The following is a 56,137-nucleotide window of genomic DNA, read 5'->3' as shown; positions in this document are numbered from 1 at the left end:
GTACCGCTTCGGACTCCACGGTGACCGCGTTGGCGACCAGCCGACCGCCCGGCCCCAACCTCTCCCAGCAGGCGTCGATCATGCCGGGCCGGCTGACACCACCGCCGACGAACACCGCCGCGGGCGGCGGCGAGGAGTCGAACGACTCCGGCGCGTCGAACCGCACCTCCACGCCCGCGCCGTGGGCCACCGCGTTCTCGGTGATCCTGGCGCGTCGGGCCTCGTCGCGTTCGAACGCGATCGCCCGACAGCCGGGTCCACTGCGGCACCACTCGATCGAGATGCTGCCCGACCCCGCGCCGACGTCCCACAGCAGCTCGCCCGGCCGCGGTGCCAACGCCGCCAGGGTCGCCGCGCGGATCATCTGCTTGGTGAGCTGCCCGTCGTGGGCGAACGCATCGTCGGGCAACGTCCCCAGCACGCGCACGTCGGGCAGGTAGCGCACGGCCATCACGTTGAGGTCGTCGACGTCCGCCGGCGGCCGGGCCGCCCACTCCCTCGCGGTCGAGGTACGGCGCAATTCCTTTGGGCCACCCAGCTGTTCGAGGACGGTGAGCTCCGAGTCGCCCCGCCCGGCGTCGGTGAGCAGCCGGGCCAGTTCGGCCGGCGTCGAGCCGTCGCGGGACAGCACGACGGCCTGTCCCCCGCGGCGCACGGCAGTGTGCGGCTCGTGCCAGACCAGGCTGATGATCTCGGTGTCCTGGACCGACCATCCGACCCGCGCGCAGGCCAGCGTCACCGACGACACATGCGGAAGCACCGCGACCTTGTCCGGACCGTGCAGGCGGATCAGTGTGCTGCCGATCCCGTGCAACATCGGGTCCCCGCTGGCCACCACGTGTACGTCGGCGTCCCCGCCGTCCAACAGGGTGCCCAGCGCCGGCAGCAGCGGCGTCGGCCATGCCCGCCGGGGTGCCGTCACGGTCCCGTCCAACAGCTCCAGTTGTCTACGGGAACCGTAAACAACTGTGGCCCTGGCTAATTCAGCTCTGGATGCGGGCGCCAACCCGGCCATGCCGTCCGCGCCGATCCCCACCACGATGATCACCTCGGCAGCCTCCGCCACACGAACCTCGGCATCGTCCGGAACGCGAACGCCAGCAGCACCAGCGGCGCGGGAATCCACACCGTGCCGCGGCCTTTCCGTAACGCCCGCACCGTCGCCTCGGCCACCTGACCCGGAGTGCTCGACAGCGGCGCCGGGGACATGCCCTGCGTCATCCGGCCGACCACGAAACCCGGCCGCACCAACAGCAACCGCACGCCGGTGCCGTGCAGCGCATCGGCCAGCCCGCTGCAGAAGCCGTCCAGGCCCGCCTTGGCCGACCCGTAGACGTAGTTCGCCCGGCGCACCCGCACACCCGCCACCGACGAGAACACCACCAGCGTCCCCGACCCGGCGTCCCGCATGGAGGCCGCCAGCACCGTCAGCAGGCTCACCTGCGCGACGTAGTCGGTGTGCGCGATGGCGGCCGCATGCGCCGGATCCTTCTCGGCGCGGGCCTGATCCCCCAGGATCCCGAAGGCCAGCACCGCGATGCCGATCGGGCCGTGCTCGGCGACGATGCCGTCTACGACCCCGCGATGCGAGGCCAGGTCGTCGGCGTCGAAGCCGACGGTGTGCACGGCCACCGCACCCGCCCGCTGCAACTCGGCGACCTCACCCTGCAACTCGTCCGGCCTGCGCGCCGCCAGCACCACCGTGGCCCCCGGCGCCAGCCGGCGGGCCACCTCCACGCCGATCTCGCTGCGACCGCCGAAGATCACCACCGGGCCCGCGTTCGTGTCCTTCACGGGCCTGATTATCGCCTGCGCTAGCGTGGACCCGATGGCCAAGGCAACGACCCGACTGACCGACGACGCGCTGACGTTCCTCTCCGAACGCCACCTCGCGATGCTGACCACGTTGCGGGCGGACGGCTCGCCCCATGTGGTGGCGGTCGGGTTCACCTTCGACCCCACCACCCATATCGCCCGTGTCATCACCTCGGGCGGCTCCCAGAAGGCCGTCAACGCCGAGCAACGCGGCGTCGCGGTGCTGAGCCAGGTCGACGGCGCCCGGTGGTTGTCGCTGGAGGGCAAGTCGACCGTGCACACCGACATCGAGGCCGTCCGCGACGCCGAACTGCGGTACGCCCAGCGCTACCGCACGCCGCGCCCCAACCCGAAACGGGTGGTGATCGAGGTCCGCATCGCGCGGGTGCTGGGGTCGTCGAGTCTGCTGGACCGCGGCCAGGACTGACCCCCGGTCAGGGCACCGGTACGACGACGAGTTCGTGCGGCCGGTGGTTGACCGGCTCGGCGCCGTCGCCGGTGACGATCACGATGTCCTCGATGCGCGCACCCCACTGCCCCGGGAAGTAGATACCGGGCTCGACGGAGAACGCCATCCCCTCCTGCAGCGGCAGTGAGTTGCCCGCCACGATGTAGGGCTCCTCGTGCACCGAGAGACCGATCCCGTGTCCGGTCCGGTGTACGAACGCCTCGGCCAGCCCTTCGGCGGCCAGCACGTCGCGGGCGGCCGCGTCGACCTGTTCGGCCGTGACCCCGGGGCGCACCATGTCGACCGCCGCGCGCTGGGCGCGCTGCAGCACCGCGTAGCGGCGCGCCACCTCCGGATCGGGTTCGCCGATGCTGTACGTGCGTGTCGAGTCGGAGTTGTAGCCGGGGTCATACGGGCCGCCGATGTCGACGACGACGATGTCGCCTGCGCGCAGCTCGCGGTCCGAACATTCATGGTGGGGATCGGCCCCGTGCGGCCCCGACCCGACGATGATGAACGCGACCTCCGAATGGCCCTCGGCGACAATGGCTTCGGCGATGTCAGCAGCGACGTCGGCCTCGGTGCGCCCGGGCCGAAGGAACTGCGGAACACGTTCGTGCACACGGTCGATCGCCGCGCCCGCTTTGCGCAGTGCGTCGATCTCGGCGGGGTCCTTGACCATCCGCAGGTTGCGCAGCACATCGGTGGCGAGCACCGGCACCGCGCCGAGGACCTCGGCCAGCGGCAGCAGATGCAGCGCGGGCATCGAGTCGGTCACGGCCACGGCGAGCGGCCCGTCTCCGGGCAACGCCTCGACGACCAGGCGGTAGGGGTCGTCGCCGTCCACCCAATCTCGCACGGCCACACCGAGTTCGGTGACCGCCGAGTCCTTGAGCGAGGCCAGCTCGAGGCGGGGCACCACGACGGTCGGGTCTCCCGTCGCCGGCAGCACCAGCGCGGTCAGCCGCTCGAACGTCTGCGCGCGCGAGCCCACCAGATAGCGAAGGTCGTAGCCGGGCGTGATGACCAGACCGGCCAGCCCGGCGTCGGCGGCCGCCGCGGCGGCGGCTCGCAGTCGGCGGGCGTACACCTCGGTGTCGAAACGGTCCTGGCTCATGTCTCAAGGCTAATCCCGGCGCGACCCGGGCGCCCTGGCAGGATGGCGCGCATGAACACGCCTCCGCTGGTGCTGCTCGACGGTGCGAGCATGTGGTTCCGCTCGTACTTCGGCGTTCCGTCGTCGATCACCGCGCCGGACGGCCGACCGGTCAACGCGCTGCGCGGCTTCCTCGACGCGGTCGCGACCGTCATCACCCGGGAAAGGCCGCACCGGCTGGTGGTGTGCCGCGACGACGACTGGCGCCCGCAGTGGCGGGTGGACCTGATCCCGTCCTACAAGGCCCACCGCGTGGCCGTGCCGGCCGAGGAAGCGAACCCGCCGACGGACGTCGACGTCGAGGAAGTCCCCGACGACCTGACCCCGCAGGTCGACATGATCATGGAGATGCTGGACGCCTTCGGGATCGCAACGGCCGGAGCGCAGCAGTGCGAGGCCGACGACGTGCTGGGCACGCTGGCGGGCCGGGAGACCCGCGACCCGGTGGTGGTGGTCAGCGGGGACCGCGACCTGCTTCAGCTGGTACGCGACGAACCGGTACCGGTGCGGGTGCTCTACCTCGGCCGCGGACTGGCCAGAGCGACGACGTACGGACCCGTCGAGGTGTCCGAGACCTACAACGTGCCCGTCGACCGCGCCGGACCCGCGTACGCGGAGTTGGCGCTGCTACGCGGCGACCCTTCCGACGGGCTGCCCGGCGTCCCCGGCATCGGCGAGAAAACCGCAGCCACCCTGCTCGCCCAGCACGGATCGCTGGAGGCGATTCTCGCGGCGGCGCAGGATCCTAAATCGAAGCTGTCCAGGGCGCACCGGACCAAGCTGCTGGCCGCGTCCGACTACATCGCGAAGGCCGGCCCGGTGGTGCGGGTGGCCACCGATGCCGACGTCAACTTCTCCACCGACGATGACGCTCTGCCGCTGGCCGCGCGTCATCCCCGCAAAGTCGCCGAACTGGCCGAACGCTACGGCGTGTCGTCGTCGCTGGGACGGCTGCAGACGGCGCTCGACAAGCTACCCGGATAGGGGCCGCGTTACTTCGGGCGACCGACCTCGTAGGTGCCGTTGTCGTCCTGGAACGTGACGGTGACCTGCCGTTTGGTGCCGTCGATGCTGACCTCGCAGTTGAAGGTGTCACCCTTCTTCACCGTGGGGCTGACGCCGTTGTTGCATTTCACGTCGTTGACGTTGGTGGCGCCGTAACCGTTGGTCTCATCGGTGAGGATCTGCTTCACACCGTTCTGAGCGGCGTTGACATCGAGCTTGGTGGTCACGAAGAAGCCCGGCTTCCAGAATCCGAGCACCAGCACGGCGGCGATGACGACCGCGGCGAGCACACCCACCACGCCACCGATGACCGCCAACGACCGCTTCGACCCCTCCTCCGAGCCCGGGGCGGGGTAGCCCGGGGCGCCGGGTGCACCCGGGTATTGGCCGTACTGGCCCGCTTGTCCCGGCTGCTGGCCGTACTGGCCCGGCTGCCCGTAGGGCTGACCGTACTGCTGGCCGTAACCGCCGGGCTGGCCGTACTGGCCCGGAGGCGGGTAACCGGCGGGGCTGTACTCGGCGGGCTGCTGCCCGTATTGATCGGCCGGGTACTGCTGCGGAGAGTATGTGGGCGGCTGGGCGGGCTGCTGGTACTGCGGATACTGCTGCGGCGTGTAGGCCGGCGGCTGCCACGACGGCTGCTCGGGCTGCTGCCCGGCTCCGGGGGTCGGGGGCTGCCACCCCTGGTTGGCCGCCGAATCGCCCGCGGGCTGGTCCGTGCCCTGCTCAGGCTGCTGACCCGGCCACGGCTGCGTCGGGTCGGATCCCTGCGGTCCGCTCATTTCTCTCCTTGGTCATCCGGGGCTGGTGTGCCGGGGGCCTGCTGGCACCACACACTACCCGGCATCAACAGCTACGACGCCGCGCCGAACGTCGTTGATTGCGCGTTTCGCGGTTGCCCGCAACGCAGCTGACGGGGCCGCATTGCGCACCTGGTCGGCGAGGTCGAGCACCTGCCTGCACCAGCGGACGAAATCGCCGGCCGACATCGACGCGCCGGTGCCGGCGTGGTCGGACGCCGTCAGCGCCGACGCCAGGTCGCCGGTGCTCGCCCAACGGTGCACGGCGGCGACGAATCCGTCGTCGGGTTCGCGGCTGGGCGGGAGGCGGTGCCGCTGCTCGTCGGCGCGCAGCTCGCTCCACAACCTGCGGGTCTGGTTGAGCGCGCGACGCAGCCTGCCGGTGGGGATGTCGGACCCGTCACCGGGGCCGTGACCCTCGCGTCGCGATTCGTAGAGCACCGCCGACAGCGCCGCGGCCAACTCTGCGGAATCGAGCCCCTCCCACACCCCGGCCCGCAGGCACTCGGCGACCAGCAGGTCGCTCTCGCTGTAGATGCGCGCCAGCAGCCGGCCGTCGTCGGTGACCGCGGGCGTGTCCTGCTCGACGGTGGTCGTTTCGTCGACTCCGTCGACGGTGATGAACCCGCGGTCGGTCAGCAGCACGACGATCCGGTCGAACGTCTGAGCCAGCGAGTTCGTCGCCGCGGCGATCTTCTTGCGCAGCTGCTCGTTGTCCTCCTCGATGCGCAGGTAGCGTTCGGCGACGCGGGCCAGCTTCTCCCGGTCGGGCAGGCCGTGGGCCCGGTGCGCGCGCATCCGGTCCCGCAGCACGTTCAGTTCCGGGTCCACGTCGTGTTCCGGTGGCGGCCCGCTCCTGCGCGACGCCCGCACCGAGGGAACGTCGAGACGAGCGGCTGCCGACCGCAGCGCCGACGCCAGATCGCGGCGGACCCGCGGGTTGCGGTGCTCGATGCGTTTCGGTAGCGACATCTTCCCGAGCGGGCCGGGCGCCCCGGTGTAGTCGGCCGACGAGATCCGGCCTGCCCAGCGGTGTTCGGAGAGAACCAGTGGTCGAGGGTCCTCGTCGTCGCGTGCCGGTTCGAGGACCACGGCCAGTCCGCCTCGCCGGCCCGCGGTGATCGTGATGATGTCGCCGGGACGCAGCGCGGCCAGCGCCTCGTTGGTGGCCTGGCGGCGCTGCAATCTGGAGGCGCGCGACTGCGCGCGTTCGCGTTGCGAGATCTGCGCGCGCAGCCTGACATAGTCGAGGATCGCCGAATCCGGACCGCCCATCTCGGCGGCGAGCTCGCCGAGCATGCGCTCGCCGCGTTCGACGCCGCGCACCAGTCCCACCACCGATCGGTCGGCCTGGTACTGCGCGAAAGACCGTTCGAGCAGCTGATGGGCCTGTGCCGGACCCATCTGGTGCACCAGGTTGATCGTCATGTTGTAGGTGGGCGCGAACGAACTGCGCAGCGGGAACGTCCGGGTCGAGGCGAGCCCCGCGACTTCGGCGGGATCCACATCAGGATTCCACAGCACCACGGCGTGGCCCTCGACGTCGATGCCGCGGCGGCCGGCCCGGCCCGTCAGCTGGGTGTACTCCCCCGGCGTCAACGGCATGTGCTGCTCGCCGTTGAACTTGACCAGTTTCTCCAACACGACCGTGCGCGCGGGCATGTTGATGCCCAGAGCCAGTGTCTCCGTGGCGAATACGGCCTTCACCAGGCCGGCGGTGAACAGCTCCTCCACGGTGTGGCGGAAGACCGGCAGCATGCCTGCGTGATGTGCCGCCAGACCCCGCAGCAGCCCCTCCCGCCACTCGTGGAAGTCCAGCACGATCAGGTCGGAGTCGTTGAGATCGGCGGTGCGGCGGTCCACGATGTCGGCGATGCGCGCGCGCTCCTCATCGGTGGTCAGCCGCAGCGACGAGCGCAGACACTGTTTGACCGCGGCGTCGCAGCCGGCGCGGGAGAAGATGAACGTGATGGCGGGCAGCAGGTTGTCCTGCGCGAGCACGTTGATCACCTCGGCCCTGCCGGGTGTCCGGTACAGTCCCGACGGCCGGCCGGATCGCCCACGGCCACGAGGCTGCCAGTCGGTCAGGCGTTCGGCTTCACGCCGATGTGCGATGTGGCGCAACAACTCCGGGTCCACCAGCAGGTTGCGGCCTGCGGGGCCGGAGGCGCGGTAGTCGAACAGGTCCAACAGCCGCTTGCCGACCATCACGTGCTGCCACAGCGGCACCGGGCGGTGCTCGTCGACCACCACCGTGGTGTCGCCCCGGACGGTCTTGATCCAGCCGCCGAACTCCTCGGCATTGCTCACCGTGGCCGACAGGCTCACCAGCCGTACCTCTTCGGGCAGGTGCAGGATGACCTCCTCCCACACCGCCCCGCGCATCCGGTCGGCGAGGAAATGCACCTCGTCCATCACGACGTAGGAAAGACCCTGCAGCGCACGCGAATCCGCGTACAGCATGTTGCGCAGGACCTCCGTGGTCATCACGACGACGTCGGCGTCACCGTTGATGGCCTGGTCACCGGTGAGCAGACCGATGCGCTTCGGCCCGTACCGGAGCACCAGATCGTTGTGCTTCTGATTGCTCAGCGCCTTGATCGGGGTGGTGTAGAAGCACTTCCGCCCCGCCGCCAACGCCAGGTGTACCGCGAACTCACCGACGACGGTCTTGCCCGCGCCGGTCGGGGCGCAGACCAGCACTCCGTGGCCCTGGGCCAACGCCTCGCAGGCGCGGCGCTGGAAGTCGTCGAGTTCGAAGGGCAGCAGCGCGGTGAACGCCGCCACGCTTTCGGTCGCCGTACCCGGATCAGGTTGCGTCGTCATCGACCACGAGCCGCGACGGGGCCGGCACCGCGGTCGGCGCCTCGATGGTCTCGACCGGGCCGATCGGCGCGGCCTCGTCGTCGTCGACCGCGTCCAGCGCGGCGCGGCGCGCCTTGCGGCGGTCGCTGAGCCGTGCCACCTGGATGGCCAACTCCATCAACAGCGTCATCGCCAATGCCAGCGCCAGCATCGAGAAGGGATCCGAGCCGGGCGTGGCGAACGCGCAGAAGACGAACACCCCCATGATGAGTCCGCGGCGCCACGCCTTGAGCCTCTCGTAGGTGAGGATGCCGACGAGGTTGAGCATGATGATCAGCAGCGGGAACTCGAAGCTGATCCCGAACACCAGCAGCAGGTTGATCAGGAAGCCGAAGTACTGGTCACCCGAGAGCGCGGTCACCTGCACGTCGCTGCCGACGGTGAGCAGAAATCCCAGCGCCTTGGACAGCACGACGTAGGCCAGGATCGCGCCCGCGACGAACAGCACCGCGCCCACCATCACGAACGCCACCGCGAAACGGCGCTCCTTGGCGTAGAGCCCGGGGGTGATGAAGGCCCACAGCTGGTAGAGCCACACCGGGCACGCCAGCACGATTCCCGCCGTCATGCCGACCTTGAGGCGCAACATGAACTGGTCGAACGGCGCGGTCGCCAACAGCCGGCATCCCCCGTCGGGGGTGATCGAGGCCCGCGCCGAATCCGGCAGCGCACAGTAGGGTCCGCGCAGCCAGTCACCCAGGCTGGGCAATCCGAGCACGCCGTGGCTGTACCAGAGGAACCCGAGGATCGTGGTCACCAGCACGGCGAGGACCGCGATCAGCAGCCGGCTGCGCAGCTCGGTGAGGTGGTCGACCAACGACATCGTGCCGTCGGGGTTGACCCGTGAACGTCGCTGTCGGGGATCGAGCTTCTTGAGGATTCCGGGAATCTGCACGGGAGGGGTTGCCTAGATGCTGCGGACAGCCGCGAAGTCACGCGCGCGGCCGCGGCCGCGCACCACCGACGGACCGGTCAGGCCGGTCGCTTGTCAGGAGAAGACGGCTCGGCCTCGGGGACGCGCTCGGATGCGATCTGCGTCGGTGCCGCGGGCTGATCCGGCTTCGCCGACTGCGAATCCGCCTGCATCTCCTTGATCTCGGACTTGAAGATGCGCATCGACTTGCCCAGCGAGCGCGCCGCGTCCGGGAGCTTCTTGGCACCGAAGAGCAGCACGAACACGGCGATGACGATGACCCAGTGCCAGGGTTGTAGACCACCCAATTTGGTTACCTCCAGACGTCTGGGCCGAGTTTACCCGTCCGCGGGGTCGATGCCGACCCCACCGACGCGATACGCCTCCAGCGCCGCCGCCGCCGACCGCCGGACCCGGTCGGCCAGGTCGACGGGCTCGAGCACCCGCACGGCAGATCCGAAACCCAGCACGAACCGCGCCATCCACTGATCGGAGGCGTAGGTCATCGTCGCCTCGCACGACCCGTCGTCGAACTCGCGCAGCACGCGCAGCGGGTAGTAGTCGAACATCCACGCCGCGGACCGTTCGATGAGCAGTGTCGCGACCGGCAGGGACGGGTCCGCGGTATCGGGATCGAACAGCGAGGTGTCCGGGCCGGCCTGCACGGCAGGCGGCGGCGGCACCGACGGCTCGTCGAGCACCCGGGCGTCGACGATGCGGTCGAAACGGAACAGCCGCACCGCCTCCGCGGAGCGGCACCACGCCTCCAGGTAACTGTGGTCGGCGACGAGAACCACCCGGATCGGGTCGACCACCCGGCTGGACATCGTGTCGTGGGAAGCGGCGTAGTACTCGATCGCCAGCGCCCGGTCGTCCCGCACCGCCTTGCGCACGGCCGCGGCGGCCGCGCTCTCCACCGGGGCGGGTTCCTCGACCGCGGCACCCTCCACCCCGTGGCCGACCTTGCCCGCGGCCGACTCGATCTTGGCGATCGCGCTGCGGGCCGCCTCGGGATCCACCATCCCGGGGACGTCGACCAGTGCCCGCAACGCCACCAGCACCCCGGTGGCCTCGGGCGAGGTCAGCCGCAGCGGATGGTCGATGCCCGCCGAGAACGTGACCTCGATGGTGTCGCCGGAGAATTCGAAGTCGATCAGGTCACCCGGCCCGTAGCCCGGCAGCCCGCACATCCACAGCTGGTTGAGGTCCTCACGCAGCTGTTTGACACTGACCCCGAGATCGGATGCGGCCTCGGCGTAGGTGATCCTCGGGTTGGCCTGGAAGTACGGCACCATGTTCAACAACCGCACCAGCCGGGCGCTGACGGCCGTCACCGTGCCTCCACCTCGCTGACCGTGGACAGCTGGGCCCGCAGCCGGGCGATCACGTCGTCGCGCAGCGACTGCGGCTCCAGCGCAAGCGCGTCGGCGCCGTAGCTCGCGACCTCGCGCGCCAAGCGGTCGAACATGCCGATGTCGACGGTGATCTCGTCGCCGGCCCGTCCGCCGACCATCTTGGGCCCCACCACGGTGCCGCGGCGGCGCAGCGCGGTCGCGCGTCCCTCGGCCACCCACACCCTGGCCTGTCCGGTCGCGGGCCAGTCACCCACCACCCGCTTGACGATCTCGCGCAGGTCGATCCCGTCGGGTCTGCTCACGCTGCCCGCGTCCCCGATCGGGGTCACATCGGCCCCGATGCGCGAGAGCCGGAACGTCCGGACGGCGTCGCGGTCCCGGTCGTGGCCGACCAGATACCAGCGACCCCGGTCGGTGACCACACCCCAGGGCTCCACCGTGCGGGTCATGTACGGCTCGCTGCGCGACGGCCGGTGCCGAAACCGCACGGCGCGCCCGGAATCGATGGCCGACAACAGAATCCCGAGCACCTCCTCGGATCCTCGAAGCCCGGGCAGCGCGGCCGTCGAGGTGATCGCGATGTCGTCGTCGGCGGCTTCGATGTCGATGCCGGCGGCGCGCAGCTTCAGCAGGGCGCTCTGGGTCGCGGTGATCAGTTCCGGGGACTCCCACAGTTGGGTCGCCACCGCCACGGCGGCCGCCTCGTCGGGGGTCAGCTCCACAGCGGGCAGCGCGTACGACTCGCGGTTGATGCGGTAGCCCTCTGCCGGGTCACTCGGCGACACCCGCCCGGTCTCCAGCGGGATGCCGAGATCACGCAGTTCGTTCTTGTCACGCTCGAACATCCGCGAGAAGGCCTCGTCGCTGGCGTCGTCGGAGTAGCCTAAGACCGTCTCGCGTATCCGGTCTGCGGTGATGAAGGACCGCGTGGACAGCAACGCGATGACGAGGTTCATCAGGCGTTCGACTTTCGAGATCCCCACGACGTAGAGCTTAAGGCGCGTGAGACGCGATCCCGCTCATGAGCACGCGGGGGCAGGGTTGAGGAATCCGACTCACATCGACGCGATGAGCCGCTTGACCCTCTCGTCGACCGACCGGAACGGGTCCTTGCACAGCACGGTCCGCTGGGCCTGGTCGTTGAGCTTGAGATGCACCCAGTCGACGGTGAAATCCCGGCCGGCTTCCTGGGCGGCGCTGATGAACTCGCCGCGCAGCTTGGCCCTGGTGGTCTGGGGCGGGGTGTTGACCGCCGCCTCGATCTCCTCGTCGGTGGTGATCCGGGCGGCCAGACCCTTGCGCTGCAACAGATCGAAGACGCCGCGGCCCCGCTTGATGTCGTGGTAGGCCAGGTCGAGCTGGCTGATCTTCGGGTCGGACAGCTCCATGTTGTAGCGGTCCTGGTAGCGCTGGAAGAGTTTGCGCTTGATCACCCAGTCGATCTCGGTGTCGACCTTCGCGAAGTCCTGACTCTCGACAGCGTCGAGCTGGCGCCCCCACAGGTCCACGACCTGCTCGATCTGGGTGTTCGGTTCCCGGGTCTGCAGGTATTCGACGGCCCGGGCGTAGTACTCGCGCTGGATGTCCAGCGCGCTGGCCTGCCTTCCGCCGGCCAGCCGCACCGGCCGCCTGCCGGTCAGGTCGTGGCTGACCTCGCGGATGGCGCGGATCGGGTTGTCCAGTGAGAAATCGCGGAACGCGACGCCGGCCTCGATCATCTCCAGGACCAGTGACGCCGAACCGACCTTGAGCATCGTGGTCGACTCACTCATGTTCGAGTCGCCGACGATGACGTGCAGCCGCCGGTACTTCTCGGCGTCGGCGTGGGGTTCGTCGCGGGTATTGATGATGGGGCGCGATCGGGTCGTTGCCGAGGAGACGCCCTCCCAGATGTGCTCGGCGCGCTGACTCAGGCAGAACGTCGCGGCCTTCGGGGTCTGCAGCACCTTGCCCGCGCCGCAGATCAGCTGACGGGTGACCAGGAACGGCAGCAGCACATCGGAGATCCGGGAGAACTCGCCGGCGCGCACGATCAGATAGTTCTCGTGGCAGCCGTACGAATTGCCCGCCGAATCGGTGTTGTTCTTGAACAGGTATATGTCGCCGCCGATGCCCTCGTCGGCCAACCGCTGTTCGGCGTCGATCAGCAGGTCTTCCAGCACGCGCTCACCGGCGCGGTCGTGGGTCACCAACTGCGTCAGGCTGTCGCATTCCGCCGTCGCGTACTCGGGGTGGCTGCCCACGTCGAGGTACAGGCGCGCGCCGTTGCGGAGGAAGACGTTGCTGCTGCGGCCCCACGACACCACCCGGCGGAACAGATACCGGGCCACCTCGTCGGGACTCAACCGCCGATGGCCGTGGAACGTGCAGGTGACACCGAATTCGGTCTCGATGCCCATGATTCGTCGCTGCACCTCATCGAGACTACTTGTTGCTCGGCTCACAAGTCGGCCGGACACCCGATCAGCGCCTGTGGATAACCGGCGCGGCCCCACCCCGCGTTCTGCCAGCATGAGCCATGGGGGAAATCGCACACGTCGACGTGGACCGGCTGTACGGTCTGGCGGGCCGCTTCTGGAGCACCGCAGCCGAGCTCACCGACCGGCGCCTGCCCGGAATGGATCCCGGCGCACTCACCGGTTCCGTGGTGTCCGCGTTGGATACCGGCGAACTGATCGAGCCGCAGATCGACGCGGTGGTCGCGGCCCTGAACGACTGGGCGGCGGCCGCCCGTGCGTCGGCGAACGCATTCCAGCACGCCGACATCGCCAACGGTGAGCGGTTCGGGCCGCGGTGATCCTGCCGACCGTCTCGATGGCGCAGCGGTGGCGGCCCGACGCACTGCTGCAACTGGCCGAGGGCTGGGACAGCGCCGCACGGGCGCTCGGCGCCGACGTCGACGGCGCGGTGGCCGACTCCGACCGGAGCCTGGACTACTGGACCGGCGCGGCCGCCGACGCCGCCCGCGAGCGCGCCCGCGGGATCGCCGCCGACACCGCCGAGGTGGCACGGCGACTGGTGACGGCGTCGGTGGCCGCCCGCGACGGAGCCGACCAGCTGGCCGCCGCGCGCGCCGACGTCCTCGCCGGGCTGGAACTGGCGGAGCGCGACGGTCTGGTCGTCGCCGACGACGGATCGGTGACCCTCGCGGACCGTCCGGCTCCGCTGCTGGTGTTGCTGGCCGGCGGTCAGGAGGCGGTCGCCGTGCAGATGCTGGAGGTGCGGGCCGCCGAGTTGAGCACCCGGATCCGCGATGCGCTGCAGCGTCTCGGCGCCGCCGACGCGGACGCCGCCGCCGACATCGCCGCGGCGCTGGGGGCGGCGCATCCGCAGCCGGCGGCCTCCACGGGGCAGGCGCCCGCGGCCACCGTGCCCGCGGGAGCCTGGCCCGTGCAGGCCGCCGACGTGGTCGACGGGTGGCCGAGGATGAGCCAGGACCGGATCTCCGCCCAGATCGCCGCCATGACGCCCGAGCAGCGCGGGCGCCTGATCGCGGAGTTCCCGCAGCAGGTGGGCAACACCGACGGCATCCCGTGGGACATGCGGGTGGCCGCCAACCGGCTCAACATCGCCGGCGCGATCCTGGCCGAGACAGGCTCGGACGACGGCTCCCGCCGCCGAATCGCGTTCTACCGCAGCCTGCTCGGCGAGATCGACGACCCGGCGGGCGGCGGCCGGATACCGCGCAGGATCATCGCCTTCGACCCCGGCCGGGCTTCGCTGATCGAACTCAACGGTGACCTGGCCGCCGCGCACAGCGTCGCGGTGCTCGTTCCCGGCGTGAACACCACGATGGAGGGTTCGGCCGCCAACACCGCCACCGCACGGCGGTTCGTGTCGGCGACCGACGGCGACGTCGCCGTCATCACCTACCTGGGCGGGCCGTTCCCGCAGGTCCACAATCCCGCCGACGTGCTGTTCGACGCCGCCGACGCGCGCTACGCCCTCGACATGGCACCGCGGCTGGTGGCTTTCAGCGAGGACGTGGACCGGCGGGTCTCCGACGGCGTGGCGGTGACGGTGATCGGCCACTCGTATGGCGGCTCGATCGTCGGGACGGCCGAAACCCTCGGGCTGACCTCCGACCGCACCGTGTTCCTGGGGGCCGCGGGCGCCGGGGTCGGGGTCGACGACACCGGAGACTGGCACAACCGCAATCCGCACGTGCTGCGCTACTCGATGACCGCGCCGGGCGACTTCATCGAACTGGTGCAGGGCATCCCCGGCGGGCCGCACGGCGTCGACCCCGATGAGATGAACGGCGTGATCCCTTTGCGCACAGGTGAATACGATGACGGCGGCCCCGTTGCAGGCTGGGATGCGCACAGCGGCATGCTCAACCGGCCGTCCGATTCGTGGCGCACGATCCTGGCGATCATCACCGGCGATTGCCCCACCGTGCGTCGGGCGGTCGCCGGCGCGCCAACCTGAGCTGGCCGACTCTCGCTAGGACTCGCCGCTGCCCTTCTCTGCCCCGGCTTCGGCTTCGTTGCTGCTTTCGCTCGAATCGACCTCGGGCAGCAGCGCTTCCAGCGCCGAACCGGTGATTCGACGGAACGCCCGCCTGGGCCGGTTCGCATCGAGGACCGCGACCTCCAGGGTGGCGGGCCCCAGCGTGCGGGGCTCGGCGCCGTTGACACCGGCACCGAGCGCCTTGACCGCGATCGAGACCGCGTCGGCCAGGCTGAGATTCTCCTTGTAGGACTCGTTGAGGGCCGTGGAGATCGGTTCCGTCGTGCCGCCCATCACGACGAAATGCGGCTCGTCGGCGATGGAACCGTCATAGGTGATCCGGTACAGCTCGGGCGCCTTGGTCTCGCCGTGGTGGGCGACCTCGGCCACGCACAGCTCCACCTCGTACGGTTTGGCCTGCTCGGTGAAGATCGTCCCCAGTGTCTGGGCGTACACGTTGGCCAGCTGCCGTCCGGTGACGTCGCGGCGTGAGTACGCGTACCCCTGGGTGTCGGCGAACCTGATCCCGCCGCTGCGCAGATTGTTGAACTCGTTGAACCTGCCGACGGCGGCAAAGCCGATGCGGTCGTAGAGCTCGCTGACCTTCTGCAGTGACCGCGACGGGTTCTCCGCGACGAACAACACGCCGTCGGCGTAGGCCAGCGCGATCACGCTGCGGCCGCGGGCGATGCCTTTGCGGGCAAGCTCGGACCGTTCACGCATCGCCTGTTCGGGCGAGATGAAATACGGGAAGCTCACAGCTCGTCACCTCGCGTGGGCCTGGCATCGGGCCCGAATGTTTCTGTTCGTGAACGGTTTTCGACGACCTCGCGGCACAGCGAGGAGATCTTCGCCTCGGGCACCTCGTGCGCGCCGTCGGCGCCGATCACCACCGCGGTGGGGAAGATCCCCCGCACCAGATCCGGTCCGCCGGTGGCCGAGTCGTCGTCGGCGGCGTCGTAGAGCGCCTCGACGGCGACCCGCAGCGCGGATTCGGCGTCAGTGACCTGCGAGTACAACTTCTTCATCGAGGACTTGGCGAAAATCGAGCCGGAGCCGACGGACTGGTATCCCTCCTCCTCGAAGTTCCAGCCGCCCGCGGCGTCGAACGACACGATGCGGCCCGCCGCTTCGGGATTGGGGTCGTCCAGGTCGTATCCGGCGAGCAAGGGCAGGGCCACGAAGCCCTGCAGCGCGGCGCCGAGGTTGCCGCGCACCATGGTCGCCAGCCTGTTCACCTTGCCCGGGAACGTCAGCGCCACGCCTTCGAGCTTCTCGTAGTGCTCGAGCTCGACCGCGTACAGCCGGGCGAACTCGACCGCGATGGCAGCCGTCCCGGCGATGCCGGTGACGGTGTAATCGTCGGTGATGTAGACCTTCTGCACGTCGCGGCTGGCGATCATGTTGCCCTGGGTGGCACGCCGGTCACCGGCCATCACCACCCCGCCCGGACACTTCAGCGCCACGATCGTCGTCCCGTGCGGCACGGCATCCGTCGGCAGTCCCGTCGGCCCCGGCCCGGGAGCGCCCGGCAGCAGATGCGGCGCCTGATGGCGCAGAAAATCCGAGAACGACGACAGGTTCACGCCGCCGTGGGACACACCTTGGGGCAGAGCGCTAAACGCTCCGGATGAAGAGGACGGAAAGGCTGGCTGATCGCGGTTCGGCCAGGTCACTGTCCACCCTTCTGCACGTACGCACGGACGAAGTCCTCGGCGTTCTCCTCCAGGACGTCGTCGATCTCGTCCAGCAGGTCGTCGGTCTCATCGGTGAGCTTTTCGCGGCGCTCCTGCCCGGCGGCCGTGCTGCCGGTGAGGTCGTCGTCTTCGCCGCCTCCGCCGCCACGCTTGGTCTGCTCCTGAGCCATCGCTGCCTCCTGCGTCAAGTTCTCACACCCATTGCGGGGACCCGACCCACTGCCCGTCGGTCTCTCCACAGTACCGGTCGGGCGCCGGATTGCCGGGGATAGCCCCGGTCAGGTCGTGAGCTGTTCGACGAGTTCGACGGCGCTGTCGACGGAATCCAGCAGGGCCCCGACGTGGGCCTTACTTCCGCGCAGCGGCTCGAGGGTGGGGATCCGCACCAGCGAATCTCCGCCCAGGTCGAAGATCACCGAATCCCAGCTGGCGGCCGCGATGTCCGCGCCGAACCGCCGCAGACATTCGCCCCGGAAGTAGGCGCGGGTGTCCGTGGGTGGATTCTCCACCGCGTCGAGCACCTGCTGCTCGGTGACCAACCGCTGCATCGAGCCACGGGCCACGAGCCGGTTGTACAGGCCCTTGTCCAGCCGAACATCGGAGTACTGCAGGTCGACCAGGTGCAGCCGCGGCGCGTTCCACCCCAGGTTCTCCCGGTGTCGGAACCCTTCGAGAATCCGCAGCTTGGCCGGCCAGTCCAGCAGGTCGGCGCACTCCATCGGGTCACGCTCGAGCAGGTCGAGGATGTGCGCCCAGGTCTCCAGCACATGCGTGGCGCGCGGATCCGGGTCGCGGCTGTCGACCAGTTTGGCCACCCGATCCAGATAGATCCGCTGCAGCGCCAGGCCGGTCAGCTCGCGTCCGTCGGCCAGCGCCACGGTGGCACGCAGCGACGGGTCACGGGAGAGCACGTGCACGGCGTGCACGGGCCGGGCCAGGGCCAGATCGGACAGGTCCGCACCGATCCGCGGACCCTCCTCGATCAGGTCGAGCACCAGCGAGGTGGTACCGAGCTTGAGGTAGGTCGAGGTCTCGGCGAGGTTGGCGTCGCCGATGATGACGTGCAGCCTGCGGTATTTGTCGGCGTCGGCGTGGGGCTCGTCGCGGGTGTTGATGATTCCGCGCTTCAGCGTGGTCTCCAGGCCGACCTCGACCTCGATGTAGTCGGCGCGCTGGGAGAGCTGGAAGCCGGGCTCGTCGCCGGACGGCCCGATACCGACACGACCGGATCCGGTGACCACCTGCCGGGACACCAGGAACGGTGTCAGCCCCGCGATGATCGCGGAGAACGGTGTTTGGCGGCTCATCAGGTAGTTCTCGTGCGAACCGTACGAGGCGCCCTTGCCGTCGACGTTGTTCTTGTACAGCTGCAGCTTGGCGGCACCGGGGACGCTGGCGACGTGGCGGGCCGCCGCTTCCATCACCCGCTCGCCCGCCTTGTCCCAGATGACCGCGTCCATCGGATCGGTGCACTCCGGCGCCGAGTACTCGGGATGGGCGTGGTCGACGTAGAGCCGGGCGCCGTTGGTCAGGATCATGTTCGCCGCACCGACCTCGTCGGCGTCCACCACCGGCGGCGGCCCCGACGAGCGGCTCAGGTCGAATCCGCGGGCGTCACGCAGCGGCGACTCCACCTCGTAATCCCAGCGGGTGCGCTTGGCGCGCTGGATTCCTGCGGCCGCCGCATACGCGAGCACCGCCTGGGTCGATGTCAGGATCGGATTCGCGGTCGGATCGGACGGCGAAGAAATGCCGTACTCGACCTCCGTTCCGATGATCCGTTGCATATCGACCAGCGTAGAGGTCGGCATTGCGACGAGCCGACTCGCGTGCAGCGATCGGGCCGGGGGCGACCCCGCCGTGTGGTGAGATCTATCCGCGATGACCCCGAAGACCGAGCAGCGTCGTGCCGCCGAACGCTGGTTTCTCCAGCGTGGCCTGCCCGCGGTGTTGCGGCCCGGCGTCCTCGTGCAGCGGGTGTGGACACGGTCGGCGCCCGCGCTGGCGGCGCTGGCCGTGATGATGGCGTTTTCGACGCTCGTGGTCGCGGTCACCGGCGAGCACACGATCGCCATCGACGGCACCCCCACCCGCACCGAATGGTTCATCATCGGCGTCGTCCTGGTGGTGCTGCCGACGGCGGCGTTGGTGGGATGGCTGGTGTCGCGCACCGACGATCTGCGCCTGCGCGGCGCCGTCTCGACGACGTCGCTGGCCGTTGCCGCACTCGGCGGCATCTACGCCGGCCCCAGCGCCCACGTCTTCGTCGACATGGTCACCGAGATCGTGCTCATTGTGCTGATATTCGTCTGCACCGCAACGGGAGTCGGGGCGATCCTGGGCTGGGCGGTGCGGATGACGCTGGCCAATCTGGCCTCGGTGGGCAACCTGCTGCTCGGCGCTCTGCCGGTGATGCTGCTCACCGTACTGGTGTTCTTCAACGGCCCGGTGTGGACCATGGCATCCACCATCACGCGGCCCAGGCTGTGGGTCGCGCTGCTGTTCCTGATGCTCATCGCCGTGACGTTCCTGGTGTCGAGCACGTTGAGCCTGGTGGGGCCCATTCTGAGTCCGGACGCCAAACGACCCGAAGACGCTGCGCAACTGGACGGAACCCCGTTCGAAACCATGCCCGACCGACCGCGCCGGGTGAAGCTGTCGAAGGCAGAACGCCTCAACGTGGTGTTCGTCCTGGCGATGTCGCAGGTCGTCCAGGTGTTGACCGTCTCGATCGTGACGGGGCTGCTGTTCTTCGTCCTCGGCCTCATCCTGATCAGCCCGGAACTGTTGGCCGCGCTCACCAACGGTGGGTCCTCCGACGGTGAGTTCCTCGGCATGACCCTGCCGGTCCCCCAGGCCCTGATCCACATCACCATGTTTCTGACCGCGCTGACGTTCATGTACCTGGCTGCGCGCACCGTGGGCGACAAGGACTACCGGGCCCAGTTTCTCGATCCCCTGATCGAGGACCTGCGGTTCACGCTGGTGGCCCGTGACCGCTACCGCACCCTGACGGCGAACACCTGAACGGCCCGCAATTTCGCATCCAAGATGCGCAATTAGTAGCGTGGTGGTCATGCAGCTGACCCGGTTCACCGATCTGGGGCTGCGCGCCATGATGATTCTGAGCGCCGGCGAATTCGACGATCAACGGGTCACCACCCGCCAGATCGCGGCCAGCGCAGGAGCCTCCGAGAACCACATCGCCAAGGCCGTCTCCCGGCTGGTCGAACTCGGTCTGGTCGAGGCGCGCCGCGGCCGCGTGGGCGGGCTGTCGCTGACCGAAGCGGGACGAACCGCTTCGGTCGGCCGGCTGGTGCGCGAACTTGAAGGCGACCGCGAGGTCATCACCTGTGACGGCGATTCCCCCTGCCCGCTGCTCGCCGGCTGCCGGCTACGGCGGGCGATGGCGGCGGCCAAAGAGGCTTTCTACGCCGAACTCGACCGTTACACGGTCACCGATCTCGCGCGCGGCCCGGCGCTGAAGGTCATTCCGCTGGCGCCGCCGACTCCGGCGCGCTGACCCGCGGACGCGGTCGGCATCGCGCACAATGTGCCGGTGTCCGACATGCGGCGGGTTCACGACTGGTTCCTGCACCGCGGGTTGCCGCTGGTGCTCACCCGGCGGGTCCGCGCGCGCAAGCTCGTTCAACGTTCGGCGCCCATGGTCAGCGCGGTCGGGGCACTGACCGCGGTGACGATGCTGCTGGCCGACGTGACCGGCGAGTCACCGGACTACGGCTACGCGGTGCGACTCGGCGGGATCGCCGTGGTTCTGGTGGCCGCACCGTTCGTCCTCGAGGTGTTGCACCGGCTCGGCACCCGGGTCGGTGAAGCGCTACGCCGGTGGGCCGCCGTGCTGGTGATGACCATCTTCGTCGTGGTCATGCCGTTGACGGTGAGCGGGTGGTCCGGTGCGGCAGCTGCGGAGGCTCCGGCGTTCATCCTGATCTCGCTGACCGCGATCTGGCTGACCTACCTGGGTTTCGGGTCGATCGCGTTGTGGGCCTTCCGGTTCGCCTGGGTGCAGCTGGGTGCGCTCGGCACCCTGATGAGTCGCGCCCTGCCCCTGCTGATGCTCACCGTGGTGGTGTACTTCACCGGAGAGCTCTGGCAGCTCTCGGCGCGGATGACGCGCGAAAGACTTTGGCAGACAATTGGATTCCTCAGCATCGTGGCGTTGGTGTTCATGATTGCGACGATCCGCGACGAGGTCGGGGCGCTGCGCCAGGACCGGTCGGCCCGCGAGGATCCGGCGGCGCTGCTGGTCGGCACGCCGCTGGAGTCGGTGCGGGCCGACCCCGCCACGCGCACACCGCTGTCCATGGCCGAACAGGCGAATGTGGTGGCGGTGATGGTCGTCGCGCAGGCGATCCAGGTGGTGCTGTTCACCGCGGGGTTGTTCGCGTTCTTCCTGGCCCTGGGCGTCATCGCCATACCCGACGACGTGACCGTGGTGTGGTCCGGCGAACAGGCCTGCGCGGTCGGTGAACCACCATGTGCGGGAACGTGGTTCGGTGTCCACATCCCGATACCGCAGACCGTCGTGCACACGTCGCTGTTCGTCGCGGTGCTGTCCGGGCTGTACTTCACGGTGAGCACCAGCGTCGACCCCCTCTACAGGCAACGCTTCTTCGACCCGCTGATCGCCGACGTCGCCGTCAGCCTGGCCGGCCGTGACGCCTATCTGGAGGTCGAGCGGCACCAAACCCACCACGGGTGAACGCGCAACGGCTAGATTCGCGGCGTGACCAACGTCTTCGGCAAGCGGTACGGCGAAGTGCTTCTCGTGTATGTCGGCGAGAACGGACCGCAGGCCACCGTGTACAACACCTACCCGCTCAACGACTGCCCGGCCGAACTCTGGACGAAGCTCGACGCGCAGACGGTCGCGGCCGAGCACGGAGCCGCCGCCGCACTGTTGAACGGGCCCCGCTACTGGCTGATGAGCGGTATCGAAAAGCCGGGCGGTACCGAATCCGAGCGCCGGACCTTCGGGGGAATCGAGATGCTGCGGCAGGCGACCGTGGCGCTGTCGTCGATGAACCCGGCGCCGTACTCGGTCAACGAGGTGGACCGGAAGGCGATCTTCGTCTACGACGCCGGCACCCCGGTGTTCGAGCTCGTGGACCCCGACGGGAGGCGCTGGGTGATGCAGACCTACAGCCAGACCGTCGACCCCGCGCTCACCCTGGAAGATCTGCCCGGTCTGGCGCCGCGCCTCACGCTGCCCGCAGGCTGGACCTATCGGTCCCGCACCCTCGACGCGCCGCTGACGGTGGACACCTCGAACCGCAAAGCCAGCGTGCTGCAGGACGATCTGGCCAACAGCTACTCGCTGACGAGCTGAACCGTCCGGTCAGCAGCCGTTGGGCCTGGCGACCTCGAGCTCGGGCGGCGAATCCTCGGAGACCTCCTCACCAGCCGACGGCGACTGCGAGCACACCTCCCAGTTCGTGAGGTTGATCTGCTCGAACGGAGGGCCTTCGGCGGTGGCGGTCTCGGGTACCAGCTCGCCGTCGGTGGCTGCGACGACCGCGTCCCACGCGCTCTGCAGCACCTTGCCCTCGACATCCGGCATTTCCCATGTGTCGGCCGCCGCCGGATTCGCGGTGCCGATCGCTACGGCGGCGAGCAACGACGCCGCTCCGATGATGCCTATGGCGTGCTTTTTCATGTGACTCCCCGACCTTTGGACCTGAGCGCATGAAAGGTATGTTCGGCCGGTGTCGCGCGGGAGTACTCCACGTGACCGTTGCGGACTCAGTCGGTGAGCGGACTCTGAACAGGCCGCTCGGACGCCGGGCTCAGAGCTTGTAGCCGATGGTGCGAAGCAGGTCGCGCCGGTCGGCCACGTCCTCTCCGGTCTCGGTGCCCAGCGGCGGCTCACCGTCGACGACACCCACGATGCCGCGACCGAGGCGCGTGACCGAGACTACGACATCCACCGGATTGGCTGTAGCGCAATAGATTCCGCAGACCTCAGGTACCGCCTTGACCGGATTGAGCACGTTGACGGGGAAACCCTCACGCAAGAAAATCACGAAACTGTGCCCGGCGCCGATGGCCAGCGCGTTGCGCGCCGCCATCTCGACGAGGTCGGGGTCGTTCCCGCTGCGGCGGACCAACCGCGGCCCGGAAGCCTCACAGAACGCCAGCCCGAAGCGAAGTACCGGACTCACCCCGACCAGCGCCTCGTGCAGGTCCTCGACCGTCTTGATGAAGTGCGCCTGGCCGATGACCACGTTGAGGCCGTCCGACTTGTCGACGGACACCACGTCCCAGGACAGCGACGGCGTGGTCATGTGACCATGATGCCACCGCCGCTGCCCCGTCGGACGGGATGGCGCTACAGGTACTGACCCAGGTTGGACTCGGTGTCGATGGCACGGCTGGCCGAGGAACTCTTGCCGGTGACCAGTGTGCGGATGTAGACGATCCGCTCGCCCTTCTTGCCCGAGATCCGGGCCCAGTCATCCGGATTGGTGGTGTTGGGCAGGTCCTCGTTCTCGGCGAACTCGTCGATGATCGAGTCGAGCAGGTGCTGGATGCGCAGGCCGCGCTGACCCGTCTCCAGCACCGCCTTGATCGCGTTCTTCTTCGCGCGGTCCACGACATTCTGGATCATCGCCCCGGAGTTGAAGTCCTTGAAGTACATGACTTCCTTGTCACCGTTGGCATAGGTGACCTCCAGGAACCGGTTGTCGTCGATCTCGGCGTACATCCGGTCGACGACCTTCTCGATCATCGCCTTGATGGTCAGCGAACGGTCACCGGAGAACTCGGCGAGGTCGTCGTCGTGGATCGGCAGTTCCTCGGTGAGGTACTTGCTGAAGATGTCCTGCGCCGACTCGGCGTCGGGCCGCTCGATCTTGATCTTGACGTCGAGGCGGCCGGGCCGCAGAATCGCCGGGTCGATCATGTCCTCGCGGTTCGAGGCACCGATCACGATGACGTTCTCCAACCCCTCCACACCGTCGATCTCGCTGAGAAGCTGCGGGACGACGGTGGTTTCGACATCGGAGCTGACGCCGGTGCCACGGGTGCGGAAGATCGAGTCCATCTCGTCGAAGAACACGATGACGGGGGTGCCCTCCGACGCCTTCTCCCGCGCCCGCTGGAAGATCAGCCTGATGTGCCGTTCGGTCTCGCCGACGAACTTGTTCAGCAGCTCGGGGCCCTTGATGTTGAGGAAGTAGCTCTTCGCCTCCCGGGCGTCGTCACCACGCACCTCGGCCATCTTCTTGGCCAGCGAGTTCGCCACGGCCTTGGCGATCAGCGTCTTGCCGCACCCTGGCGGACCGTAGAGCAGCACACCCTTGGGCGGGCGCAGCGAGTACTCCCGGTAGAGCTCCTTGTGCAGGAACGGCAACTCGACCGCGTCCCGGATCTGCTCGATCTGACGCCCGAGGCCGCCGATGTCGTTGTAGCTGACGTCGGGAACCTCTTCGAGGACCAGATCCTCGACCTCGGCCTTGGGGATGCGCTCGAACGCGTAACCGGCCTTGGTGTCGACCAGCAGCGAGTCCCCGGGGCGCAGCTTGCGCGGCCGGTCGTCAGTCAGATCGTCTTCATCGGCGTACGAACCCTCGGGCAGGTGCTCGGCGGCGACCAGCGGCTCCGCCAGCCACACGATGCGCTCCTCGTCGGCGTGGCCGACGACCAGGGCGCGGTGCCCGTCGGACAGGATCTCGCGCAGCGTGCTGATCTCACCGACGGACTCGAAGTGACCGGCCTCGACGACGGTCAGCGCCTCGTTGAGACGCACCGTCTGACCCTTCTTCAGTTCCTTGGTTTCGATGTTGGGTGAGCAGGTCAGGCGCATCTTGCGGCCCGAGGTGAAGACGTCGACGGTCTCATCGTCCTGGACGGAGAGCAGCACGCCGTAGCCGCTCGGCGGCTGACCGAGCCGGTCCACTTCTTCCCGCAAAGCGAGCAACTGCTGCCGCGCCTCTTTGAGCGTGTCCATCAACTTGGCGTTGCGGGCGGCCAGCGAGTCGATGCGCGCTTCGAGCTGGTGAACATCGCGTGCCGCGCGTGCACTTGTCGCCAGGCCTCCTGCGTCCTCCAGTTGTTCGCGCAGGATCGCCGCCTCGCGGCGCAGCTGTTCGAGCTCTGCAGCGTCTTCGCTGGACAGACGGCTATCAGGGGATGTCCCAAAGACTTCAGAGGCTTCAGAACGCTCGGACTCACTCATTTTGCGCTCCTCTCCCACACCGGATGTTGGTGCGGTAACAACTTCAAAGCTACCGGCGATTCAGTCTTTGTGTGCGCTGTAGGAATTCGACACACCAGCAACACTGTTAGCCTCTGAAGATCAGTCGGCCGAACGGAAGGACAGCCGTGACCCTGAAAACCCTCGTCACCAGCTTCACCGCTGGGGCAGCAGCAGCCGCGACACTCGGCGCTGCCGCCGTGGGTGTGACCTCAATTGCAGTCGGTGCCGGAACGGCCGCCGCGTCACCCGTCGCGCTGGCTCCGCTGCCCGCCGCCCCGGCACCCGAGCTGCAGGGCGCGCTGGTGTCGACGCTGAGCGCGCTGTCCGGGCCGGGTTCCTTCGCCGGCGGCAAGGCCAGCTACGTGCAGGGCGGCCTGGGCCGGATCGAGGCCCGGGTAGCGGACAGCGGATACAACAACGCCGCGGCCAAGGGCTACTTCCCGCTGAGCTTCACCGTCGCCGACATCGACCAGAACGGCCCAGTGGTGACCGCCAACGTCACCGCAGCCGCCCCGACCGGCGCCGTGGCGACCCAGCCTCTCACGTTCATCGCAGGCCCCAGCCCGACCGGCTGGCAGCTGTCGAAGCAGTCGGCGATGGCCCTGATGTCCGCGGTGGGCTGATTTCCCGCATCCTCATGGTCCGCAGCGCCGTCACATTTGTGGCGGCGCTCGGGCTATGCGGGTGCAATCAGAACGAGCACCCGGCGGCGACGGCGCCGTCGCCTGCCCCTCCGGCTGTCGAATCGTCGGCGCCCGCGGCCCCGATCCCGGACTCTCCCGGCGGTCCGCCGCTGCCGCCCCCGGACGCATTGATCGGCGTGATGGCCCGGTTGTCCGACCCGGCAGTGCCCGGCGATCAGAAGATCACGCTGATCGAGAACGCCTCCCAGGGCGAAGCCGCAGGCCTGGACCGCTTCGCGGTGGCCCTGCGCGACAACGGGTCTCTGCCTCTGACGTTCGAGGCCCGCGACCTGGCGTGGTCACAGTCCGAGCCCGGCAATGTGGTGGCGACCATCGTGATCACGCCGGCCAACCCGCCCGGCGGGCAGTTCACGTACCCGATGGAGTTCGCACCGTCGGACGGCTCCTGGCAACTCACCCGGCAGACCGCCGACCTTCTGTTACAGCTTGACGACCCGGCGCCGTCCCCGCCGCGCTGAGCGATGTGGATCGGCTCGCTCGAATTCGACATCCTGCTCGGCGACGTGCGGTCGCTGAAGCAGAAGCGGTCGGCCATCCGGCCGGTGATCGCCGAGCTGACCCGCAGGTTCGGCGTGTCGGCGGCCGAGACCGGTTCCCAGGATCTGCACCGGCGCGCCGGCATCGGCGTCGGCGTCGTCGCGGCAGACCGGGCCCGGGTGATCGAGGTCCTCGACGCCGCCGAGCGACTGGTGGCGGCCCGGCCGGAGCTGGAACTGCTCTCGACGCGGCGCGGATTGCACCGCAGCGACGACGACCTCTAGCTCAGGCGCTTCTTGCGCAGCGGAATCGGGGCCACCGTCCCGGGCGCCAGCCTGCGGGCACTGATCAGGAACGCGGTGTGTCCGCGCATCGAGTGTTCCGGCCGCACCGCCAGACCGACGACGTGCCAGCCGCGTTGCATGCTCTCCCACGCCCTCGGCTCGGTCCAGCACTGCTGCTCGCGCAGCGCTTCCACGGTCTTGGACAGCTGGGTGACGGTGGCGACATAGATCATCAGCACCCCGCCGGGCACGAGCGCCTTGCCGACCGCGCCGAGCACGTCCCACGGCGCCAGCATGTCGAGCACGACCCGGTCCACCTCGGGTCCGTCGTAGTCGGCGACGTCGGCGATCACCAGGTCCCAGTTCGGCGGCTGCTCACCGAAGAACGTGGCGACGTTGCGCTGCGCGTGTTCGGCGTGGTCCTCGCGCACCTCGTAGGACGTCACCCGCCCCTGCGGACCGACCGCCCGCAGCAGCGAGCAGGTCAGCGCCCCTGAACCGGCCCCCGCCTCCAGCACCCGCGCGCCGGGAAAGATGTCACCTTCGTGCACGATCTGCGCCGCGTCCTTCGGGTACACCACCTGGGCGCCGCGCGGCATCGACATCACGTAGTCGACGAGCAGCGGTCGCAGCACCAGGAATTGATCGCCGTTGGTCGACTTGACCACGCTGCCCTCGGGCAGGCCGATCACCTCGTCGAGGGCGATGATCCCGCGGTGGGTGTGGAACTCGCCGCCGGGCTTGAGCAGCATGGTGTAGCGCCGACCTTTGGCGTCGGTGAGCTGGACACGATCACCTACGTCGAATGGGCCGGTTCTGCGCACAGCTGATCAGCCTGCCAGTAGACGCGCCGCCGGTGACGCCCGGGGTTGCCCGGATTTGTCCGACCGCCGTCCTAGTCTCGATCACATGAGTGAGCCGACACGACCGGTCCGGCGCCCGGCGCTGTCGCCGTCGCGTGCCAGCGACTTCAAGCAGTGCCCGCTGCTGTACCGGTTCCGTGCGATCGACCGGTTGCCGGAGCCGTCGTCGGCCGCCCAGGTGCGCGGCACCGTGGTGCATGCCGCGCTGGAGCAGCTCTACCGGCTGCCGGCCGTGGAGCGCGGGCTGGCGACGGCCGCGTCACTGGTCGCACCGGTGTGGGAGCGGCTGCTGGCCGAACAGCCTTCGCTGGCCGTCGACATCGAGCCCGCGCTGCACGGCGAGTTGTTGGAGCAGGCGCGCGCGCTGCTGTCGGGCTACTACCGGCTGGAGGACCCCACCCGATTCGACCCGCAGAGCTGCGAACAGCGCGTCGAGGTCGAACTCGTCGACGGCACCCTGCTGCGCGGCTACGTCGACCGCATCGACGTGGCGCCGACCGGTGAAGTGCGGGTGGTCGACTACAAGACGGGAAAGGCGCCGCCGGAAGCCCGCGCCCTGGCCGAGTTCAAGGCCATGTTCCAGATGAAGTTCTATGCCGTGGCCCTGCTGCGGTCGCGCGGCGTGCTGCCTTCGCGGCTGCGGCTGTTGTACCTCGCCGACGGTCAGGTACTGGACTACAGCCCGGACCTCGAGGAGCTGGAGCGGTTCGAGAAAACCCTGATGGCGATCTGGCGGGCTATTCAATCTGCGGGTGCCACAGGCGATTTCCGCCCGAATCCATCAAAGCTGTGCGACTGGTGCGCACATCGCGTGCACTGCCCGACGTTCGGCGGCACTCCCCCGCCGTATCCGGGGTGGCCCGAAGTCCTCGACGAGACACTCGAGGATGGCGACCCCGACGCGGTGCTGCACGCGGAGCCCGCCGCGTGATCGAGAGCCTGTTCCGTCGGCTACCCGCAGACGGCGAGTACCAGGTGTTCGAGTCCACCGACGGCACCCGCAGCAACTGGGATCCGCAGATTCAGCACGGTTCGCCGCCGCTGGCGCTGTTGACCAGGGCCATCGAGGAACTCGCCGCCGGCACCGGGTTGCGTGTCGGACGGCTCACCCTCGACATTCTGGGCGCGATACCGGTTTCGACGGTGCGGGTCCGGGCCCGGGTGGACCGTCCCGGCGCGCGCATCTCGTTGATGACCGCCGAGATGCTCACCGACCGCCCGGACGGCACCCGCCGTGCCGTCGCCCGCGTCACGGCCTGGTTGTTGGCGCCCAGCGACACCGGCGACGCGGCGACCGACCGGTACCCGCCGCTGGTGGAAGGCGAGGCGATGACGGTCGCGCACCCGTGGGAGGGCGCTCCGGGCTACCTGGAGACGGTCAGTTGGCGCAGGCAGTTCACCGCGGACGGTGAGGCGGCCGTCTCGTGGCTTTCTCCGCTGGTGCCGCTGGTGGATGCGGAGCCGACGACGCCGCTGCAGCGCCTGGCGATGGTGGTCGATTCGGCGAACGGGATCGGCGCCGCGGTCGATCCACGGCGGTTCGTGTTCATGAACACCGACACGGTGGTGCACCTGCACCGGCTGCCCGAGGGCAACGACTTCGGTCTGCGCGCCCGCGGGTCGATCGGCCCGGACGGGGTCGGCGTCACGACGGCCGAGATTTTCGACCGCGCCGGCTTCATCGGGACGAGCGCCCAGACGCTGTTGGTGCAGCGGCGCGGATGATCGACGAGATCCGCCGCCAGTTCGAGCTTGGCTGGGGGCTGACCGAACTGCACCTGGCGTCTCTCGTCGAGGCCGACTTCCTCTGGGAGCCTGCCGAATTGTGCTGGACGGTCCGGCCTGACTCCGGCGGGCGCTGGCGCGCGGATTTCGCCGAGGTCGAACCCGATCCCGTTCCGGTGCCGACGATCGCGTGGCTGACATGGCACATCGACTACTGGTGGAGCGCTGCGCTCGCCTCGATGCGCGCGCGGCCGCTTCGCGCCCCGACCGAGGTGCTCTGGCCGGGGAACGGGCCTGCCGCGGCGGCACGCCTGCGCACGCTGGCAGCCCAATGGCGAGAGGTGTTGGCGGCCATCACTGTTGAGCGCCTGGCCGAACCGGCCGCCTTTCCGTGGGGCATCGCCGAGAATCGCGCGGTCGCCGACACGGTGCTGTGGGTGACCGTCGAACTGACCAAGAACGCCGCGGAGATCGGCCAGTTGCGGCTGCTTCGCGCCGCCCGGGCCTGACCCGTCGCCGTCTACGCTGAGGCGGCCAGGGATTTCCTGTCCTCGTCGGCGAAGGTGTCCTCCAGATGCAGGGGCGAGTAGTCGACATCGATCTCGGCCAGCGGACGCCCGCGGGCACTGCTGATGGTTCCGAAGCGACGCATCCCCTTGTCCGCGGCGTACTGCTGGAACTCCTCCATCGTCAACCCGAACGGGACCTCGTCGTAGAGGGCGAACCCGTCTTCGGTGTTGCGCAGCGCCAACGGGATCAGCTCGTTCATCCGCGTCTCGAACACCGCCCAGTTGGCGTCGTCGGCGGCCACGTGGCGCCGGCACGTGAAGGTACCCCACGCCATGTGGCGCCGTTCGTCGTCGCCGATCCGGCGCACCAGCTCCTGCATCCCGGGCAGAATCCCGCGGTCCACGCAAATACGGTGCCACGCATAGTATCCCGTGAGTGCCATCATGCCTTCGATGACGTGGTTGTAGGTGACCGAGGCGCGGACCTGAGCCGCCGGTGACGGGTCGGTGGCCAACGCGTCGAGCGAGGCGGGCAGCTCTTCGTAGAACATCTGACAGTAGGCGGGAAGCTCGTCGAGATACCCCTGCAGGTCCTCGGTGATCCCGACCGCGTCGAGCCACATCCGGAACACCTGGGTGTGCTTGGCCTCTTCGAAGGCGAACTGCGTCAGATACATCTCGTCACCGAGCCGGCCCTCGGCCCGCATCGCCGCCATGAACGGCTGGATGTCCTGGGTGACCGCTTCCTCGCCTGCGATGAACTCCGCGCACAGCCGGGTGGCCCAGTCGCGTTCCAGATCGGTCAGCGACTCCCAGTCGGCCCGGTCCCGGGAGAAGTCGATGTCGGCGGGATCCCAGAATTTCGCGTTGCCGCCGGCGAAGAGCCGCAACGGCAGGCTGTCCCAGTTGAGGCCGCCTGCGGCCAGCGAATCCGAACGTGTTCTAGCCATGTGACTGTGCTCCTCCGGGGGTTGCGGTTGTGAGAGGCTGGGGCGCGAAGGCCGCGGCCAGCACGGCGACGTACCGTCGCACGACGAGGGCGGGCTGGTCGGGTGACAGCTCGTCGAGGCCGAGCACCGGGTCCATCCCGCGCACGTACGGCGCCAGCGCCAGGTGCGGCAGGATCATCAGCAACAGCGACAGCAACGCGTCGGTGTCGGCGTCGGGGCGCAGATCGCCACGACCACGCGCGTCGCGCACCAGCGGCCGCAACACCTCCAGGTAGTGGCGGTGGATGACGGCGCGCACACTGACCCGCGTGTCGGTGTCGACCTCGAAACTGGCGGCGGCGTGCAGCGACCGCTCGCGCGGATGCTCGGCGAAGTAGGCGACCCACACGTCGAGAAGATCGGTGAGGAACGCGAAGAACGGCCGGGTGGGATCCAGCACCCGGATCTGGTCCTCCATGTAGCACCGCACCCGCTGGCTTCCCACGTCGGTGATGTGGGCATAGAGGTCGCGCTTGTCCGCAAAGTACTGGAACAGGCTGCCTTTGGCGACACCGGCCCGCCGGGCGATCACGTTCAGGCTGCCCTGGGAGAACCCGTGCGCGGCGAACTCCGCTTCCGCGGCGGCGACCACCGCCGCGCGCCGATCTTCATTGAGACGAGACCATGTCACCGTCGGCATCGCGCCTCCAAGGCTTGATGTGACCAGTGGTCATATTACTGTGACTCAGGCCACAGTCAAGGGTGGCTACGCCAGCGGCTTGAGTTCTTGCAGCACCGTCGGAATCAGCTCGCTCACCGTCGGGTGGATGTGCATGGTGCGCGAGATCGCCGTGTACGGCAGCTTCGCCGTCATCACGTCGAGGATCAGGTGCACGACCTCGTCGCCGCCGACGCCGAGAATCGCGGCGCCGAGGATCTCGTCGGTCTCGGCGTCGACGACCACCTTCATGAACCCCTGCGTCTCACCCTTCTCCACCGCACGTCCAACCCGCGTCATCGGGCGCTTGCCCACCAACGCTTTCCGCCCCGACCTGCGGACCTCCTCGACAGTCATCCCGACCCGGCCCAGCGGCGGGTCGATGTAGAGGGCATAGGTGGTGACGCGGTCGCTGACCCGGCGCGGATCGTCGTCGAGCAGGTTGGCCGCGACGATCTCGAAGTCGTTGTAGGAGGTGTGGGTGAACGCGCCGCGGCCGTTGCAGTCCCCCATCGCCCAGATGTTGTCGGCCGAGGTGCGGAGTTGGTCGTCGACGACGATGTAGCCGCGGCTGTCGGTCTGCACGCCGGCCGCCTCGAGATTGAGATCGTCGGTGTTGGGCCTGCGCCCCACCGCGACCAACAGGTGGCTCCCGCCGATCGGCTCGGCACCGGCGCGCGGCGTGACGGTGAACCCGTCCGCCTGCTTGGCGAAGCTGATCGCGTCGGCCCCGAGGACGACGTCGATGCCCTCGGCTTCGAGGATCTCCTTGATCGCCGCGGACACGTCCTCGTCCTCACGCGCGGTCAGCCGCGGACCTCTCTCGATCACAGTGACCGCGGCGCCGAACCGCCGGTACATCTGGGCGAACTCCAGTGCGATGTAACTGCCGCCGATGACGACAAGGTGCTCGGGAACCTCGTCGAGGTCCAGTATCCCGACGTTGGTCAGATAGTCGACGTCGGCCAGACCCGGCATGTCGGGGGCGACGGCGCGGCCGCCGACGTTGAGGAAAATCCGGTCGGCCTCCAGCAGTTGATCGTCGACCCGGAGTGTGTGCGGGTTCTCGAAGCGGGCGTGCCCGCGAATCAGCGTGCAGCCCTTCATGCCTGCGAGCCAGGACTCCAGACCCTCGCGGTCACCGACGCTGATGCGGTCCTTGCGCGCCTTGACCGCGGCCATGTCGACGGTCACCCCTGCGGCGGCGACCCCGAAGTCGTTGCCACGCCGGGCCAGATGCGCGGCGTGCGCGCTGGCGACAAGCGTCTTGGTGGGGATGCAGCCGTAGTTCACGCAGGTGCCACCGACCAGTTTGCGTTCGATGACCGCCACGGTCTGCCCCGCCGCGGTCAACCGACCGGCCAGCGGCGGCCCGGCCTGGCCGGCACCGACGATGATCGCGTCGAAGTGCTGCGCGCTCACCGCCGCCCCTAGACCAGGCTCACCAGGAACGCGACCAGGACTCCGCCGCCGACGGCGAGGGCGTCCTCGGTGAAGGCGCCGGGGCGGTCGTTGCCGCCCTTGGCTCCGGCGAACCTGCTGCGCAACTCGGCGCCGGCCAGGGTGCCGAGCACGGCACCGACGACGCCCGCACCCGTCGCCGAGAAGGTGTGGAAGAACACGCTGCCGATGACGGCGCCGGAGAAGCCTCCGGTGATCAACCGGGCGATGAACTGAGGTGGCACCTTACGGCTCGGAGTCATCGGCAGCTGATCGGTGACCAGCTCACCGAGCGCGAAGATGGTCAGCACCGTGACCGTGATCGGGTGCGCCATCCACTCAGACCACTTGTCGGCGACGTCGATCCAGCCGAGCATCGCGCCCCACGCGACGACGGCCGGCGCCGTCAGTGCGCGCGATCCGGCGACGACGCCGATCAACAGTGCCAGAACGAGAACGAGAACCTGCGTCATCGGACCTCCGCACGCCGGGTGGACACCCGGACGCTAACACGGTTGACCGCGCCGTGAGCGGTGTCGATCAGAAGCGGCAGAAGCGAATGTCAGAGGCCAGAATGGCTTTGGCGCCGATCGCGGCCAGCTCATCCATGATCGCGTTGACGTCGCGTCGCGGCACCAGCGCGCGCACCGCGACCCAGTCGGGGTCGGCCAGCGGCGCGATCGTCGGTGATTCGAGCCCGGGCGTGACCTCGGTGGCCCGCTCGAGCACCGAACGGGGGCAGTCGTAGTCGAGCATCAGGTACTGCTGACCGAACACCACGCCCTGGACCCGGGCGGCCAACTGGTCGCGCGCGGCGGCCGTTGCGGGGTCTGCGTCGACGCGCTCGATGAGCACGGCCTCGGAATCGCACAGCGCCTCACCGAACGCCACCAGTCCGTGCAGGCCCAGCGTGCGGCCGGTGCCCACGATGTCGGCGATGACGTCGGCCAGCCCCAATTGCACCGAAATCTCCACCGCACCGTCGAGTCGGATAACGGTGGCCTCGATGCCCCTGTGGGCCAAGTCTTTTCGCACCAGGTTGGGATACGCGGTGGCGATCCGGCGGCCTGCCAGGTCGGCGACCGTCCAGTCGGTGCCGGCCGGGGCCGCGTAGCGGAACGTGGAGGATCCGAAGCCCAGCGCCAGTCGCTCGGCGACGGGAGCGTCGGATTCCTGCGCCAGATCCCGACCGGTGATGCCGAGGTCCAATTCGCCGGAGCCGACGTAGATCGCAATGTCCTTGGGCCGCAGGAAAAAGAACTCGACGTTGTTGGACGGGTCGACGACGGTCAGGTCTTTGGAGTCACGCCGACGGCGGTAGCCCGCCTCGGAGAGGATCTCGGCGGCGGACTCGCTGAGCGCTCCCTTGTTGGGGACGGCGACGCGCAGGGTCTTGGGCGCAGACATTCAGAGCTTCCCGTACACGTCGTCGAGCGACAGACCGCGGGACAGCATCAGCACCTGCGTCCAATAGAGCAGCTGGCTGATCTCCTCGGCGAGCGCTTCGTCGCTCTCGTGCTCGGCGGCCAGCCACACTTCGCCGGCCTCTTCGAGGATCTTCTTGCCGATGCCGTGCACGCCGCCGTCGAGTGCGGCGACGGTTCCGCTACCGGCAGGACGGGTGCGTGCCCGTTCGCTCAGTTCGGCGAACAGAGCATCGAAGGTCTTCACGTTTGGCGATTGTGTCACGTCAGGTCGGAAACACCGCGATCGGCCGGGCTGGGCAGGCCGGGCTCAGCCGGTCGCCGTCTTGTCCGCGTGCAGGATCTCGCCGTGCATGTCCTCCAGCGACACCCCCTTGGTCTCCATCACCCACCGCCACACGAACAGGCCGGACAGCACCGCGCACAGCCCGTAGAAGCCGTAGGCCAGGCCGAGGTGCTCGCGCAGACCCGGGAACGTGACGGTGATCAGCCAGTTGGCCGCCCACTGCCCCGCCGCCGCGAGGCCGAGGGCAGCCGCCCGGATCCGGTTGGGGAACATCTCGCCGAGCAGCACCCAGACCACGGGGCCCCACGACATACCGAACGCGACGACGAACAGGTTCGCGGCGATCAGCGCGATCACCCCCGAGGCGCCGGGCAGGCTGGGGTTGCCGTCGGCGCCGACGGTGGCGTTGGCGAAGATCACCGCCATCGTGATCAGCGTCACGGCCATGCCGGAGGAGCCGATCAGCAACAGCGGTTTACGCCCGATCTTGTCGATCAACGCGATCGCGATCAGTGTGGTGAGGACGTTGATCACCGAGGTGATGACGGTGTAGACCGCGGACTCGTCGGCGCTGAAACCGACGGCCTGCCAGAGCACGTTGGAGTAGTAGAAGATCACGTTGATGCCGACGAACTGCTGGAAAATCGACAGCCCGAGGCCCACCCAGACGATGCCGTAGAGCCCGCCGGTCGGTTTGCGCATGTCACGCCACGAGGGCTTGTCCTCGCGTTCCAGCGTCTCCCGGATGCGGGTGATGGTGATCTCCAGGTTCTTCTTGCCGAGCAGCATGCTCAGCACCCGGCGGGCTTCCGGGATCTTGTGGCTGGCAACGAGATAGCGCGGTGACTCCGGGATGGTGAAGGCGAGCACCCCGTACAACACCGCGGGCAGTGCCATCGCCAGGAACATCCACCGCCACGCGTCGAGCCCGAACCACAGCGGCTCGTTGGGTCCGCCGGCCGCCCATTGCAGGAGCCAGTTGACCGCGAACGAGGCGAAGATGCCCGACACGATGGCCAGCTGCTGCAGCGAGCCGAGCCGACCGCGGATGCCCGGCGGCGAGGTCTCGGCGATATAGGCCGGTGCGATCACCGACGCCACCCCGACGCCGATGCCGCCGACGATCCGGAAGAGCACCACCGCCCACACCTCGTGGGCGAAGCCGGTCCCGAACGCGCTGACGAGGAACAGCACCGCGGCGATCTTCATGACCGCGATGCGCCCGATCCTGTCGGCGATGCGGCCGGCGGTCATGGCGCCTGCGGCGGCGCCCAACAGCGCAGAGGCGACCGCGAAACCGAGCTCGGCGTTGCCGATGCCGAAGTCCTCCTGGATCGAGTCGACCGCACCGTTGATGACCGCGCTGTCATAACCGAACAACAGACCGCCCAGAGCCGCGACGGAGGCGATCCGCACCGCGGTCTTGCCGGACGAGAATTCCTGGCCTTGCTCGAAAATCTCGGGACCATCCCCGACGGGACCACCCTGACCGGCCATGTGGCGACCTTTCCGCAACGTTGCGTGATACGGGTCACATTCAATCACCCGCATGCTGACGCCGAGGGTGTTCCCAAAAGTGGGCGCCGCTACTCGGCGAAAGCGATCAGGCGGTGCGTTCGCGCAGTTCTCGGTCGATCTCTGCGTAGATGCGACGCAGGTCGGCCACGTCGAGTCCGGCCAGCGAACCCACGTGGCGCCTTCGCAGCCCGCCGGGTACCGGGACGTCATTGGGGACCACGAGCACGGCGCAGCCCGCCTTCTCGGCGGCCGCCGTGCCCGTCACCGAGTCCTCGACGGCCAGGCAGTCCGCCGGATCGACGCCGAGCAACTCGGCCGCCCGGAGGTACGGGTCCGGGGCCGGCTTGCCGCTGGCCACCTCGTCAGCGCACACGGTGACCGAAAAGTAATGGCGGCCAATGCTGTTGAGCGCACGCTCGGTCAACCCGCGCTGGGTGTTGGTCACCAACGCGGCAGGGGTGCGTTCGGCTGCAAGACCTTCCAGCATTTCGCGGGCGCCGTCACACCAGGGCAGTCCGCCGTCGAACAACTCGGCGGTGTGGTCGTGCAGCCAGCGCACGGACTCCGCCATGGCTTCGGGATCGAGGTCCAGACCGAGTTCGGTGTAGACCGTCACCATCGTTTCCTCGGCCGACGCCCCGACAAGCGTGGCCCTGGTCTCACGGCTCATGACCCCGCCGAATGTCTCATACAGCGCGGAAAGAGACACATCCCACAGCTTTTCGGAATCGACGAGCGTTCCGTCCATGTCCCACAGCACCGCTCGCACCCGACCATTCTGGCACGCAGCGGTGTCCCGGCGCGAACCGCGCAACATGAACATCGGCCTCGTCGAACCGCTGCGGGCCCGGGCAGGCCGTCGCGTATCCGGACGGCTCAGTCCTCGGGGTTGTAGCCCAGGTTGGGGGCGAGCCAGCGCTCGGCTTCGGCCAGGGTCCAGCCCTTGCGCTTCGCGTAGTCGGCGACCTGGTCCTGGGCCAGCCGGCCGACCACGAAATACTGCGACTGCGGGTGCGAGAAGTACCAGCCGCTGACGGCCGCTCCGGGCCACATCGCCATCGACTCGGTCAGCTCGATGCCGGTCCGCTCCTTGACGTCCATCAACTTCCAGAGCGTCGCCTTCTCGGTGTGCTCCGGGCAGGCCGGGTAGCCGGGGGCAGGGCGGATTCCCACGTACTTCTCCCCGATGAGTGCGTCGTTGTCCAGCTGCTCGTCCGGCTGGTATCCCCAGAACTCCTTGCGAACCCGTTCGTGCATCCGTTCGGCGAAAGCCTCCGCCAGCCGGTCGGCGAGCGATTCCAGCAGGATCGCGCTGTAGTCGTCGAGGGCCGCCTTGAACTCCATGATCTTGTCCTGGCTGCCGAGCCCCGCGGTCACGGCGAACGCGCCGATGTAGTCCCGGAGACCCGATTCTTTGGGGGCGATGAAGTCACCGAGTGACCGGTTCGGGATGCCGCTGCGGTGCTCGCCCTGCTGGCGCAGGTTGTGCAGCGTGGTCAGCACCTCGGTACGGGTGTCGTCGGTGTAGACCACGATGTCGTCGCCGCCCGGGCTGGCGTTCGCCGGGAAGAACCCGATCACCCCGTTGGCGGTCAGCCACTTCTCCTTGATCAGGGTGTCGAGCATCTCCTGGGCGTCGTCGTACAGCTTGCGGGCAGCCTCGCCCGTCGCCGGGTTGTTGAGGATGTCAGGGAAGCGGCCCTTCATCTCCCAGGCGTTGAAGAACGGCTGCCAGTCGATGTACTCGCGCAGCTCGGCGAGGTCATAGTCCTTGAACTCCCGCACGCCGAGCCCCTGGGCGGGCACCGGAGGCGTGTAGCCGTCCCACTCGACCGGAGTCCGGTTCGCGCGGGCCTTCTCCAGCGTCAGCATCGGGCGCTCGTTCTTCTGGGCGTGTCGTTCGCGCAGCGATGCGTAGTCAGCCTCGGTGGCCTCCAGCAGGGCCGGACGCTGCCTGTCGTCGAGGAGCGCCGCAGCAACCGGCACCGAACGGGAAGCGTCCTTGACCCACACCACCGGACCGCCACGACGGGGGGCGATCTTCACGGCGGTGTGTGCGCGCGAGGTCGTCGCGCCACCGATCAGCAGCGGAATCTCCAGACCCTCGCGTTCCATCTCCACGGCGAAGTTGGCCATCTCGTCCAGGGACGGGGTGATCAGCCCGGACAGCCCGATGATGTCGGCGTTGTGCTCCTTCGCCGCGTCCAGGATCTTCTGGGCAGGCACCATGACCCCAAGGTCGATCACCTCGAAGTTGTTGCACTGGAGGACGACCCCGACGATGTTCTTGCCGATGTCGTGAACGTCACCCTTCACCGTCGCCATCACGATCGTGCCGTTGGTGTCCTTCGAATCGGACGTCCCGTTCTCCGCCTTCTCCGCCTCGATGAACGGCAGCAGGTAGGCAACGGCCTTCTTCATCACCCGGGCCGACTTCACCACCTGGGGCAGGAACATCTTGCCCGCGCCGAAGAGGTCACCGACGACGTTCATCCCGTCCATCAGCGGGCCCTCGATCACCTCGATCGGGCGACCACCGGCGTCGGCGATCTCGGCCCGCAATTCCTCGGTGTCGTCGTCGACGTGCGCGTCGATTCCCTTGACCAGGGCGTGCGTGATCCGCTCGCGGACCGGCAGAGATCGCCACTCGGCCACCCCCGCGTCCTCGGTCTCGCCTTTGCTGTTGAACCGTTCCGCGATCTCCAGCAGCCTCTCGGCCGCATCCTCGCGACGGTTGAGGACGACGTCCTCGATGCGGTCCCGCAGCTCGGGGTCGATGGAGTCGTAGGGCACCAGCGCACCGGCGTTGACGATGCCCATGTCCAGACCGGCCTTGATGGCGTGGAACAGGAACACCGCGTGGATCGCCTCGCGGACCGGGTTGTTGCCGCGGAACGAGAACGACACGTTCGAGATGCCGCCGGAGATGTGCACCCCGGGCAGGTTCTCCTTGATCCAGGCGCAGGCCTCGATGAAGTCGATCCCGTAGCTCGCGTGCTCCTCGATACCGGTGGCCAGCGCGAAGCAGTTCGGGTCGAAGATGATGTCCTCGGCCGGGAAGCCCACCTCTTCGGTCAGGATCCGGTAGGCCCGCCCGCAGATCTGTTTGCGGCGCTCCAGGTTGTCGGCCTGCCCTTGCTCGTCGAAGGCCATCACGACGACGGCCGCACCGTATTTGCGGCACAGCCGCGCCTCGCGGATGAACTTCTCCTCGCCCTCCTTCATGGAGATCGAGTTGACGATCGGCTTGCCCTGCACGTTCTTCAGGCCCGCCTCGATGACCTCCCACTTGGAGGAGTCGATCATCACCGGGACCCGGCTGATGTCCGGCTCGGCCGCGATCAGCTTGGTGAACCGGTCCATCGCGGCGACGCCGTCGATCATGCCCTCGTCCATGTTGATGTCGATGACCTGCGCACCGACCTCAACCTGCTGCAGGGCGACCGACAGCGCGGTGTCGTAGTCCTCGGCCTTGATCAGGTTGCGGAACCGGGCGGAGCCGGTGATGTTGGTGCGCTCACCGATGTTCACGAACAGGGAGTCGTCGGTGATGTTGAGCGGCTCCAGGCCCGCCAGCCGGGTGGCCACCGGGATCTCCGGCACCTTCCGCGGCGGCTTGCCGTCGACGACCCTGGCGATCTCGGCGATGTGCGCCGGTGTCGTTCCGCAGCAACCGCCGACCAGGTTGACCAGGCCGGCCTCGGCGAACTCGGCGACGTAACCGGCCTGGCGCGTCGGGGACTCGTCGTATTCGCCGAAGGCGTTGGGCAGGCCGGCGTTCGGGTAGCAGGACACGAAGGTGTCCGCGATCCGCGACATCTCGGCGAGGTAGGGCCTCATCTCCGGCGCGCCGAGGGCACAGTTCAGGCCGACCGCAAGCGGCCTGGCGTGTCTGACGGAGTTCCAGAATGCCTCGGTGACCTGGCCGGACAGCGTCCGCCCGGACGCATCGGTGATGGTGCCCGAGATGATCACCGGCCAGCGGCGCCCGCGGTCCTCGAACAGCGTCTCGATGGCGAACACCGCGGCCTTGGCGTTGAGCGTGTCGAAGATCGTCTCGACGATGAGGAGGTCGGCACCGCCGTCGACCAGGCCGCTGGCGGCGTCGAGGTAGGCGGCGACCAGCTGGTCGTAGGAGACGTTGCGGGCTCCGGGGTCGTTGACGTCCGGCGAGATCGACGCGGTCCGCGTGGTCGGCCCCAGGGCGCCGGCGACGTAGCGCGGCTTGTCCGGGGTGCTGAACTCGTCGCAGGCCTTGCGGGCCAGGGCGGCACCGGCGTAGTTCAGCTCGTAGCTCAGCTTCTCCATGCCGTAGTCGGACAGCGACACCGCGTTCGCGTTGAAGGTGTTGGTCTCCAGGATGTCGGCGCCCGCCTCGAGGTACTCGCGGTGGATGCCCTCGATGATCTGCGGCTGCGTCAGGGTGAGCAGGTCGTTGTTGCCCACAAGATCGCTCGGCCAGTCCTTGAACCGCTCGCCCCGATAGCCGGCCTCGTCCGGCCGGTCCCGCTGGATCGCCGTGCCCATCGCGCCGTCGATCACCACGATCCGCCGGCCGAGAGCCACCTTCAGTTCGTCGGTGCAGTCGGGACGGATGTTCGGCTCCCAGATGTTGGGGTCAGCGGAGTTCACGCGCATTCCTTCCGTAGCGGAAGGCGTCCTTGACTCTGCCGAGCGTGGCGGATACCGAGCGGGGACCCTGTTCCCCGAGTAACCGTTGCAACGCCTCTCGACCTCAGAAAGTCTACGACGTCACCCGATCGACGTCTGGACGCCCATCTTTTCGCCGCGACCGGCCCCGACCCGCTTGGCGGTCGCGATGTCGTCGCCACCCTGGTTAACCAGATTGCAGCCGAACGCATTTCGTCTCGGCGACGGCGGCGGCCTGCAGCCGGGTCGCCATCGCGCCGTCGCCGACCATGACCCGCGTCGACATCACGTCGAGCAGGTCGGTGCCGTACTTGCGGTCGTTTGCGCCAGTCACACAGCCAGGGTAGTCGGGTACACAAACAAGCGTGCGAGTCGATGCCCGTCATCGAGCCCATGCAGGGCTTACGCTGGCCTGGTGACCCCCTCGGATTTCAGCGGTCCGAAGCGATCCGACCTGCCCGATCTCCGCGACACGATCGTCGTCGCGGCGTTCGAGGGCTGGAATGATGCCGGAGACGCGGCCAGCGACGCGCTGGAGCACCTGGACGCGATCTGGGAGGCCGAGACGATCGTCGAGATCGATGACGAGGCGTATTACGACTACCAGGTCAACAGGCCGGTGATCCGTCAGGTCGACGGCGTCACCCGCGAACTGGTGTGGCCGTCGATGCGGATCTCGCACTGCCGTCCGCCCGGCAGCGACCGCGACATCGTGCTGATGCACGGCGTTGAGCCGAACATGCGTTGGCGCACGTTCTGCGCGGAGCTGCTGGCCATCGCCGAGAAACTCAATGTGCAGACCGTCGTCATCCTCGGCGCATTGCTGGCCGATACGCCGCACACCCGTCCGGTCCCGGTGTCCGGCGCGGCCTACTCCCCCGACTCGGCCAAGACGTTCGGCCTGGAGGAGACCCGCTACGAAGGACCGACCGGCATCGCCGGGGTGTTCCAGGATGCCTGTGTGCAGGCGGGCATCCCCGCGGTGACGTTCTGGGCCGCCGTTCCGCACTACGTGTCGCAGCCGCCGAGCCCGAAGGCCACGGTGGCCCTGCTGCGGCGCGTCGAGGACGTGCTGGACATCGAGGTGCCGCTGGCCGATCTGCCGGCGCAGGCCGAGGAGTGGGAACAGGCCGTCACCGAGATGACCTCCGAGGACGACGAGATCGCCGAGTACGTGCAGTCCCTGGAGGAACGCGGCGACGCCGAGGTCGACATGAACGAGGCGCTGGGCAAGATCGACGGCGACGCGCTGGCCGCCGAGTTCGAGCGCTATCTGCGCCGCCGAGGCCCCGGCTTCCGCGGCTAGAGCTGGCCCCGTTCCTGATTTGGGCGCGAGCGTGCGTGTCTGAGGCGGACACGCCGTCCAATTCGCGAAGTTCGCGCACGCTCGCCGGCCCGGCAGCAGACTGCCCGACGGCAGCTGCCACACACGAGCGTGCGCAAAATCTGTCATCTGCGCGGCGTGTCGGCCTCAGACACGCACGCTCGCGCAGGTGAAAGAGACCCGCGCAGGTGAAAGAGCTCGCACGGGTGAAGGAGCTCGCGCAGGTGAAAGAGGCCCGCGCAGGTGAAAGAGACCCGCGCCGGTGAAAGAGCTCGCGCTAGACGCGCTCGGGTTGAGGGGACTTCCAGGAGCCGTTGAGCGCGTCGGGCTTGGGCCAGTACAGCCTCAGCACCAGCGCGAACGGCCCCTTCGGGGCGGGCAGCCAGTTGGCTTCCTTGTCGATGCCCGGCGACTCGTTCTGGATGTAGAACGTGTATCCGCCGTCGGGGTCGGGCACCACACTGGGCAGCATCGCCGAGTTGATCAGATAGCGGTTGATCGGGTTCTCGACGAGCAGGCTGGCGGGCAGCTCGTACATGGTCAGCGACCAGAACGCGTTGACCGGCGGCAACCCGCCCGACGGGAAGCGGAACACGTACCTGTTCGCGCCGGTCAGCGGCTGGCCTGCCGCATCGTTGGAGAAGTTCGGGTAGATGGCCTCGGCGGCGGTGTTGCCGTAGATGCCGTAGGCGGCGCCGGCCATCCGGAACAGGTAGTTGTCCCCCAGCTCCTGCCTGCTGCCGAACAACTGCGCGGACGTCACGTTGCCGGTGTCCATCTCGTTCTTCTTGAACGCGTCGAGCTCGGCGTTACCGTCGGCCATCCCGCCCTCGATCGCGGCGCGCATCTGCGGGCTCAGCGAGTCGGCGTCGAAATCGCCGTCGGGGCCGATGCCGATTCTCGCGAACCGTTCCCGCAGTGCCGTTTCCTCCGGCAGCGCCGGGGCGAACCGCATCACGAAATTGAGGATCTCGAAGAACTGCGGCGACGTGCGCTGCTGCTCGGGCGTCAGGGGCGGGACGAAGTCGATCGCCGGCGCCGGCGGCGGCGGGGGCCGGTTGAGGTACACCGACAGCGGCGCCGCCTGGTAGCCCGCCTGGATCTTGCGGACCTCCTCGATGTCCGACGGTCCGAACAGCTGGGTGCGGTACAGCACGAACGCCAGCTCGGTGTCCGAGCGGATCACCTCGTCGATGCCCTCCGGTTTCTCCCCCTGCCAGCCGGGACCCGCGAGCAGATACCTGCCGCCGCCGTTGCCGGTGGTGCGGCTGCCGACGTAGGCGAAGTTGTAGGTGTAGCCGTCGACGAACTGCAGCGAGTAGTAGCGGTCCTGCTGGACCGGCGGCACGGTCAGCACCAGCGGTTCGGCCCGCAGGTCGGCCCCGACGAACGAGTAGGGGGTGTCCGAGTTGGGCGTCTGGATCGCGGTGTCCTCGGGGGTGTACACCCGGGCGGTGTTGTGCACCTCGTTCCAGCCGCCCTTGTACTCAGGGTCCTGCTTGTCGACGAAGTAGGAGTACTGCACGCGGTAGTTGTCGACCATCGGGAAGCCGTAGACATAGGCCTCCTTGGCGATCGCCCTGGCCTCTTCGGGGCTGACCACCGCCGCGGTTTCCGGCGCCGACGACGTCGACGTGTCCTCCGGCGCGGATGAGTCGGTGCCGCAGCCGGCGAGCAACAGCAACGCCGCCGCGGCGGCGGTCAGGCGACGCAACATCAACGCTCCTCCAATCGCTGGGTCCTGGTGCCCATCGACCGCCCGAGCGCGGCGACTTCGGCGTCCATCCGCGGGAGCAGGTCGGGCACGAACTTCAGCACCTGTTGTTCGCCGATCGGCGTGGAGAGCAGCGATTTGAGCCAACGCAGCACCCCGACCCAGCCGGGACAGTTGATCTGGCGCTTGCGCTGCTCGATCCCGGTGACGAAGGCCTCCCCGCACGCCTCGACCGACGTCGTCTGGTTCAGCGGGAACGGCAGCCGGCTCAGCATCTCGGCGAACGTCGGCAGATCGGCCTTGGTGTCGCGCACCAGCGGGGTGTCGATCCAGGACATGTGTGCCGAGCCGACGGCGACGCCGCGGAAACCGACCTCGAGGCGCAGCGCGTTGGCGAAGTGCTCGACGGCGGCCTTGGCGGCGTTGTAGGGCGCCAGGCCCGGCGCGGCGGCGTACGCGGCCAGCGACGAGACGATCAGCACATAGCCGCGCCGCTCCAGCACCGACGGCAACGTGGCCCGCACGGTGTGGAACACACCCATGACGTTGACGTCCATCAGGGTGCGGAAGGCCTCGGGATCGACCTGCAGTACCGAACCGTAGGTCGCGATCCCGGCGTTGGCCATCACGATGTCGATGCCACCGAACCGGTCGACGGCGCTCGCGGCGGCGGCCTCCATCGCCGTCAGCTCACGGACGTCGGCGACGATGGTGTGCACGCGGTCGGGGCCGAGCGAGTCACGCAGTTCGGTCAGCGGCGCCTCGTCGAGATCGGTGAGCACCAGGCGGGCCCCCTTGGCGTGCAGGCGCCGCGCCACCTCCGCACCGACACCGCGCGCGCCGCCGGTGATGAACACGGTCTTTCCGGCCACGGCTCCCATGGCCGGAAACCTACTCCACGGCCGGTGGTTTACAGCGCAATGCCGAGCAGCGCGTCGACGGCGGTGGCGACCGTCGTTCCGGCGGTCGCGTCGTAGCCACCGTAGGTCAACGCGTCGGTGGCCCAACCATCCAGCGCGGCAAGCGCTTTGGGGGTGTCAAGATCGTCGGCGAGGTAGCGCCGCACCCGCGCGACGACGTCGGTGGCGTCGGGGGCGCCCGCCAGCGCCGTTGCACTGCGCCAGCGGTGCAGGCGCGCCAGCGCCTCGTCGAGTACCGCGGGGCTCCAGAACCGGTCGTCGCGGTAGTGCCCGGCGAACAGTCCGAGCCGGATCGCGGCCGGATCGACACCGTCGCGGCGCAGCTGCGACACCAGCACCAGGTTGCCGCGGCTCTTGGACATCTTGTGCCCGTCCCAGCCGATCATGCCCGCGTGGACGTAGTGGCGGGCGAAACGCCGCTCACCGGTGACGCATTCGGCGTGCGCGGCAGAGAACTCGTGGTGCGGGAAGATCAGGTCGCTGCCGCCGCCCTGGATGTCGAGGCCCGTCCCGATGCGGCTGAGTGCGATCGCCGCGCACTCGACGTGCCAGCCCGGGCGTCCGGGACCGAACGGCGACGGCCAGCTGGGTTCGCCGGGCCGCTCGGCCAGCCACAGCAGCGCGTCCAGCGGGTCGCTCTTTCCGGGACGGTCGGGGTCGCCGCCGCGCTCGGCGAACAGGGCCAGCATGGTGTCGCGGTCGTAACCCGACTCGTAGCCGAACTGCACGGTGGCGTCGGCACGGAAATACACGTCCGGGTACTGCGGGTCGTCGACCACATAGGCGGCGCCGGCGGCCAGCATCTTCTCCACCAGCTCGACGACCTCGGCGATCGCCTCGGTGGCGGCCACGTAGTCACGGGGCGGCAACACCCGCAGGGCCGCCATGTCCTCGCGGAACAGCTCCGTCTCGCGGTCTCCGAGCTCGCGCCACCCGATCCCGTCGCGCTGCGCGCGTTCGAACAGCGGGTCGTCGACGTCGGTGATGTTCTGCACGTAGTGCACGTCGTGGCCGCTGTCGCGCCACAGCCGGTGCACCAGATCGAACGTCAGGTAGGTCGCCGCGTGCCCGAGGTGGGTGGCGTCATACGGCGTGATGCCACACACGTACATCGTGGCGGTGGCGCCGGGCGCCACCGGGCGCACCTGTCGATCCGCGCTGTCGTAGAGCCGCAACTGCGGCCCGCGCCCCGGCAGCGCAGGCACGTTCGGTGCGGACCACGAATGCATAGCCTCGACTCTAGACATCGACGTGTGCGACAAATCCGACGGCTGATTCATTCCCGTCCATTCCCACCAGTCGCCGGCCTCGTCACCGGTACGCCGACCAGATCCCCTCCAGCAGAACCCCGGCCACCTCGGGCCGACACATCAACAGGTCCGGCAGGTAGGGGTCGCGGCGGTTGTAGATCAGTGGGGAGCCGTCGATGCGGGAGGCGTGCATCCCGGCGGCCCACAGCACCCCGGCCGGGGCGGCCGAATCCCACTCCCACTGGCCGCCCGCGTGCAGGTAGGCGTCGACGTCGCCGCGCACCACCGCCATCGCCTTCGCGCCGGCCGATCCGATCCGGACCAGCTCGATGTCGAGTTGTTCGCGCAGCCGCCACAGCACCGCGGGCGGCCGGTTCGAGCTGGCGGTGACGCGGATCGGGCCTTCGGCGCGCGGCGGGGGCGGGGTGACGGTGTCGGTGCGGTAGACCTCGCCGCGCGCGGGCAGCGCCACTGCGGCGTCGGTGATCGTGGGTGCCCCGGTGCGTGGGGCGCGCTGCCACAGCGCGATGTGCACCGCCCAGTCGGCACGGCCCGGCATGGAGTATTCGTGGGTGCCGTCGACCGGGTCGACGATCCAGACCCGGTCGGCGTCGACCCGGGACAGGTCGTCGACGGCCTCCTCGGACAGCACCGCGTCGTGCGGGCGCTCCCGGTGCAACCGGTCCAGGATCAGCGTGTTGGCGCGCTTGTCCCCTGCATCACCGAGGTCGTAGGGGTCGTAGAAGTCCGCGCCGATCCGCTCGCGCATCGCGAGCAGCAGCTCACCGGCCTCCTCGGCCACCGCGGCGGCCAGTGCTGCGTCGGTGAGAATCACCCGGCAAGTAGATCACGTCAGAACGCGGGCCATGGGATCGGCCGCCGCCGGTCCGGGGTCGGCATCACCGGATTGCCGAGCAGGCCAACGACTCTGGCCCGCAGCGCGGCGACCTCGCGGGGCGTGATCAGGCCGCACAGTTCGGCACCCAGGTCGGCGTTCAGCGCGTCGCCGAGTTTCGCGACGTCCGAAAGGGTTTCGTCGTCGACCGGCTTGCCCGCCCACCCCCACAGCACGGTGCGCAGCTTGTCCTCGACGTGCAGCGTGACTCCGTGGTCGACGCCGTAGACTCCGCCGTCGACGCCGTGCAGCACATGGCCGCCCTTGCGGTCGGCGTTGTTGACCAGCACGTCGAACACCGCGATGCGGCGCAACCGCTCGTCGTCGGCGTGCACCAGGGTGACCTCGTCACCCGCGTAGTCGTAGGCCTGCAGCACCGGCAGGAATCCGGCCGGGACCCTGCCCGCGGGCACCAGGTCGATCAGATCGGGCCCGGCGGGCCGGTCGTCACGGTCGTCGTCGGTGTCGTCGTCCCCGGGTTGGTCCACCCAGCGCTGCACCATGCCCGGACCGGCCGGGCCGTCACGAATGATGGTGTACGGCACCACGTTCCAGCCCATGGCAGCCGAGACCAGATACGAAGCAACCTCCCGCCCGGCCAGGGTGCCGTCGGGAAAGTCCCACAGCGGCGCCTCGCCACGAACCGGCTTGTAGACGCAGTGCCAGGTGTCCGCGCCGAGGGTGGCCTCGCACAGGAAGGTGGCGTTGCTCGCCGAACGGATCCGCCCGATCACGGTCAGTTCGCCGCAGCGCAGCACCTCCCCGAAATCACAGCTCGTCATCGTCGGACCCGGTGAGCGCACCGCGCCGGTAACCGTTGGTCCGCACGCAGATGTGCCCCTCGGGGTCCAGCGGTTCGTCACACAGCGGGCACGGCGGGCGCCCGGCCGAGATGACCCGATTGGACCGCGTCGCGAACTGGCGGGCCGACTCCGGCGTCAGGAACACCCGCACCGCGTCGGGCCCCTCCTCTGCGTCGTCGAGCACCACCGACGCGTCGAACTCGGTGTCCGACACGGCGAGCAGTTCCACCACCACGGTCTGCGCCTCCGAGTCCCATCCAAGCCCCATCGTGCCGACCCGGAACTCGGCGTCGACAGGGGTGATCAGCGGGCTCAGATCGTCGACGTCGCCGGTCTCCGGCGGGATCGGGGTGCCGAAGCGGCGGTTGATCTCCAGCAGCAGCGCGGCGATCCGCTCGGCGAGCACGGCCACCTGCTGTTTTTCCAGCACCACGGAGACCACGCGCTTGTCGTGGACGGCCTGCAGATAGAACGTCCGGTTTCCCGGTTGGCCGACCGTCCCGGCCACGAAGCGGTCGGGTGTACGGAAGACGTGGATTTCGCGGGTCATGGCAATTTCCAAAATACCGGCAACGGCCCGGTCGGCGTCAGTCGGTGGATCCGCCGACCACCGCGTCTCCGCTGGGGACGCCGCCCGTCTCGGACTCGCCGGTGGACGGAGGCGCCGACAGCGCCGCGTTCAGCGCGACGCCGGTGTGGTTGACATGGATGACGAACGGCCGCACCGGGGTGTAGCGGACGACGCTGACCGAGGCCGGGTCGGCGTTGATGCGCTGGAAGCTGTCCAGGTGTGTGCCCAGCGCGTCGGCCAGCACGGACTTGATGACGTCGCCGTGGGTGCACGCGATCCACAGCACGTCGGCGCCGTGTTCGTCCGCCAGCCGGCGGTCGTGTTCGCGCACCGCGGCGACGGCGCGGGCCTGCACGCCGGCCAGCCCCTCACCCTCGGGGAACACCGCGGCACTGGGCTGCTGCTGGATCACCGCCCACAGCGGCTCCTTGACCAGCTCGACGATCTTGCGGCCCGTCCAGGCCCCGTAATCCACCTCGGTGATCCGGTCGTCGACCAGCGGCTGCAGGCCGAGCGCGGCAGCCAGGGGTTCGACGGTGCGTTCGCACCGCAACAGCGGGGAGCGCACGATCGCGCGGATGGGGAGCGACTCGAGCCGGTCGACGAGCGCCGATGCCTGTTCCCGGCCGCGGTCGTCGAGGTCGACGCCCTCCGAACGGCCCGCGAGCGTGTGGGCCGTGTTCGAGGTGGAGCGGCCGTGCCGCAGCAAAAGAACCGTCACATCGTCTCCCTGCCCGTCATATCGCCGACACCACCCCGGCCGAGAGTAGAACCAGCACCACGGTGCCGAGGACGATGCGGTAGCCGACGAACCAGTACATGCTGTGCCGCACCAGGAACCGCAGGAACCACGCGACCGCGGCATAGCCCACCACGAACGCGATCACGATCGAGACGAACAGCTGGGCGCCGCTGGCGCTCATGCCCTCCCCGACCGGTTCGAAAGCGTCGGGCAGCGAGAACAGGCCTGACGCGAACACCGCCGGGATGGCGAGCAGGAATCCGAACCGGGCGGCGAGCTCACGATGCATCCCGAGAAACAGGCCCGCGCTGATCGTCGCGCCCGACCGCGACACCCCGGGCACCAGCGCGAGACACTGGGCCAGACCGACGATGATGCTGTCTCTCCACGTCAGCTGCTCGACCCGCCGGGCCTGCCTGCCGTAGTACTCGGCGGCGGCGATGACGAAGGAGAACACGATCATCGCGGTCGCCACCAGCCAGAGATTGCGGGCACCCGTTCGGATCTCGTCCTTGAACAGCAGACCCACCACGCTGATCGGGATGGTGCCGATGATCACCCACCAGCCCAGCCAGTAGTCGGCGCTGCGCTGCCCGGCCCGGAACAGACCGGCGAACCAGGCCTTGACGATGCGCACGATGTCCCGCGCGAAGTACACGAGCACGGCAACCTCGGTGCCGAGCTGGCTCACCGCGGTGAACGAGGCTCCGGCGTCGTCTTCGAAGAAGACGCGCGATGCGATCGCCAGGTGCCCCGACGACGAGACGGGAAGAAACTCGGTCAGCCCCTGCAGCACGGAGAGAACGACGACCTGCAGCCACGACATCTCAGGCAGCCCCGTCACGACGACGACCGTACCGTGGAGTGGGGCGGGCGGCCGCTAACGCCCGGCGCGGGGAACCGGCTGGGCGTGGGCGATCGTGTCGCGTACGGCGGCGATCAGGCTGCGCTCGTCCGTCATGTCGATGTCGGTGAGCTTGCGACTGGCCGTGGCCACGACGTCCTCGGCCTGCGGGACAGGGCCACGCAGCCGCGGCCGGTACACCTCGACCACGAGCGTCTGACGTTCCATGTGGAAGGAGAAGCTGCGGCCGTCGCCGAGTTCGCCGAAACCGCTGGCGTGCACCCCGGTGGTGATGACTTCGACGGCGAAGCCCCGACCAGCGACTTCGCTGTCAGCGGCGAGGGTCATGGTATGTACCATACCGCCGACGGCGCCCTTGGGCTCGCCGGACGCCCCCGGGCCGCCACTACGCCGTTGCATACACTGGCTCTCCGATCGATTCCCACCGAACTCGAACCGAGAGCTACCCGTTGTCGCGCCACATAAACCCGCAGGCTCAGCTGACCCGTCTGGGGATCGCCGCGTTGGCGTTGACGCTGGTCGCCGGGTGTTCGTCCAATCCGGTGGATGCGCCGCCGCCGACCATCGAACCCGCGCGTGCCGCCGATTCTCCCCCGGTCACTGCAGCACCGTCCGGGGTGGTCTGGCCGATGGCCGGCGCCGCGCAGGCGGCGGTGTTCGACGCGGCGACGGCGTCGCTGCTGGTGCTGTCCTCGGGGCCGGACGGGTCGGCTGTCACCGTCGTCGCCGAGTCCGGCGCGCAGCGGCCGGTCGAACTCGCGGATCCGGCGACGGCGATCGCGGGCGACGACGACGGCCGGGCGTACCTGTCGACACGCGGCGGCTACTACCGGCTCGACATTGCGACGGCAGATGTGACGAAGGTGGAGGTCGAGGGCCGGGAGGGAGTGGACTTCACCGCGATCGCCCGGCGCGGCGACGGCCGGTTGGTGCTGGGCAGCGCCGACGGGACGGTGTACACGCTGACCTCCGAGAACACCGTAGGCGCCCAACTGAAGACCTTCGCCCGGGTGGATGCCCTTGTCACACAAGGTGATACCGCAGTCGTGCTGGACCGGGGCCAGACCTCGGTGACGAGCCTGAACGCCGACGGCACCAAGTCCGAGCATGCGCTGCGCGCCGGTGAGGGCGCCACCATGATGGCCGCCGACGGGGCAGGGCGGGTGCTGGTCACCGACACCCGCGGTGGCGAGCTGCTGGTGTACGGCGTGAACCCGCTCATCCTGCGGCAGCGCTACCCCGTGCCGGATGCTCCCTACGCGGTGGCCGGATCCAGGGACGACGACGGGCTGGCGTGGGTCGCGCAGACGGCGACCAACACCGTCGTTGGTTACGATCTCTCGACCGGGATCCCCGTCGAGAAGGTGCGATATCGAACCGTGCAACAGCCGAACTCACTGGCCTTCGACGACGCCTCGGGCACGCTCTACGTGGTGTCCGGCGCGGGCGCGGGCGTCCAGGTGATCACCGGGGCGGCCAAGTGAGCCGGGCGTGGCGGGGCCGGATGCCCGCTGCGTGGGACAAGGTGGTCTCGGAGGATCCGGGCGAGTACGAGTGGATCCCACTGCGGCTTCCGCCCGACGTCACGCGCGTCAGCGCATCTATCCGGCTGTCGATCGAAGCGGAGTACCGGGGTTGGGAGCTGACCCGCGTGCGGCTCTACACCGACGGCTCGCGACGGGTGCTCCTGCGCCGCAAGAAGCGGTCCGACACCGCACCCGGACCCCCCGACCAGCCGGGCCTGTGATGTACGCCGCGCTGCGCAAGGCATTTTTCCTGGTACCGCCCGAACGCATCCACACCTGGGTGTTCGCCGGCCTGCGGGCCGCGACCACAGCCGAACCGGTGCGCAGGCGGCTGGCGCGCCGGCTCGCGCCGCACGATCCGATCCTGGCCAGCACGGTGTTCGGGACCCGGTTCCCGGGGCCACTCGGCCTGGCCGCCGGCTTCGACAAGGACGGCATCGGGGTGCACGCGTGGGGCGCACTGGGTTTCGGCTACGCCGAGGTGGGCACCGTGACCGCGCAGGCCCAGCCGGGCAACCCGGCTCCGCGGTTGTTCCGGCTGCCCGCCGACCGGGCGCTGTTGAACCGCATGGGTTTCAACAATCACGGCGCCGGCGCACTGGCGGTTCAGCTGACCCGCACGTCTTCGGATGTACCGATCGGGGTGAACATCGGCAAGACCAAGGTGACACCGCCCGAACACGCGGCCGAGGATTACGCCGAAAGCGCCCGGCTGCTCGGGCCGTTGGCCGCCTACCTCGTGGTCAACGTGAGCTCACCGAACACGCCCGGGCTGCGTGACCTGCAGTCGGTCGAATCGCTGCGGCCGATCCTGTCCGCGGTGCTGGCCGAGACCTCGACACCGGTGCTGGTCAAGATCGCACCCGATCTGGCCGACCAGGACATCGACGAGATCGCAGATCTCGCAGTGGAACTGGGGTTGGCCGGGATCGTCGCCACCAACACCACGATCTCGCGCGCCGGGCTGGCGACACCGGGCGTGGACGCCCTGGGACCGGGCGGGATCTCGGGCCCCCCGGTGGCCCGGCGGGCTCTTGAGGTGTTGCGCCGCCTGTACGCCCGCGTCGGCGACCGGCTGGTGCTGATCAGCGTGGGCGGCATCGAGACGGCCGACGACGCGTGGGAGCGCATCGTATCGGGGGCCTCACTGCTGCAGGGCTACACCGGGTTTGTGTACGGCGGCGGGTTGTGGGCCAAGGACATCAACGACGGTCTGGCCGCGCGCCTGCGCGGGCACGGGTTCTCCGGTCTCGCGCAGGCCGTCGGCTCGGCCACCCGCTAAGTAGCTTGCGGTTTCGGTGTAGTTGGTCACGCTCAGGTTGACCAACTACACCGAAATCACAGGCTCAGTGCTGTTCGTAGGTCCCGGTGATCAGCGCGCGGGCGATCGCGTGCCCGAACAGGTTGAACCCCAGATAGGCCGGGGTGGCATCGGCGGGCACGTCGAGCTTCTCGACGCCGACGGCGTGGACGGCGACGATGTAGCGGTGCACGCCGTGCCCGGCCGGCGGCGCGGCGCCGATGAACCGCTTCAGACCGGCGTCGTTGGCCAAAGTGACTGCGTCACCGGGAAATCCGCTCGCGCTGCCGTCGCCGACGCCGGCGGGCAGATCCGTGACGGTGGCGGGCAAATTGAAGACCGCCCAGTGCCAGAACCCGGAAGCCGTCGGCGCGTCGGGGTCGAAGACCGTGACGGCGAAGCTGCGGGTCTCCTCCGGGAAGCCGGACCAGCTCAGCTGCGGCGAGATGTCGGACCCGCCGGCACCCATGATGCCGCTGACCTGATCCTTGCCCCAGGGCTGACCGTCTTCGAAGGACTGCGAGGTGAGCGTGAAGCTGGGCAGTGCGGGCAGGAACGAGTACGGGTCGTAGTCAAACGCCATGGGAGATGGTCCTTTCGGTTGGTGTCACGAGTGCAGCAGGAAGTTCTCGAGGACCTGCGCGCCGAAGGTCAACGCATCGACAGGTACCCGTTCGTCGACGCCGTGGAACAGGGCGGCGAAGTCCAGATCGGGCGGCAGCCGCAGCGGGGCGAAGCCGAAGCAACGAATCCCCAAGCGGGCGAAGTGTTTTGCGTCCGTGCCGCCGGACATCATGTAGGGCACCGTTCGCGCGTCCGGGTCGGCGGCCAGGATCGCGTTGTTCATCGCCTCCAACAGTTCGCCGTCGAACGGCGTCTCGTAGGAAGGCAGGTTGGTGATCCATTCCCTTTTGACGTCCGGGCCGATCAGCTCGTCGACCTCGCGTTCGAAATCGGCCAGCCGGCCGGGCAGCACCCGGCAGTCGATCACGGCTTCCGCGGTCGCCGGGATGACGTTCGCCTTGTAGCCGGCGTTGAGCATGGTCGGGTTCGCGGTGTCGCGCAGCGTCGCCCCGACGATGCGGGCGATCCCGCCGAGTTTGGCGACGGTGCCCTCGATGTCGGGTGAGGCGGGATCGAACGCGTACCCGGTCTCCTCACCGACCGCGGTGAGGAACTGTTCGACCGATTCGGTCAGCACGATCGGGAACCGGTGTCTGCCGAGCTTGGCCACCGCCTCGGCGACCGCGGTGACGGCGTTGTCGTCGTGCACCATCGAACCGTGCCCGGCACGGCCCCGGGCCGTCAGGCGCATCCACAGCATCGCCTTCTCCGCGGTTTCGACCAGGTACAGTCTGCGTTCCCCGCCATCACGACGCGGCACGGTCAGCGAGAACCCGCCGACCTCGCCGACGGCCTCGGTCACCCCGTCGAACAGGTCGGGGCGGTTCTCGACAAGCCACTTGCAGCCGAAGTTGCCGCCGGCCTCCTCGTCGGAGACGAACGCGAACACCAGGTCGCGCGGCGGAACGATGCCCGAGCGTTTGAAGTGCCGGGCGACCGCGATGATCATCCCGACCATGTCCTTCATGTCGACGGCGCCGCGGCCCCAGACGTAGCCGTCCTCGACGGCGCCGGAGAACGGGTGCACGCTCCAGTCCGACGCCTCGGCGGGCACCACGTCCAGATGTCCGTGCAGCATCAGCGCGCCGCGGGAGCGGTCGGCGCCCTCCAGGCGGGCGAACACGTTGGCCCGACCCGGTGCGCCCGCTTCGACGTACTCGGTGACGTACCCGACCTCGGCGAGTTGATCGGCCACCCAGCGGGCGCAGTCCGCTTCGCCCTTGGTGGTGGCGGGATCACCGGTGTTGGAGGTGTCGAACCGGATCAGCGTGCTCACGAGGTCGACAACCTCGTCTCTTGGCGTCAACCCGCTGCTGCGCCCGCTTGCATGACCAGTCACAGTCCCTTTGTAACACTGCCCGGGTCGGCTGGTTTGGGTCCGGGGCGGCTCATCCGTTAGCCTTAGCTGCCGCACAGCAGGTCCGAGTGGCGGAATGGCAGACGCGCTAGCTTGAGGTGCTAGTGCCCTATTAACGGGCGTGGGGGTTCAAGTCCCCCCTCGGACACATCCGGCGACACGACTCAGGTCGGCAGTCGCCGTGACTCGCCGAAGATGCGGGTCGTAGTCGAGACGCAGGCCCAAGCTTGCGTACACCTCGGCGCGCTCAGCTCCGGTTGCCGCGCCGAGGATGACCGACAGTCCGCCTAACTCCTTAACTAACTCACTGATCTCGGCGGCACACATGGCGCGGGGCCGCGCCACTCGCTCAACGCGTGCCCTCAGCTCGTCGCGCTCGGCGGTACGTTGACGCAACGCAGCAGTTAGATCCTCAACGGCCACGCCAGACTCCACGGCGGTGATCAAGGCAGCCACTTTGGCATTCGCCTCGCTCAGCTGGCGCTGCAAGGCGGCGTAGCCAGGTCCGGCCGCCGGGTCCACGTCTTGCCCGCGTGCGAGGTCTTCTGGATCGGCCAGAGTGGCGATCCATTCGTCGAGTCGCGCTGTCACTGCGTCTTCGCGGAGATAGACGGTGCGCGGATGATCACTCAGGTCCACAGGTACAGAACGTGACTTGCCGAACTCACAACGGTAGAGGATCCGCGTTGTTTGCTTCCCCGGCCGGGCGGCGCCCTGCATGCGGCGTCCACATGCGGCACAGAACAGCAGCCCGCGCAGCGCATATGGCACCGTCGATTCTCTGCTACACACAAGACCCGGACCCCGCCGCGCCTGCATCCGAAGTCGGACAGCCCGCGCCAGCTCGTCAGTGATCAGCGCTTCGTGCGTTCGCCGGTCAGGTGCGATCCAGTCGACCTCGTCACGCCACCGCATGCGAGTCTCGTACCCGGCAGCGACATCGTCGGGGTTGACCAAGACCTCGTATTTCTCCTGCTTGCCCCACACACGAATACCGCGGTACGCCGGGTTGTCGAGGATTGCGCGGATCGCCGAATGGGACCATCCGCGCGGATCACGGTGCCGGTTCCGCTCCGGGTCATATTGGCTTGGTGATGGCACTCCATCGTCGGTGAGCTGCTGTGCGATGAAGCGCAAGCCAGCACCATCGGCGTACATGCGGTAGATCCGCTCGACGACCGAACATGTCGCGGGGTCGGGTTCGAGACGATGGAGCCGCTGCCCAAGACTTGCCTTGGCAGGGTTGGGATGCGGGCCGGCATCGACGAGTCGATACCCGTACGGTGGGCGACCGCCGAGGTATCTGGTTGTGTCCTGCGCGAGTGCCGACATCGCGGTACGGACGCGCATCTGGATTCGTGCGCGTTCTCCCTTGCTCATACCGCCGAAGAGCGTCATCACGAGGTCGTGTGCCTCGGATCCGGGATCAACCGCTCCGCCGACTTCAGGCACCCATAGGCCAACCCCGTAGTGCGTGAGCACCGGGAAAGTGAGCGCAAATTGCGGTCCGTAGAACGCGCGAGCAGGTTCCCCGATCACCACGGCATCGAAGCCACGGTCACGAGAAGTGACATCTGCAAGCAGACGTGAAGCCTCCGGTCTGCGTTTCCAGGGAAGCGAACGGCTTTGACCTATATCGAAGTAGTCGACAGCGAGGACTCCGCCATGCGGAGTGATCAGATCGATGGCACGACGTTTCTGCCAGCTGCGGCTCGCCTCGGGATCTTGAGCGTCCTCGGTACTCACTCGGCCATAGAAAGCGAACCTGAGGCTCATGCCACTTCCCTTCGTGATCCGCGGGTCCGGTCCCGCACAGCCAGTATGACGTTTACCAGCGCGCGGTTGGCCTCGCGCGGAAGCCGATTCCGGTTCGGCAGGTCAATTTGAACACCTCCCTCTGACATGCTCGGTGCATTAATTCGAGCGTCACATTCGGAGCGAGCATGTGGGGTTGGGCATCGTTCAGCCATCGCTTGCCCCTGGTGGATCCCAATG

58 protein-coding genes, 1 tRNA gene and 1 pseudogene (2 of these 60 running past the window's edge) are annotated in these 56,137 nt (G+C 68.6%); 19 read left to right on the top strand and 41 right to left on the bottom strand.

Annotated elements, in window-relative coordinates; translation table 11 throughout:
- Positions 1-1,048: the 5' portion of a bifunctional cobalt-precorrin-7 (C(5))-methyltransferase/cobalt-precorrin-6B (C(15))-methyltransferase gene (locus BN976_RS24180; protein WP_011780633.1), read on the bottom strand. The gene continues 140 nt to the left of window position 1, outside the view; only the first 1,048 of its 1,188 coding nucleotides appear in the window; it begins with the start codon at positions 1,046-1,048; its stop codon lies beyond the left edge, outside the window.
- Positions 1,045-1,794 carry a decaprenylphospho-beta-D-erythro-pentofuranosid-2-ulose 2-reductase gene (locus tag BN976_RS24175; protein ID WP_036374690.1) on the bottom strand — a complete coding sequence of 250 codons (750 nt, stop codon included), beginning with the start codon at positions 1,792-1,794 and terminating at the stop codon, positions 1,045-1,047. The genes BN976_RS24180 and BN976_RS24175 overlap by 4 nt, the downstream gene beginning before the upstream one ends.
- Before the next feature lie 34 nt (positions 1,795-1,828).
- On the opposite strand from BN976_RS24175, the gene BN976_RS24170 reads away from it, so the two are divergent.
- Positions 1,829-2,242, top strand: coding sequence for a F420-dependent biliverdin reductase (locus BN976_RS24170; protein WP_011780635.1), 414 nt, complete (start codon positions 1,829-1,831; stop codon positions 2,240-2,242).
- A gap of 7 nt (positions 2,243-2,249) precedes the next feature.
- Here BN976_RS24170 and BN976_RS24165 read toward each other — a convergent pair whose 3' ends face one another.
- Positions 2,250-3,380 carry a M24 family metallopeptidase gene (locus BN976_RS24165; protein ID WP_036374686.1) on the bottom strand — a complete coding sequence of 377 codons (1,131 nt, stop codon included), beginning with the start codon at positions 3,378-3,380 and terminating at the stop codon, positions 2,250-2,252.
- A 51-nt stretch (positions 3,381-3,431) separates the two neighbouring features.
- Here BN976_RS24165 and BN976_RS24160 point away from each other — a divergent pair, with 51 nt between their 5' ends.
- Complete coding sequence (locus BN976_RS24160; RefSeq protein ID WP_011780637.1) at positions 3,432-4,403, top strand: 5'-3' exonuclease; 972 nt, start codon at positions 3,432-3,434, stop codon at positions 4,401-4,403.
- Positions 4,404-4,411: 8 nt separating this feature from the next.
- Here the strand turns inward: BN976_RS24160 and BN976_RS24155 are convergent, their stop codons facing one another.
- The 7 genes from BN976_RS24155 to pafA form a co-directional block, all read right to left on the bottom strand.
- A complete protein-coding gene (locus tag BN976_RS24155; protein WP_011780638.1) occupies positions 4,412-5,206 on the bottom strand; it encodes a DUF4333 domain-containing protein in 795 nt (264 codons plus the stop codon).
- 54 nt (positions 5,207-5,260) lie between these two features.
- Positions 5,261-8,050 carry a DEAD/DEAH box helicase gene (locus BN976_RS24150; protein ID WP_011780639.1) on the bottom strand — a complete coding sequence of 930 codons (2,790 nt, stop codon included), beginning with the start codon at positions 8,048-8,050 and terminating at the stop codon, positions 5,261-5,263.
- Positions 8,034-8,984, bottom strand: coding sequence for a twin-arginine translocase subunit TatC (tatC, locus tag BN976_RS24145; protein WP_011780640.1), 951 nt, complete (start codon positions 8,982-8,984; stop codon positions 8,034-8,036). Before tatC ends, BN976_RS24150 begins: the two co-directional genes overlap by 17 nt.
- Before the next feature lie 77 nt (positions 8,985-9,061).
- Positions 9,062-9,310, bottom strand: coding sequence for a Sec-independent protein translocase subunit TatA (gene tatA / locus BN976_RS24140; protein ID WP_011780641.1), 249 nt, complete (start codon positions 9,308-9,310; stop codon positions 9,062-9,064).
- 30 nt (positions 9,311-9,340) lie between these two features.
- Entirely contained in the window at positions 9,341-10,336 is a 996-nt protein-coding gene (locus BN976_RS24135; RefSeq protein ID WP_011780642.1) for a helix-turn-helix transcriptional regulator, read from the bottom strand.
- A complete protein-coding gene (locus BN976_RS24130; RefSeq protein WP_199559003.1) occupies positions 10,333-11,340 on the bottom strand; it encodes a helix-turn-helix transcriptional regulator in 1,008 nt (335 codons plus the stop codon). The genes BN976_RS24135 and BN976_RS24130 overlap by 4 nt, the downstream gene beginning before the upstream one ends.
- Before the next feature lie 72 nt (positions 11,341-11,412).
- Complete coding sequence (gene pafA, locus BN976_RS24125) at positions 11,413-12,771, bottom strand: Pup--protein ligase (RefSeq protein WP_086008434.1); 1,359 nt, start codon at positions 12,769-12,771, stop codon at positions 11,413-11,415.
- A gap of 104 nt (positions 12,772-12,875) precedes the next feature.
- Between pafA and BN976_RS24120 the strand changes: the two genes are divergently transcribed.
- Both BN976_RS24120 and BN976_RS24115 read left to right on the top strand, forming a co-directional pair.
- Positions 12,876-13,154, top strand: coding sequence for a DUF7162 family protein (locus tag BN976_RS24120; protein WP_036374677.1), 279 nt, complete (start codon positions 12,876-12,878; stop codon positions 13,152-13,154).
- Between the two features lie 17 nt (positions 13,155-13,171).
- Positions 13,172-14,788, top strand: coding sequence for an alpha/beta hydrolase (locus BN976_RS24115; RefSeq protein ID WP_036374969.1), 1,617 nt, complete (start codon positions 13,172-13,174; stop codon positions 14,786-14,788).
- 15 nt (positions 14,789-14,803) lie between these two features.
- On the opposite strand, the gene prcA is transcribed toward BN976_RS24115, so the two are convergent.
- The 4 genes from prcA to dop form a co-directional block, all read right to left on the bottom strand.
- Positions 14,804-15,568, bottom strand: coding sequence for a proteasome subunit alpha (prcA, locus tag BN976_RS24110; protein WP_011780647.1), 765 nt, complete (start codon positions 15,566-15,568; stop codon positions 14,804-14,806).
- Entirely contained in the window at positions 15,565-16,485 is a 921-nt protein-coding gene (gene prcB, locus BN976_RS24105) for a proteasome subunit beta (protein WP_011780648.1), read from the bottom strand. Before prcB ends, prcA begins: the two co-directional genes overlap by 4 nt.
- A complete protein-coding gene (locus BN976_RS24100; protein ID WP_011780649.1) occupies positions 16,482-16,676 on the bottom strand; it encodes a ubiquitin-like protein Pup in 195 nt (64 codons plus the stop codon). Before BN976_RS24100 ends, prcB begins: the two co-directional genes overlap by 4 nt.
- 108 nt (positions 16,677-16,784) lie before the next feature.
- Positions 16,785-18,293: a pup deamidase/depupylase gene (gene dop / locus BN976_RS24095; RefSeq protein WP_011780650.1), complete on the bottom strand. Its 1,509-nt coding sequence runs from the start codon at positions 18,291-18,293 to the stop codon at positions 16,785-16,787.
- A 94-nt stretch (positions 18,294-18,387) separates the two neighbouring features.
- On the opposite strand from dop, the gene BN976_RS24090 reads away from it, so the two are divergent.
- From BN976_RS24090 to BN976_RS24075, 4 genes are read left to right on the top strand one after another with little or no spacing between them, the layout of a single operon-like run.
- Positions 18,388-19,533: a hypothetical protein gene (locus BN976_RS24090; protein WP_011780651.1), complete on the top strand. Its 1,146-nt coding sequence runs from the start codon at positions 18,388-18,390 to the stop codon at positions 19,531-19,533.
- A gap of 49 nt (positions 19,534-19,582) precedes the next feature.
- Entirely contained in the window at positions 19,583-20,029 is a 447-nt protein-coding gene (locus BN976_RS24085) for an RrF2 family transcriptional regulator (RefSeq protein WP_011780652.1), read from the top strand.
- A 45-nt stretch (positions 20,030-20,074) separates the two neighbouring features.
- Positions 20,075-21,229 (top strand): hypothetical protein, encoded by a 1,155-nt coding sequence (locus BN976_RS24080; RefSeq protein WP_036374966.1) that lies wholly within the window; start codon positions 20,075-20,077, stop codon positions 21,227-21,229.
- Positions 21,230-21,253: 24 nt separating this feature from the next.
- Positions 21,254-21,856: a hypothetical protein gene (locus tag BN976_RS24075; protein WP_036374674.1), complete on the top strand. Its 603-nt coding sequence runs from the start codon at positions 21,254-21,256 to the stop codon at positions 21,854-21,856.
- 9 nt (positions 21,857-21,865) lie between these two features.
- Here the strand turns inward: BN976_RS24075 and BN976_RS24070 are convergent, their stop codons facing one another.
- From BN976_RS24070 to arc, 3 genes are all read right to left on the bottom strand, one after another.
- Positions 21,866-22,183 carry a hypothetical protein gene (locus BN976_RS24070; RefSeq protein ID WP_036374672.1) on the bottom strand — a complete coding sequence of 106 codons (318 nt, stop codon included), beginning with the start codon at positions 22,181-22,183 and terminating at the stop codon, positions 21,866-21,868.
- A gap of 130 nt (positions 22,184-22,313) precedes the next feature.
- Entirely contained in the window at positions 22,314-22,811 is a 498-nt protein-coding gene (locus tag BN976_RS24065) for an adenosine-specific kinase (RefSeq protein ID WP_036374670.1), read from the bottom strand.
- Positions 22,812-22,855: 44 nt separating this feature from the next.
- Entirely contained in the window at positions 22,856-24,703 is a 1,848-nt protein-coding gene (arc, locus tag BN976_RS24060) for a proteasome ATPase (protein WP_011780657.1), read from the bottom strand.
- A 146-nt stretch (positions 24,704-24,849) separates the two neighbouring features.
- Between arc and BN976_RS24055 the strand changes: the two genes are divergently transcribed.
- The 3 genes from BN976_RS24055 to BN976_RS24045 are packed head-to-tail and all read left to right on the top strand — an operon-like array spanning position 24,850 to position 26,189.
- The gene (locus tag BN976_RS24055) at positions 24,850-25,347 is read left to right on the top strand and encodes an MTB12 family secreted protein (protein ID WP_011780658.1); all 498 of its coding nucleotides are present in this window, start codon (positions 24,850-24,852) and stop codon (positions 25,345-25,347) included.
- 14 nt (positions 25,348-25,361) lie between these two features.
- Positions 25,362-25,886 carry a lipoprotein LppK gene (locus BN976_RS24050; RefSeq protein ID WP_011780659.1) on the top strand — a complete coding sequence of 175 codons (525 nt, stop codon included), beginning with the start codon at positions 25,362-25,364 and terminating at the stop codon, positions 25,884-25,886.
- Positions 25,887-25,889: 3 nt separating this feature from the next.
- Positions 25,890-26,189: a DUF503 domain-containing protein gene (locus tag BN976_RS24045; RefSeq protein ID WP_036374667.1), complete on the top strand. Its 300-nt coding sequence runs from the start codon at positions 25,890-25,892 to the stop codon at positions 26,187-26,189.
- Here the strand turns inward: BN976_RS24045 and BN976_RS24040 are convergent.
- The gene (locus BN976_RS24040) at positions 26,186-27,013 is read right to left on the bottom strand and encodes a tRNA (adenine-N1)-methyltransferase (RefSeq protein ID WP_011780661.1); all 828 of its coding nucleotides are present in this window, start codon (positions 27,011-27,013) and stop codon (positions 26,186-26,188) included. The two genes, BN976_RS24045 and BN976_RS24040, sit on opposite strands and share 4 nt — an antisense overlap.
- A gap of 85 nt (positions 27,014-27,098) precedes the next feature.
- Between BN976_RS24040 and BN976_RS24035 the strand changes: the two genes are divergently transcribed.
- From BN976_RS24035 to BN976_RS24025, 3 genes are read left to right on the top strand one after another with little or no spacing between them, the layout of a single operon-like run.
- Positions 27,099-27,983, top strand: a complete 885-nt coding sequence (locus tag BN976_RS24035; RefSeq protein WP_036374664.1) for a RecB family exonuclease — start codon at positions 27,099-27,101, stop codon at positions 27,981-27,983.
- Positions 27,980-28,777: a thioesterase family protein gene (locus BN976_RS24030; protein ID WP_011780663.1), complete on the top strand. Its 798-nt coding sequence runs from the start codon at positions 27,980-27,982 to the stop codon at positions 28,775-28,777. Before BN976_RS24035 ends, BN976_RS24030 begins: the two co-directional genes overlap by 4 nt.
- On the top strand, positions 28,774-29,286 hold the full coding sequence (locus BN976_RS24025) for a DinB family protein (RefSeq protein ID WP_011780664.1): 513 nt from the start codon (positions 28,774-28,776) through the stop codon (positions 29,284-29,286). The genes BN976_RS24030 and BN976_RS24025 overlap by 4 nt, the downstream gene beginning before the upstream one ends.
- Before the next feature lie 11 nt (positions 29,287-29,297).
- Here BN976_RS24025 and BN976_RS24020 read toward each other — a convergent pair whose 3' ends face one another.
- From BN976_RS24020 to BN976_RS33890, 10 genes and pseudogenes are all read right to left on the bottom strand, one after another.
- Positions 29,298-30,236, bottom strand: a complete 939-nt coding sequence (locus tag BN976_RS24020; RefSeq protein ID WP_011780665.1) for a R2-like ligand-binding oxidase — start codon at positions 30,234-30,236, stop codon at positions 29,298-29,300.
- A complete protein-coding gene (locus BN976_RS24015; RefSeq protein WP_011780666.1) occupies positions 30,229-30,915 on the bottom strand; it encodes a TetR/AcrR family transcriptional regulator in 687 nt (228 codons plus the stop codon). The genes BN976_RS24020 and BN976_RS24015 overlap by 8 nt, the downstream gene beginning before the upstream one ends.
- A 66-nt stretch (positions 30,916-30,981) precedes the next feature.
- The gene (locus BN976_RS24010) at positions 30,982-32,355 is read right to left on the bottom strand and encodes an FAD-containing oxidoreductase (RefSeq protein WP_036374661.1); all 1,374 of its coding nucleotides are present in this window, start codon (positions 32,353-32,355) and stop codon (positions 30,982-30,984) included.
- A gap of 8 nt (positions 32,356-32,363) precedes the next feature.
- The gene (locus BN976_RS24005) at positions 32,364-32,846 is read right to left on the bottom strand and encodes a DUF4126 family protein (RefSeq protein ID WP_036374658.1); all 483 of its coding nucleotides are present in this window, start codon (positions 32,844-32,846) and stop codon (positions 32,364-32,366) included.
- Between the two features lie 67 nt (positions 32,847-32,913).
- Positions 32,914-33,780, bottom strand: coding sequence for an ATP phosphoribosyltransferase (gene hisG, locus BN976_RS24000; RefSeq protein ID WP_011780669.1), 867 nt, complete (start codon positions 33,778-33,780; stop codon positions 32,914-32,916).
- Positions 33,781-34,062, bottom strand: a complete 282-nt coding sequence (locus tag BN976_RS23995; RefSeq protein ID WP_011780670.1) for a phosphoribosyl-ATP diphosphatase — start codon at positions 34,060-34,062, stop codon at positions 33,781-33,783.
- A 45-nt stretch (positions 34,063-34,107) separates the two neighbouring features.
- Complete coding sequence (locus tag BN976_RS23990) at positions 34,108-35,580, bottom strand: sugar porter family MFS transporter (protein ID WP_011780671.1); 1,473 nt, start codon at positions 35,578-35,580, stop codon at positions 34,108-34,110.
- Positions 35,581-35,686: 106 nt separating this feature from the next.
- The gene (locus BN976_RS23985) at positions 35,687-36,370 is read right to left on the bottom strand and encodes an HAD family hydrolase (RefSeq protein ID WP_036374960.1); all 684 of its coding nucleotides are present in this window, start codon (positions 36,368-36,370) and stop codon (positions 35,687-35,689) included.
- A 107-nt stretch (positions 36,371-36,477) separates the two neighbouring features.
- Positions 36,478-40,239 carry a methionine synthase gene (gene metH / locus BN976_RS23980; protein ID WP_036374656.1) on the bottom strand — a complete coding sequence of 1,254 codons (3,762 nt, stop codon included), beginning with the start codon at positions 40,237-40,239 and terminating at the stop codon, positions 36,478-36,480.
- 241 nt (positions 40,240-40,480) lie between these two features.
- Positions 40,481-40,585 (bottom strand): annotated as a pseudogene (locus tag BN976_RS33890) (hypothetical protein); the annotation flags it as partial.
- An 81-nt stretch (positions 40,586-40,666) separates the two neighbouring features.
- Between BN976_RS33890 and BN976_RS23975 the strand changes: the two are divergent.
- A complete protein-coding gene (locus BN976_RS23975) occupies positions 40,667-41,557 on the top strand; it encodes a PAC2 family protein (protein ID WP_011780674.1) in 891 nt (296 codons plus the stop codon).
- A gap of 295 nt (positions 41,558-41,852) precedes the next feature.
- Here BN976_RS23975 and BN976_RS23970 read toward each other — a convergent pair whose 3' ends face one another.
- From BN976_RS23970 to BN976_RS23930, 9 genes are all read right to left on the bottom strand, one after another.
- Positions 41,853-43,292: a DUF1254 domain-containing protein gene (locus tag BN976_RS23970; RefSeq protein WP_036374654.1), complete on the bottom strand. Its 1,440-nt coding sequence runs from the start codon at positions 43,290-43,292 to the stop codon at positions 41,853-41,855.
- Positions 43,292-44,170: an SDR family oxidoreductase gene (locus BN976_RS23965; protein ID WP_011780676.1), complete on the bottom strand. Its 879-nt coding sequence runs from the start codon at positions 44,168-44,170 to the stop codon at positions 43,292-43,294. Before BN976_RS23965 ends, BN976_RS23970 begins: the two co-directional genes overlap by 1 nt.
- A gap of 29 nt (positions 44,171-44,199) precedes the next feature.
- Positions 44,200-45,438 carry a cysteine--1-D-myo-inosityl 2-amino-2-deoxy-alpha-D-glucopyranoside ligase gene (mshC, locus tag BN976_RS23960; RefSeq protein WP_036374652.1) on the bottom strand — a complete coding sequence of 413 codons (1,239 nt, stop codon included), beginning with the start codon at positions 45,436-45,438 and terminating at the stop codon, positions 44,200-44,202.
- Positions 45,439-45,520: 82 nt separating this feature from the next.
- Positions 45,521-46,294, bottom strand: coding sequence for a 3'(2'),5'-bisphosphate nucleotidase CysQ (locus BN976_RS23955; protein WP_036374648.1), 774 nt, complete (start codon positions 46,292-46,294; stop codon positions 45,521-45,523).
- 17 nt (positions 46,295-46,311) lie between these two features.
- Positions 46,312-47,136: an Rv2133c family protein gene (locus BN976_RS23950; RefSeq protein WP_036374646.1), complete on the bottom strand. Its 825-nt coding sequence runs from the start codon at positions 47,134-47,136 to the stop codon at positions 46,312-46,314.
- A complete protein-coding gene (locus BN976_RS23945; protein ID WP_011780680.1) occupies positions 47,123-47,707 on the bottom strand; it encodes an Rv2134c family protein in 585 nt (194 codons plus the stop codon). Before BN976_RS23945 ends, BN976_RS23950 begins: the two co-directional genes overlap by 14 nt.
- A gap of 37 nt (positions 47,708-47,744) precedes the next feature.
- Positions 47,745-48,449 carry a histidine phosphatase family protein gene (locus tag BN976_RS23940; protein ID WP_036374643.1) on the bottom strand — a complete coding sequence of 235 codons (705 nt, stop codon included), beginning with the start codon at positions 48,447-48,449 and terminating at the stop codon, positions 47,745-47,747.
- 16 nt (positions 48,450-48,465) lie between these two features.
- The gene (locus BN976_RS23935) at positions 48,466-49,296 is read right to left on the bottom strand and encodes an undecaprenyl-diphosphate phosphatase (RefSeq protein WP_011780682.1); all 831 of its coding nucleotides are present in this window, start codon (positions 49,294-49,296) and stop codon (positions 48,466-48,468) included.
- A 54-nt stretch (positions 49,297-49,350) separates the two neighbouring features.
- Complete coding sequence (locus BN976_RS23930; RefSeq protein ID WP_199559002.1) at positions 49,351-49,662, bottom strand: hypothetical protein; 312 nt, start codon at positions 49,660-49,662, stop codon at positions 49,351-49,353.
- A gap of 122 nt (positions 49,663-49,784) precedes the next feature.
- On the opposite strand from BN976_RS23930, the gene BN976_RS23925 reads away from it, so the two are divergent.
- From BN976_RS23925 to BN976_RS23915, 3 genes are read left to right on the top strand one after another with little or no spacing between them, the layout of a single operon-like run.
- A complete protein-coding gene (locus tag BN976_RS23925) occupies positions 49,785-50,819 on the top strand; it encodes an NHL repeat-containing protein (RefSeq protein ID WP_036374639.1) in 1,035 nt (344 codons plus the stop codon).
- Entirely contained in the window at positions 50,816-51,082 is a 267-nt protein-coding gene (locus tag BN976_RS23920) for a DUF5703 family protein (RefSeq protein ID WP_011780685.1), read from the top strand. Before BN976_RS23925 ends, BN976_RS23920 begins: the two co-directional genes overlap by 4 nt.
- Complete coding sequence (locus BN976_RS23915; RefSeq protein WP_036374957.1) at positions 51,082-52,143, top strand: quinone-dependent dihydroorotate dehydrogenase; 1,062 nt, start codon at positions 51,082-51,084, stop codon at positions 52,141-52,143. Before BN976_RS23920 ends, BN976_RS23915 begins: the two co-directional genes overlap by 1 nt.
- Positions 52,144-52,207: 64 nt before the next feature.
- Here BN976_RS23915 and BN976_RS23910 read toward each other — a convergent pair whose 3' ends face one another.
- Positions 52,208-52,744, bottom strand: coding sequence for a YbhB/YbcL family Raf kinase inhibitor-like protein (locus BN976_RS23910; RefSeq protein WP_036374638.1), 537 nt, complete (start codon positions 52,742-52,744; stop codon positions 52,208-52,210).
- Between the two features lie 24 nt (positions 52,745-52,768).
- Positions 52,769-54,124 carry a M20/M25/M40 family metallo-hydrolase gene (locus BN976_RS23905; protein ID WP_036374636.1) on the bottom strand — a complete coding sequence of 452 codons (1,356 nt, stop codon included), beginning with the start codon at positions 54,122-54,124 and terminating at the stop codon, positions 52,769-52,771.
- A gap of 80 nt (positions 54,125-54,204) precedes the next feature.
- Between BN976_RS23905 and BN976_RS23900 the strand changes: the two genes are divergently transcribed.
- Positions 54,205-54,290 (top strand) — tRNA-Leu (locus BN976_RS23900).
- Here the strand turns inward: BN976_RS23900 and BN976_RS32910 are convergent.
- Positions 54,272-55,918 (bottom strand): recombinase family protein, encoded by a 1,647-nt coding sequence (locus BN976_RS32910; RefSeq protein WP_005086570.1) that lies wholly within the window; start codon positions 55,916-55,918, stop codon positions 54,272-54,274. The genes BN976_RS23900 and BN976_RS32910 overlap by 19 nt on opposite strands.
- A gap of 186 nt (positions 55,919-56,104) precedes the next feature.
- Positions 56,105-56,137: the end of a replication initiator gene (locus BN976_RS23895; protein WP_005086571.1), read on the bottom strand. Its footprint extends 1,458 nt past the window's final position; the window shows 33 of its 1,491 coding nt (coding positions 1,459-1,491); its start codon lies off the right edge, out of view; the stop codon is at positions 56,105-56,107.

The organism is Mycolicibacterium austroafricanum, from assembly GCF_000612725.1.
GTDB classification, from domain to species: Bacteria; Actinomycetota; Actinomycetes; order Mycobacteriales; family Mycobacteriaceae; genus Mycobacterium; species Mycobacterium austroafricanum.
The sequence above is the reverse complement of the archived record's forward strand: the minus strand, read 5'-3'. Positions and strand labels throughout refer to the sequence as shown.

Coding starts and splice junctions, on each gene's coding strand:
- BN976_RS24150 (WP_011780639.1), bottom strand. CDS start 8,050: ATGACGACGCAACCTGATCCGGGTACGGCGACCGAAAGCGTGGCGGCG.
- BN976_RS24085 (WP_011780652.1), top strand. CDS start 19,583: ATGCAGCTGACCCGGTTCACCGATCTGGGGCTGCGCGCCATGATGATT.
- BN976_RS24170 (WP_011780635.1), top strand. CDS start 1,829: ATGGCCAAGGCAACGACCCGACTGACCGACGACGCGCTGACGTTCCTC.
- BN976_RS24035 (WP_036374664.1), top strand. CDS start 27,099: ATGAGTGAGCCGACACGACCGGTCCGGCGCCCGGCGCTGTCGCCGTCG.
- BN976_RS24115 (WP_036374969.1), top strand. CDS start 13,172: ATGGCGCAGCGGTGGCGGCCCGACGCACTGCTGCAACTGGCCGAGGGC.
- BN976_RS23930 (WP_199559002.1), bottom strand. CDS start 49,662: ATGACCCTCGCCGCTGACAGCGAAGTCGCTGGTCGGGGCTTCGCCGTC.
- hisG (WP_011780669.1), bottom strand. CDS start 33,780: ATGTCTGCGCCCAAGACCCTGCGCGTCGCCGTCCCCAACAAGGGAGCG.
- BN976_RS24120 (WP_036374677.1), top strand. CDS start 12,876: ATGGGGGAAATCGCACACGTCGACGTGGACCGGCTGTACGGTCTGGCG.
- BN976_RS24025 (WP_011780664.1), top strand. CDS start 28,774: ATGATCGACGAGATCCGCCGCCAGTTCGAGCTTGGCTGGGGGCTGACC.
- dop (WP_011780650.1), bottom strand. CDS start 18,293: ATGCAACGGATCATCGGAACGGAGGTCGAGTACGGCATTTCTTCGCCG.
- BN976_RS24100 (WP_011780649.1), bottom strand. CDS start 16,676: ATGGCTCAGGAGCAGACCAAGCGTGGCGGCGGAGGCGGCGAAGACGAC.
- mshC (WP_036374652.1), bottom strand. CDS start 45,438: ATGCATTCGTGGTCCGCACCGAACGTGCCTGCGCTGCCGGGGCGCGGG.
- BN976_RS24045 (WP_036374667.1), top strand. CDS start 25,890: ATGTGGATCGGCTCGCTCGAATTCGACATCCTGCTCGGCGACGTGCGG.
- BN976_RS23965 (WP_011780676.1), bottom strand. CDS start 44,170: ATGGGAGCCGTGGCCGGAAAGACCGTGTTCATCACCGGCGGCGCGCGC.
- BN976_RS24015 (WP_011780666.1), bottom strand. CDS start 30,915: ATGCCGACGGTGACATGGTCTCGTCTCAATGAAGATCGGCGCGCGGCG.
- metH (WP_036374656.1), bottom strand. CDS start 40,239: ATGCGCGTGAACTCCGCTGACCCCAACATCTGGGAGCCGAACATCCGT.
- BN976_RS24065 (WP_036374670.1), bottom strand. CDS start 22,811: ATGACCACGCCGTCGCTGTCCTGGGACGTGGTGTCCGTCGACAAGTCG.
- BN976_RS23910 (WP_036374638.1), bottom strand. CDS start 52,744: ATGGCGTTTGACTACGACCCGTACTCGTTCCTGCCCGCACTGCCCAGC.
- BN976_RS24165 (WP_036374686.1), bottom strand. CDS start 3,380: ATGAGCCAGGACCGTTTCGACACCGAGGTGTACGCCCGCCGACTGCGA.
- BN976_RS24155 (WP_011780638.1), bottom strand. CDS start 5,206: ATGAGCGGACCGCAGGGATCCGACCCGACGCAGCCGTGGCCGGGTCAG.
- BN976_RS23970 (WP_036374654.1), bottom strand. CDS start 43,292: ATGTTGCGTCGCCTGACCGCCGCCGCGGCGGCGTTGCTGTTGCTCGCC.
- BN976_RS24160 (WP_011780637.1), top strand. CDS start 3,432: ATGAACACGCCTCCGCTGGTGCTGCTCGACGGTGCGAGCATGTGGTTC.
- BN976_RS24090 (WP_011780651.1), top strand. CDS start 18,388: ATGACCCCGAAGACCGAGCAGCGTCGTGCCGCCGAACGCTGGTTTCTC.
- BN976_RS23915 (WP_036374957.1), top strand. CDS start 51,082: ATGTACGCCGCGCTGCGCAAGGCATTTTTCCTGGTACCGCCCGAACGC.
- BN976_RS24070 (WP_036374672.1), bottom strand. CDS start 22,183: ATGAAAAAGCACGCCATAGGCATCATCGGAGCGGCGTCGTTGCTCGCC.
- BN976_RS24005 (WP_036374658.1), bottom strand. CDS start 32,846: ATGACGCAGGTTCTCGTTCTCGTTCTGGCACTGTTGATCGGCGTCGTC.
- BN976_RS23990 (WP_011780671.1), bottom strand. CDS start 35,580: ATGGCCGGTCAGGGTGGTCCCGTCGGGGATGGTCCCGAGATTTTCGAG.
- arc (WP_011780657.1), bottom strand. CDS start 24,703: ATGAGTGAGTCCGAGCGTTCTGAAGCCTCTGAAGTCTTTGGGACATCC.
- BN976_RS23935 (WP_011780682.1), bottom strand. CDS start 49,296: ATGTCGTGGCTGCAGGTCGTCGTTCTCTCCGTGCTGCAGGGGCTGACC.
- BN976_RS24080 (WP_036374966.1), top strand. CDS start 20,075: ATGCGGCGGGTTCACGACTGGTTCCTGCACCGCGGGTTGCCGCTGGTG.
- BN976_RS24020 (WP_011780665.1), bottom strand. CDS start 30,236: ATGGCTAGAACACGTTCGGATTCGCTGGCCGCAGGCGGCCTCAACTGG.
- BN976_RS32910 (WP_005086570.1), bottom strand. CDS start 55,918: ATGAGCCTCAGGTTCGCTTTCTATGGCCGAGTGAGTACCGAGGACGCT.
- BN976_RS24050 (WP_011780659.1), top strand. CDS start 25,362: ATGGTCCGCAGCGCCGTCACATTTGTGGCGGCGCTCGGGCTATGCGGG.
- BN976_RS23950 (WP_036374646.1), bottom strand. CDS start 47,136: ATGACGAGCTGTGATTTCGGGGAGGTGCTGCGCTGCGGCGAACTGACC.
- BN976_RS23945 (WP_011780680.1), bottom strand. CDS start 47,707: ATGACCCGCGAAATCCACGTCTTCCGTACACCCGACCGCTTCGTGGCC.